At 37.6% G+C, this 56,570-nt stretch carries 64 protein-coding genes (2 of these 64 cut by a window edge); 30 read left to right on the top strand and 34 right to left on the bottom strand.

Annotation, left to right across the window (positions count from 1 at the left end):
• The 5 genes from HBN50_RS07880 to HBN50_RS07860 form a co-directional block, all read left to right on the top strand.
• Positions 1-725: the 3' portion of a hypothetical protein gene (locus tag HBN50_RS07880; protein WP_273869100.1), read on the top strand. Its footprint begins 97 nt before the window's first position; the window shows 725 of its 822 coding nt (coding positions 98-822); the start codon falls outside the window, past its left edge; it ends in the stop codon at positions 723-725.
• Positions 722-1,018: an STAS-like domain-containing protein gene (locus HBN50_RS07875; RefSeq protein WP_273869099.1), complete on the top strand. Its 297-nt coding sequence runs from the start codon at positions 722-724 to the stop codon at positions 1,016-1,018. The genes HBN50_RS07880 and HBN50_RS07875 overlap by 4 nt, the downstream gene beginning before the upstream one ends.
• 68 nt (positions 1,019-1,086) lie before the next feature.
• Positions 1,087-1,911, top strand: coding sequence for a hypothetical protein (locus HBN50_RS07870; RefSeq protein ID WP_273869098.1), 825 nt, complete (start codon positions 1,087-1,089; stop codon positions 1,909-1,911).
• Positions 1,912-1,943: 32 nt separating this feature from the next.
• Positions 1,944-2,339: a hypothetical protein gene (locus HBN50_RS07865; RefSeq protein ID WP_273869097.1), complete on the top strand. Its 396-nt coding sequence runs from the start codon at positions 1,944-1,946 to the stop codon at positions 2,337-2,339.
• A complete protein-coding gene (locus HBN50_RS07860) occupies positions 2,327-2,812 on the top strand; it encodes a helix-turn-helix domain-containing protein (RefSeq protein ID WP_273869096.1) in 486 nt (161 codons plus the stop codon). Before HBN50_RS07865 ends, HBN50_RS07860 begins: the two co-directional genes overlap by 13 nt.
• Before the next feature lie 116 nt (positions 2,813-2,928).
• On the opposite strand, the gene HBN50_RS07855 is transcribed toward HBN50_RS07860, so the two are convergent.
• The 23 genes from HBN50_RS07855 to HBN50_RS07745 form a co-directional block, all read right to left on the bottom strand.
• Positions 2,929-3,177 (bottom strand): hypothetical protein, encoded by a 249-nt coding sequence (locus HBN50_RS07855; RefSeq protein ID WP_273869094.1) that lies wholly within the window; start codon positions 3,175-3,177, stop codon positions 2,929-2,931.
• 68 nt (positions 3,178-3,245) lie between these two features.
• On the bottom strand, positions 3,246-3,965 hold the full coding sequence (locus HBN50_RS07850) for a hypothetical protein (RefSeq protein WP_273869093.1): 720 nt from the start codon (positions 3,963-3,965) through the stop codon (positions 3,246-3,248).
• An 11-nt stretch (positions 3,966-3,976) separates the two neighbouring features.
• Entirely contained in the window at positions 3,977-5,731 is a 1,755-nt protein-coding gene (locus HBN50_RS07845) for a hypothetical protein (protein ID WP_273869091.1), read from the bottom strand.
• Between the two features lie 10 nt (positions 5,732-5,741).
• The gene (locus HBN50_RS07840; protein ID WP_273869089.1) at positions 5,742-6,347 is read right to left on the bottom strand and encodes a hypothetical protein; all 606 of its coding nucleotides are present in this window, start codon (positions 6,345-6,347) and stop codon (positions 5,742-5,744) included.
• Position 6,348: 1 nt separating this feature from the next.
• Complete coding sequence (locus tag HBN50_RS07835) at positions 6,349-6,954, bottom strand: YmfQ family protein (protein WP_273869087.1); 606 nt, start codon at positions 6,952-6,954, stop codon at positions 6,349-6,351.
• Positions 6,942-7,991: a baseplate J/gp47 family protein gene (locus tag HBN50_RS07830; protein ID WP_273869086.1), complete on the bottom strand. Its 1,050-nt coding sequence runs from the start codon at positions 7,989-7,991 to the stop codon at positions 6,942-6,944. Before HBN50_RS07830 ends, HBN50_RS07835 begins: the two co-directional genes overlap by 13 nt.
• Entirely contained in the window at positions 7,973-8,416 is a 444-nt protein-coding gene (locus HBN50_RS07825) for a phage GP46 family protein (protein WP_273869085.1), read from the bottom strand. Before HBN50_RS07825 ends, HBN50_RS07830 begins: the two co-directional genes overlap by 19 nt.
• 24 nt (positions 8,417-8,440) lie before the next feature.
• Positions 8,441-9,142: a phage baseplate assembly protein V gene (locus HBN50_RS07820; protein WP_273869084.1), complete on the bottom strand. Its 702-nt coding sequence runs from the start codon at positions 9,140-9,142 to the stop codon at positions 8,441-8,443.
• A gap of 7 nt (positions 9,143-9,149) precedes the next feature.
• A complete protein-coding gene (locus HBN50_RS07815) occupies positions 9,150-10,130 on the bottom strand; it encodes a phage baseplate assembly protein (RefSeq protein WP_273869082.1) in 981 nt (326 codons plus the stop codon).
• Entirely contained in the window at positions 10,127-11,332 is a 1,206-nt protein-coding gene (locus tag HBN50_RS07810; protein WP_273869080.1) for a DNA circularization N-terminal domain-containing protein, read from the bottom strand. The genes HBN50_RS07815 and HBN50_RS07810 overlap by 4 nt, the downstream gene beginning before the upstream one ends.
• The gene (locus HBN50_RS07805; RefSeq protein ID WP_273869079.1) at positions 11,332-13,137 is read right to left on the bottom strand and encodes a phage tail tape measure protein; all 1,806 of its coding nucleotides are present in this window, start codon (positions 13,135-13,137) and stop codon (positions 11,332-11,334) included. The genes HBN50_RS07810 and HBN50_RS07805 overlap by 1 nt, the downstream gene beginning before the upstream one ends.
• Positions 13,138-13,230: 93 nt before the next feature.
• A complete protein-coding gene (locus HBN50_RS07800) occupies positions 13,231-13,500 on the bottom strand; it encodes a phage tail assembly protein (protein ID WP_273869078.1) in 270 nt (89 codons plus the stop codon).
• A complete protein-coding gene (locus HBN50_RS07795; RefSeq protein ID WP_273869075.1) occupies positions 13,500-13,868 on the bottom strand; it encodes a phage tail tube protein in 369 nt (122 codons plus the stop codon). The genes HBN50_RS07800 and HBN50_RS07795 overlap by 1 nt, the downstream gene beginning before the upstream one ends.
• An 8-nt stretch (positions 13,869-13,876) precedes the next feature.
• Complete coding sequence (locus HBN50_RS07790; protein ID WP_273869074.1) at positions 13,877-15,340, bottom strand: phage tail sheath subtilisin-like domain-containing protein; 1,464 nt, start codon at positions 15,338-15,340, stop codon at positions 13,877-13,879.
• 11 nt (positions 15,341-15,351) lie between these two features.
• The gene (locus HBN50_RS07785) at positions 15,352-15,594 is read right to left on the bottom strand and encodes a DUF2635 domain-containing protein (RefSeq protein WP_273869073.1); all 243 of its coding nucleotides are present in this window, start codon (positions 15,592-15,594) and stop codon (positions 15,352-15,354) included.
• A gap of 56 nt (positions 15,595-15,650) precedes the next feature.
• A complete protein-coding gene (locus tag HBN50_RS07780) occupies positions 15,651-16,196 on the bottom strand; it encodes a hypothetical protein (protein WP_273869072.1) in 546 nt (181 codons plus the stop codon).
• On the bottom strand, positions 16,189-16,497 hold the full coding sequence (locus tag HBN50_RS07775) for a hypothetical protein (RefSeq protein WP_273869070.1): 309 nt from the start codon (positions 16,495-16,497) through the stop codon (positions 16,189-16,191). Before HBN50_RS07775 ends, HBN50_RS07780 begins: the two co-directional genes overlap by 8 nt.
• A 40-nt stretch (positions 16,498-16,537) precedes the next feature.
• Positions 16,538-16,861 (bottom strand): DUF2190 family protein, encoded by a 324-nt coding sequence (locus HBN50_RS07770; protein WP_273869069.1) that lies wholly within the window; start codon positions 16,859-16,861, stop codon positions 16,538-16,540.
• Positions 16,862-16,898: 37 nt separating this feature from the next.
• Positions 16,899-18,812, bottom strand: coding sequence for a phage major capsid protein (locus HBN50_RS07765; RefSeq protein ID WP_273869068.1), 1,914 nt, complete (start codon positions 18,810-18,812; stop codon positions 16,899-16,901).
• A gap of 3 nt (positions 18,813-18,815) precedes the next feature.
• The gene (locus HBN50_RS07760; protein ID WP_273869067.1) at positions 18,816-20,276 is read right to left on the bottom strand and encodes a phage portal protein; all 1,461 of its coding nucleotides are present in this window, start codon (positions 20,274-20,276) and stop codon (positions 18,816-18,818) included.
• A complete protein-coding gene (locus HBN50_RS07755) occupies positions 20,276-20,479 on the bottom strand; it encodes a phage head-tail joining protein (RefSeq protein WP_273869066.1) in 204 nt (67 codons plus the stop codon). The genes HBN50_RS07760 and HBN50_RS07755 overlap by 1 nt, the downstream gene beginning before the upstream one ends.
• Complete coding sequence (locus tag HBN50_RS07750) at positions 20,479-22,371, bottom strand: phage terminase large subunit family protein (protein WP_273869065.1); 1,893 nt, start codon at positions 22,369-22,371, stop codon at positions 20,479-20,481. Before HBN50_RS07750 ends, HBN50_RS07755 begins: the two co-directional genes overlap by 1 nt.
• Positions 22,364-22,960 (bottom strand): hypothetical protein, encoded by a 597-nt coding sequence (locus HBN50_RS07745; RefSeq protein ID WP_273869064.1) that lies wholly within the window; start codon positions 22,958-22,960, stop codon positions 22,364-22,366. The genes HBN50_RS07750 and HBN50_RS07745 overlap by 8 nt, the downstream gene beginning before the upstream one ends.
• 255 nt (positions 22,961-23,215) lie before the next feature.
• Between HBN50_RS07745 and HBN50_RS07740 the strand changes: the two genes are divergently transcribed.
• The 5 genes from HBN50_RS07740 (at position 23,216) to HBN50_RS07720 (ending at position 24,678) form a co-directional block, all read left to right on the top strand.
• Positions 23,216-23,368: a hypothetical protein gene (locus tag HBN50_RS07740; RefSeq protein WP_273869063.1), complete on the top strand. Its 153-nt coding sequence runs from the start codon at positions 23,216-23,218 to the stop codon at positions 23,366-23,368.
• Between the two features lie 43 nt (positions 23,369-23,411).
• Entirely contained in the window at positions 23,412-23,609 is a 198-nt protein-coding gene (locus tag HBN50_RS07735) for a hypothetical protein (protein ID WP_273869062.1), read from the top strand.
• The gene (locus HBN50_RS07730) at positions 23,609-23,785 is read left to right on the top strand and encodes a hypothetical protein (protein WP_273869061.1); all 177 of its coding nucleotides are present in this window, start codon (positions 23,609-23,611) and stop codon (positions 23,783-23,785) included. Before HBN50_RS07735 ends, HBN50_RS07730 begins: the two co-directional genes overlap by 1 nt.
• A gap of 80 nt (positions 23,786-23,865) precedes the next feature.
• Positions 23,866-24,216, top strand: coding sequence for a thermonuclease family protein (locus tag HBN50_RS07725; protein ID WP_273869060.1), 351 nt, complete (start codon positions 23,866-23,868; stop codon positions 24,214-24,216).
• Between the two features lie 15 nt (positions 24,217-24,231).
• Positions 24,232-24,678 (top strand): hypothetical protein, encoded by a 447-nt coding sequence (locus HBN50_RS07720; RefSeq protein WP_273869059.1) that lies wholly within the window; start codon positions 24,232-24,234, stop codon positions 24,676-24,678.
• Here HBN50_RS07720 and HBN50_RS07715 read toward each other — a convergent pair.
• Both HBN50_RS07715 and HBN50_RS07710 read right to left on the bottom strand, forming a co-directional pair.
• Positions 24,671-25,339: a lysozyme gene (locus HBN50_RS07715; RefSeq protein ID WP_273869058.1), complete on the bottom strand. Its 669-nt coding sequence runs from the start codon at positions 25,337-25,339 to the stop codon at positions 24,671-24,673. The two genes, HBN50_RS07720 and HBN50_RS07715, sit on opposite strands and share 8 nt — an antisense overlap.
• Positions 25,340-25,398: 59 nt before the next feature.
• Positions 25,399-25,932 (bottom strand): phage tail protein, encoded by a 534-nt coding sequence (locus HBN50_RS07710; protein ID WP_273869057.1) that lies wholly within the window; start codon positions 25,930-25,932, stop codon positions 25,399-25,401.
• Between the two features lie 91 nt (positions 25,933-26,023).
• Between HBN50_RS07710 and HBN50_RS07705 the strand changes: the two genes are divergently transcribed.
• Positions 26,024-26,287 carry a hypothetical protein gene (locus tag HBN50_RS07705; RefSeq protein WP_273869056.1) on the top strand — a complete coding sequence of 88 codons (264 nt, stop codon included), beginning with the start codon at positions 26,024-26,026 and terminating at the stop codon, positions 26,285-26,287.
• A gap of 55 nt (positions 26,288-26,342) precedes the next feature.
• Positions 26,343-26,588 (top strand): hypothetical protein, encoded by a 246-nt coding sequence (locus HBN50_RS07700; RefSeq protein ID WP_273869055.1) that lies wholly within the window; start codon positions 26,343-26,345, stop codon positions 26,586-26,588.
• Positions 26,589-26,986: 398 nt separating this feature from the next.
• On the opposite strand, the gene HBN50_RS07695 is transcribed toward HBN50_RS07700, so the two are convergent.
• Complete coding sequence (locus tag HBN50_RS07695) at positions 26,987-27,685, bottom strand: hypothetical protein (protein ID WP_273869053.1); 699 nt, start codon at positions 27,683-27,685, stop codon at positions 26,987-26,989.
• 266 nt (positions 27,686-27,951) lie between these two features.
• Here HBN50_RS07695 and HBN50_RS07690 point away from each other — a divergent pair, with 266 nt between their 5' ends.
• Both HBN50_RS07690 and HBN50_RS07685 read left to right on the top strand, forming a co-directional pair.
• Positions 27,952-28,407 (top strand): hypothetical protein, encoded by a 456-nt coding sequence (locus HBN50_RS07690; protein WP_273869052.1) that lies wholly within the window; start codon positions 27,952-27,954, stop codon positions 28,405-28,407.
• 82 nt (positions 28,408-28,489) lie between these two features.
• Positions 28,490-29,494, top strand: coding sequence for an isocitrate dehydrogenase (locus HBN50_RS07685; RefSeq protein ID WP_273869051.1), 1,005 nt, complete (start codon positions 28,490-28,492; stop codon positions 29,492-29,494).
• Positions 29,495-29,526: 32 nt separating this feature from the next.
• On the opposite strand, the gene HBN50_RS07680 is transcribed toward HBN50_RS07685, so the two are convergent.
• Positions 29,527-30,072 (bottom strand): NAD(P)H-dependent oxidoreductase, encoded by a 546-nt coding sequence (locus HBN50_RS07680; RefSeq protein WP_273869050.1) that lies wholly within the window; start codon positions 30,070-30,072, stop codon positions 29,527-29,529.
• A 78-nt stretch (positions 30,073-30,150) separates the two neighbouring features.
• Between HBN50_RS07680 and HBN50_RS07675 the strand changes: the two genes are divergently transcribed.
• From HBN50_RS07675 to HBN50_RS07635, 9 genes are all read left to right on the top strand, one after another.
• The gene (locus HBN50_RS07675; protein ID WP_273869049.1) at positions 30,151-31,062 is read left to right on the top strand and encodes a LysR family transcriptional regulator; all 912 of its coding nucleotides are present in this window, start codon (positions 30,151-30,153) and stop codon (positions 31,060-31,062) included.
• Between the two features lie 44 nt (positions 31,063-31,106).
• A complete protein-coding gene (locus tag HBN50_RS07670; RefSeq protein ID WP_273869047.1) occupies positions 31,107-33,098 on the top strand; it encodes a hypothetical protein in 1,992 nt (663 codons plus the stop codon).
• Complete coding sequence (gene tilS, locus HBN50_RS07665) at positions 33,098-34,327, top strand: tRNA lysidine(34) synthetase TilS (protein ID WP_273869046.1); 1,230 nt, start codon at positions 33,098-33,100, stop codon at positions 34,325-34,327. Before HBN50_RS07670 ends, tilS begins: the two co-directional genes overlap by 1 nt.
• Before the next feature lie 125 nt (positions 34,328-34,452).
• Positions 34,453-36,381, top strand: coding sequence for an ATP-dependent zinc metalloprotease FtsH (gene ftsH / locus HBN50_RS07660; RefSeq protein ID WP_273869044.1), 1,929 nt, complete (start codon positions 34,453-34,455; stop codon positions 36,379-36,381).
• A gap of 7 nt (positions 36,382-36,388) precedes the next feature.
• On the top strand, positions 36,389-37,282 hold the full coding sequence (locus tag HBN50_RS07655; protein WP_273869043.1) for a dihydropteroate synthase: 894 nt from the start codon (positions 36,389-36,391) through the stop codon (positions 37,280-37,282).
• A gap of 93 nt (positions 37,283-37,375) precedes the next feature.
• Positions 37,376-38,290, top strand: a complete 915-nt coding sequence (locus HBN50_RS07650) for a trypsin-like serine peptidase (RefSeq protein WP_273869042.1) — start codon at positions 37,376-37,378, stop codon at positions 38,288-38,290.
• Positions 38,291-38,335: 45 nt separating this feature from the next.
• Positions 38,336-38,725 carry a hypothetical protein gene (locus HBN50_RS07645; RefSeq protein WP_273869040.1) on the top strand — a complete coding sequence of 130 codons (390 nt, stop codon included), beginning with the start codon at positions 38,336-38,338 and terminating at the stop codon, positions 38,723-38,725.
• A 146-nt stretch (positions 38,726-38,871) separates the two neighbouring features.
• Positions 38,872-39,744 carry a trypsin-like serine peptidase gene (locus tag HBN50_RS07640; protein ID WP_273869039.1) on the top strand — a complete coding sequence of 291 codons (873 nt, stop codon included), beginning with the start codon at positions 38,872-38,874 and terminating at the stop codon, positions 39,742-39,744.
• Positions 39,745-39,965: 221 nt separating this feature from the next.
• Entirely contained in the window at positions 39,966-41,462 is a 1,497-nt protein-coding gene (locus HBN50_RS07635) for a S8 family peptidase (protein ID WP_273869038.1), read from the top strand.
• On the opposite strand, the gene HBN50_RS07630 is transcribed toward HBN50_RS07635, so the two are convergent.
• From HBN50_RS07630 to HBN50_RS07615, 4 genes are all read right to left on the bottom strand, one after another.
• The gene (locus tag HBN50_RS07630; protein WP_273869037.1) at positions 41,459-42,547 is read right to left on the bottom strand and encodes a sensor histidine kinase; all 1,089 of its coding nucleotides are present in this window, start codon (positions 42,545-42,547) and stop codon (positions 41,459-41,461) included. The two genes, HBN50_RS07635 and HBN50_RS07630, sit on opposite strands and share 4 nt — an antisense overlap.
• Before the next feature lie 13 nt (positions 42,548-42,560).
• Positions 42,561-43,196, bottom strand: coding sequence for a response regulator (locus HBN50_RS07625; protein WP_273869036.1), 636 nt, complete (start codon positions 43,194-43,196; stop codon positions 42,561-42,563).
• A gap of 104 nt (positions 43,197-43,300) precedes the next feature.
• On the bottom strand, positions 43,301-43,981 hold the full coding sequence (locus HBN50_RS07620) for a response regulator transcription factor (RefSeq protein WP_273869035.1): 681 nt from the start codon (positions 43,979-43,981) through the stop codon (positions 43,301-43,303).
• A 146-nt stretch (positions 43,982-44,127) separates the two neighbouring features.
• Positions 44,128-45,096, bottom strand: coding sequence for a 2-hydroxyacid dehydrogenase (locus HBN50_RS07615; RefSeq protein WP_273869034.1), 969 nt, complete (start codon positions 45,094-45,096; stop codon positions 44,128-44,130).
• 142 nt (positions 45,097-45,238) lie between these two features.
• Between HBN50_RS07615 and HBN50_RS07610 the strand changes: the two genes are divergently transcribed.
• Positions 45,239-46,627, top strand: coding sequence for a S8 family serine peptidase (locus tag HBN50_RS07610; protein ID WP_273869033.1), 1,389 nt, complete (start codon positions 45,239-45,241; stop codon positions 46,625-46,627).
• A 33-nt stretch (positions 46,628-46,660) separates the two neighbouring features.
• On the opposite strand, the gene HBN50_RS07605 is transcribed toward HBN50_RS07610, so the two are convergent.
• Positions 46,661-47,275 carry a TetR/AcrR family transcriptional regulator gene (locus HBN50_RS07605; protein WP_273869032.1) on the bottom strand — a complete coding sequence of 205 codons (615 nt, stop codon included), beginning with the start codon at positions 47,273-47,275 and terminating at the stop codon, positions 46,661-46,663.
• A gap of 134 nt (positions 47,276-47,409) precedes the next feature.
• Between HBN50_RS07605 and HBN50_RS07600 the strand changes: the two genes are divergently transcribed.
• The 6 genes from HBN50_RS07600 (at position 47,410) to HBN50_RS07575 (ending at position 53,280) form a co-directional block, all read left to right on the top strand.
• Positions 47,410-48,198, top strand: coding sequence for an alpha/beta fold hydrolase (locus HBN50_RS07600; protein ID WP_273869031.1), 789 nt, complete (start codon positions 47,410-47,412; stop codon positions 48,196-48,198).
• Positions 48,195-49,238, top strand: a complete 1,044-nt coding sequence (locus HBN50_RS07595) for a 3-oxoacyl-ACP synthase (RefSeq protein WP_273869030.1) — start codon at positions 48,195-48,197, stop codon at positions 49,236-49,238. The genes HBN50_RS07600 and HBN50_RS07595 overlap by 4 nt, the downstream gene beginning before the upstream one ends.
• A gap of 12 nt (positions 49,239-49,250) precedes the next feature.
• The gene (locus HBN50_RS07590; RefSeq protein WP_273869029.1) at positions 49,251-49,982 is read left to right on the top strand and encodes an SDR family oxidoreductase; all 732 of its coding nucleotides are present in this window, start codon (positions 49,251-49,253) and stop codon (positions 49,980-49,982) included.
• Positions 49,983-50,032: 50 nt separating this feature from the next.
• A complete protein-coding gene (locus HBN50_RS07585; protein WP_273869027.1) occupies positions 50,033-50,755 on the top strand; it encodes an alpha/beta fold hydrolase in 723 nt (240 codons plus the stop codon).
• 12 nt (positions 50,756-50,767) lie between these two features.
• Complete coding sequence (locus HBN50_RS07580) at positions 50,768-52,234, top strand: class I adenylate-forming enzyme family protein (RefSeq protein ID WP_273869025.1); 1,467 nt, start codon at positions 50,768-50,770, stop codon at positions 52,232-52,234.
• Positions 52,235-52,320: 86 nt separating this feature from the next.
• Positions 52,321-53,280: an extracellular catalytic domain type 2 short-chain-length polyhydroxyalkanoate depolymerase gene (locus tag HBN50_RS07575; RefSeq protein WP_273869023.1), complete on the top strand. Its 960-nt coding sequence runs from the start codon at positions 52,321-52,323 to the stop codon at positions 53,278-53,280.
• A 33-nt stretch (positions 53,281-53,313) separates the two neighbouring features.
• On the opposite strand, the gene HBN50_RS07570 is transcribed toward HBN50_RS07575, so the two are convergent.
• Together HBN50_RS07570 and HBN50_RS07565 are read right to left on the bottom strand one after the other, a co-directional pair.
• Positions 53,314-55,263, bottom strand: coding sequence for a methyl-accepting chemotaxis protein (locus HBN50_RS07570; RefSeq protein ID WP_273869021.1), 1,950 nt, complete (start codon positions 55,261-55,263; stop codon positions 53,314-53,316).
• Between the two features lie 142 nt (positions 55,264-55,405).
• On the bottom strand, positions 55,406-56,570 hold the 3' portion of the coding sequence (locus HBN50_RS07565) for a hypothetical protein (protein WP_273869020.1). It continues 59 nt past the right edge of the window; 1,165 of the gene's 1,224 nt are visible here — the last part of the coding sequence; the start codon falls outside the window, past its right edge — the gene reads right to left on this strand; its stop codon occupies positions 55,406-55,408.

Below are 56,570 nucleotides of genomic sequence, written 5' to 3'. Positions count from 1 at the left end.
ATGTTAGAAATGTGCATCCAAGTGATATGACTCATATTATGTGTCTAATCGATCTTTTAGCACGTTCAAATTGCATTCATAAAGATGTCATTTATCCAAGGTGCGAAAAAGTAAAATCCTACTGTGGAAGAATGGGACTATTTAACCTTATCCCTAGTTACACATACCCTAACATCGTTCGCCAAAATCGTTCATTAGTCGAACTACAAAAAATAGATAATGAAAACAATGATTATATTGCAGGCCTAGTTTTGGAGTCGCTTAAGTTGAACGGGCTACCAATTGACCATATTAAAGATGATTTGCATACAGCGATCACAGAAGTTGCGAACAATGTTTTTTACCATTCTGGAAATCGCGAAAATGAAGGGTGGGGTTACTTTTCTGCCCAGTTTTATCCCAGTATAAGGACGTTTGAATTCTCTTTTTGTGATTTAGGTATTGGATTTCGGGGAGCTTTTAATAGAACTTTCAAGCTTTTAGGCCTTGCATCAAATAAACTTATTGAAAAAGCGATGGAGAGACATGTATCATCTATTATAGACCCTATGCGAGGTATCGGGCTTAATGAAGTATGTAATATTGTTAGAGCTTATAAGGGGGAAATAACGATCCAGAGCCATGATGGCTATTTTCATATTCCAACTAGTGGTAAAATTGTATCGAGGCTCCATACTGAGAATCCATTTGTAGGTACGTCTCTTGATTTTAGGATTAAATTATGAAGATCAAACTATTTGTCGCAAATCAAAAAATGCTTTCAGGAAGAATCTTAGCAAAATCGTTAGTAGAAAAGGCACTAGATGGCCAAGCGTACGATGAGTATGAACTCGATTTTGATAATATTGAAATGGTAAACCAATCTTTTATGAATGAATTGGTTAGGTCTGTTTATTGCACCAATCCTCGTGCTGATATTTTTGTTAGTAACTGCATGTCTGATCGCATAAGAGAGCGATTTGAAAAAGAATATAAATTTGTCAAGTCAGTTTATTCTAAAGAAACGGTTTCTCATTAAGATAAATTGATTTATGAAAGGTCCTCCTTGATCCGATATTTTGTATTGTATATCGGGAGATTATTTTCATGTCTGAATTCAATCGTTTTCAAACTTTGGTCTATAAGAAATTAGAACACGTTAATATTTTATGGATTTCTTTTTTTGCTTTAATTTTTGTTTTTACACTTCCTTTAATCATTCTTCCGTTATACGGTCCAAAGCTATCACTTTTTGATAAGTTTATTATTAAGCCAGACTTGCTTGGTCAATATGGCTCATATGTCTCCGGTGTTCTCAGTCCCATTTTAAGCTTTTTTGTTTTGTATTTTATTATACTCGAGCAGAAAGAATCTAAAAAAAGAGAAAATGATCTCAAGGATAGACTTATTAAAGAATCTGAAGATCGAAAGCGTGATCAAGATCTTGAGATATTCCAGTTAATTCTAGGCTCTCTAGTGTATGCTCGCGACAGGATTACCATTAATAATAATCAAGGTGATAACGGACTCATTGATTTAGACAATGGAATAAAAGAAGGGGACGAGAGATATCATGTTGGTGAAGTAAATCTTCAGAATGGAGACGCTTTAAGTTTTGAATTTTATCTTGAGCAATTAGCATATGCAATGAAGTATGCAGTTGAAAATTTTGAAGATGAAGATATAATTATTTGCTTCAACCTGATAAATCCACACTATAGCATTATTCACGTTTCAATTACAAAGTACCTTGATCATTTTAATAAGTCTTATTCAAAATGGGATGTAAGTAACGATGCTGATGAGAATCAGGAGCGTATTTTTTCAGAAGAGATGAAAATTTCATCACTCATTAAGAATAGGCTTGAATATATTCAAGCTGCAATTTATAGAAAGGAATTGGCAGAGAAAAAAATAGACCTTTTCAAATAGTTCCGATCTTAAATAGGTGGTATTTTAAAAATATGTACCACTTGAAAATTGAAATCGATCTAGAGCAATTCAAAGGCAAGAGTCTTAATAGAGATATTAGGACTCACTATAAAAAGCGAAATAAAACGAACAATGAGATATATGACTTAGTTTATTTTAAAGTAAGAAATTCTCTTCCAATTCGACCTCTCACAAACTACACTTTAAAGATCTGCAGGTATTCTAGTAAAGCTCTCGACTACGATGGTTTTGTAGGAGCTCTAAAGCCATTTGTGGATGGACTCACTCGGGCTGGCGTTATCATGGATGATAAATGGCTTTACTCTGGACCATGGAAGGTCAATCAACAGTATCAACACAAGAAATTTGGACAAAAGCTTCTAATTGAAGTGATTGAATCGAAAGAGGTAAAGATATGGAAATCGTAGAGAGAGCACTTGAAAGATTATTTGATTTAGAGATCGAAGAACGATTCATTGAGTCTCGAAAAGAGATGCGAAAAGTCGCAGCGAAAACCTTTGCGACGAATTTAGAAATAATTCAAAAATATGGAAGCAGTGAAGAGAAGAGTGATCTTAGACTTTTTCTTAATGGTCTGCACCCTAAGCTTGTCGAAGAAATCATTCAAACTTGCCCGAATGTTGTCATTGACGGATGTCGCGAAGTAGAATTTTTGAAGGCTAGGGGATTAATCAATCTCTACCTCTCTAAAAATTCAGAGTATGGTTCCAAGGCTAAACTTGCAAAAGAACTAGGATTCTCTAGGGCATATATAAGTCTCCTGGAAAAGAACAAGAGAACAATCAAGCTAGATGTTTTAATCCGCGTCCTTAACCTTGCAGGATATAAGCTTTGTATTACTTCTGAGGTTTCTAAAAACAAGATTCAAGAGGCAGCTTAAAAATAAAATTGTATTTGGATTCTTTTCGGCCATCTCATTTACTTTTGGAATACAGAGAAGTCCTAATATGATCAAGTTAACAATATTCACTTTTGATGAATAAAATGGCTTTTTCATTATCTATCCAATGTAAAATCGCAGATTTTATCTAATTTAGATTCTTCAACTTCGAGTCTTCTTGCAATCAAACACTGAACCTTATTTTGAAACTTGATTTGAACGTCTTGTTGTTTAATCAGTAATCGAGCTTGATTGAGTGCCTCTTGAGTTGCAAATGTTCTATGCATATAAAGAACGACACCTATGGCCGTTGTTGCTATGAATATGTAGTCTTTCAGTGATTGAGTCTTTTCTTTCGTTAACATAAATGGCCCTAGACGTTAATATCTAGGACCTATTTTAACAAAAGATTAACTTAAGAGTTTTTCGACTATTAGTTTTGAAGAATTGAAAGAAGAGCTGTCTTAAGACTTTGCATTTCAGGAGCTGTAACATTGTTCAACTCAGAGATAGCAAGGTCTATTCTGTTAACAGTAATAGCATCAATGAATGTCGAGTATGTCGCTTGGAGATTTGTGATCTCTTCAATAGTTCGTCCTGCCTGATTATTGTAATCAGTAATATATGCCAAAGCATCCTGACATTTTGACGATATCAATTTACCTCGCGCTATTGAGTCTTTGATTGCTTGTTTTTGAGCGATTGCATTGTCGAAAGCTGTTTTTAACGCTGGGTTGATTGTTACAATTTCACGCCCAGATGCGAGCTGAGCATAACCCGTTAAGGTCGTACAATAAATTTGCTCAAGCTCGAGATTTAAAATAGCCTCTTTTTCCCCTGGTAAACAGTTCGTATATGGTGCTCCCTGATCCCAAAGAGATTGACAATTATCTCCACACTCATAAGTGACTCGCTTCGAATATTGAGGCTTAGTTTTATCTTCAATCATTTCGGGAACGACTTGAGAGTAATTACAGTTGTAAGGATTTTCCTTTACCTCTATACACTCCCCAAGTTTTGAACACTCAATAAATGCCATTGGCCCAGAGAATACAGATTGCGACTTGGTACAATCTGCAACACTACTTTTTTGAATGTAATGGTCGATTGCAAAACAGTTAAAAGACAATAGTAAAAATATTAAAAACCTCATTCTGATTCTCCTTAAGGTATAAATGTTGGTTTAGAGAGGAGTTTCACATTCGAGCAATTTACTCTTACGCCTGTGCTATTTACTCCTGATTGAAAGTTAACCACACCTGTGCCCGCACCTGTCCACGCATTGTTATATGTCCCAGACTGTCCAAGTGCTGAGCAAGGTTGATTTATGCCAGATTCAAACGAAACGCCCGCGATTGTATTTGAAAAAGATGAGCCCGAGGGCGAAAGGTCGCCACCGATAACAAGAGACGCAAACCATTCGCCATTTACAGTGTAAAAAACGCCCTTCGTATAGTTACTTGTCCAGTTAGTCCCGCTTACTGTTAAATCATAGGGCCCATAAAAAACTGCGTTTGGAATTAACAGAGGACGCAAGGTCGGCAACTGAAAATCAAGAGCACTCTTACCTAAATATATTTGAATAGAGTTTATAGAGCCACAACTCGCAAGAGCCCCGCCCTCTGTAAAGAAAGTGAATTGCACGTTTGTTGTTGAGGGGCTTGTTACTCTTACTTGTGAGTGAATCGCCTCATTAACCGAGAAAACTGGGGGAGCCTGTAGACCTAGACTAGCATAATTAAAAGTTACAACGCCACTTGAGCAAGATGCTGAGTCCCACCATTTTGAACCAGTGCTTGAGTTTTGATAGTCTCCAATTCTATTTGTTTTCGCCCAAAGGATAGGAAAATACTCAACCGCTTTAGGTAATGCTCTATAGGCGGTTACTTTATTGTTAGAGTCTGCCCCTTGCTTATGGCAAAATACCGATAACTTTGCATTAGAGGCTACGCCATCATTTGAAGTTCTAAAGACGACTTGCGTAGGGCTTGAATTTGACGAGTCATAAGTTCCCCAGTATTGATAAGTCCCCGTGTCTACCGTCATTTGACAAGCGAGCTTCTGAGAAACAAGACCAGTAACGACGGGACACGTATAGACACCAGTCCCAACGGTGCAAGAACCACTAAGCCACGTTGACGACTGACTTGTGATAGAGCCATCACTACCGAGTAAAGAACTAAATGAGCTTGGCGTTACCTCTTCTGTTAAGCCAGATAAAGTGCCAGCATAAACCTTATCAAACTTAACAGAGGGTGCTGAGGTCGCCCCTGTATTCTTTAGGCATACTTTAATATTACCCTTGTTGGCATCAGCTACAATGCTCGCCTGAGACGGGCAAAGAAAGCTTACGCTGTGATAACTTTTTACTGTTGAAGGTGAGAGCGATCTATTATTGGAATCTTCATTCGCTCCATCTACCTGCGGGTTAAGTATATCGCCGTTTCCATCGACTACTAATAGATCAAGATTCTTGTCTCCACCGACATAGGTTACACGCGCTTCACAAGATTGGCTTTTAAATCTATCTGTGTTGAAATTCTTAAAAGCAGTACACCTTTCATCCCCTTGTGCACTCGGAGTGAAAACGAATGAGCGACTTCCTTCAAGAGGATCTTGATCGTCATAATTAAAAACTCCACCTGAGCCAGTCCATTTTTCTGTTCCGTTTTCTGCATTTGGATTATCATCATCTGTTAATGCGTTATCGTAGTTCTCACCACCAGAACCTCCAGAGCCAGATCCCATTGTTTTCCAGTTGGTACCATCGTGTGTGAATTCAAGCTTTTGTTTTGTTTCGTTTGATCTAATGGCCCTTGTTTGCGATTTTCCAACTTTAACAGTGTCTTCATAGATCTGTTTTTCAGAAGAGTGTGCAATTAAGGAAAAGGCCAAAAGAAGAAATAGAAATAATTTCACCTTAATCTCCTTAGTCAAATTTGTATAAATTGTACTTAAATCTTCCAACGTATGAGCCGCCAGTGAACTCATTTGTTTTGTATTTAAGAATAAAGTTTGTCGTTTCTTCGATTTTTTCGAGTTCTTCAGGAAAGTCTAAGCCTATCTCTGAATGTTGGTTTTGATCTCTTTTCAGTCTTACATATTTATCTGCTGAAGGAAGGTAGGCGTAGGCAATTTTTCCTATTGCAATTGTCTCTGTATCAACTGATTTTCTGTATGCTTCGTAAGATATTTCAAAGCTAGTTGTTTTGCTCGAGTCAAAGATAAAGAGCTCGTCCGGACCATTCATAAAAGCGGTATCGACTGCGGCATTATTTTCAATTGAACAAGACAAGAATGTTGATCCTGCGATAGTTTTTACTGCCTTAAGCAGCTGATCAGTTTCAAAGTCTTCATCGCTTTCTTCTGTACCTGCTGGCACTAAGTCAATTCCCGCAGCAAGGATGACATTAGCAATTTCTTTATTTACACTGTTAAACCATTTCGCCAGCACATGTGTCGGTTTCAGGCCTAGTTTTGGATCGCCATCAGAAAAATTTCCATTAACGCTTCCGATTGAATCTGGGTTTTGCATTTTACTCTCCCTCTATATAACTAAAGTGTGCTTTCATGTGTGAAGGTTTAGATCTATTGATAATGCTCTCAATTAGATTGTCTACTGGCTCGTTGAGAGGATCTCCACAAACCGATTGACCAGCTGAAAAATAGAGTCGGGGAACATCTTTTATTACTACAAAAAATGTTCTGTACCAGTTACCGTTATACAGTCCGTCTCCACATGAAGACATTCCACATCGAAATGGCCTTGGTTCATCAATCTCTATTTCAAATCCGAAATTTTTTAATAGATCAATATAGTACTGAGGTGTCAGACCACCAGTCATAGTATAGTAAGTGTAAACAAGCTTTTTACGAGCTTGTAGAGACAGTAGTTCTAAAGGCCCTGATCTTTCATCTGGAAATCCTAGTAACTTCTCCCAATCGTCTAGCATTTCAGAAGTTTGAGAAGGGTCTGTCTCGTTTACTAATTTATAAGCATGAAGCTTGATCCTGCGAAACTCGTCTGTACAGGCAAGAAGGATTTTCTCTAGTCGAGTTCCGCTTTCACGAGACCAAGCCCTACCAGGAGGCAAAAGAGACTTCGCTAATTCTAGAAAGCTCTTTTCGTCTAGCTTGGCCATACGACACTACCTGGTACAGGAATTTCATTTTGTTGAAAAGTGACATCTTCAGTAGGAGAGATGAGTGTGTGATCATATTCTCCTGTGGCCACTGAGATTGCTTCTCTTATATGTGTAAGGGGAATTGTTTTACCTGGTTGTGCTTCTCTAATTACGAGGTCCCTGAGTTCACTTTCTACAGCTGCTCGAACCTCTGGTGAGTCCGGATCAACTACGAGTTCGACATCTACCGGTTTAGCCTCTGGTGCAAAACAAAATATCTCTGCGCCAACGCATCTTCTTTCATTAAGGTATTCTTGTACTTCTAGGACTTTTGCTGCGTTTGGCACAATGTCCTCTTGTCCATCTTGAACAAAAGTAACTCCTACTGTCCATCCACCAAGGTATTCTGGGAAAGTCCACGCTCTAGTAATTCCTGAAACTTCTTTTGCCCATCTCTCGTAGTCCCCATCATTCCCGCCCGCAATTGGGTTTCTAATTCTTTCTACTACTCTTTGTTGATAAAACTCTTCTGTTTCTCGGTTAAGGCCGTTAGTTATACCTGGAGAGGCAATCGAAACTTCATCTTTGACTCCAGGTATAGGGGAGTTAAGTTCTAAAAAATCTGAATCTTCGAGGTTTCCACGTTCGCCAGGATCTTCACAAATTATTGGAAGTTCTAGAACACCATTTTTTATAAAGCCACTTGATGTTGTTCGATATTGAAGACCTGTTCCTGCGTTTAGAACTTTATCAACACCGACCCCTGCATTCTCGGACCCTGTAAAAATAGCTGTTCCTGTAGCATAATCTTCAGACTTTTTCTTTATTCCCCATATTGAACCATGCCTTTCAAGCCATATCCCTTTTGCTTTATCTGGCATTAGCATGTCTGCAAGATAGCTTATGAAAGAGTATAACAAGTGGGCTACTCCAGCGATTACATAACTAAAGACGGTAGCAAGTGTATATCTAAGTGTAATCGACTCACCAGAGAGTCTGTAGTTGAAATCAGATTTTACTCGAGTTACGAGCTCTTTTAGAGTTGGTCTTTCCATTGATCTCGATTCCTTTCGTAATTAGTGACATCTGTAAATCTAAATTTGTAATCTTTGTTACCTGGTAGTTCTATACCAATCAGAAGTGCAATTTTTTTATCAATTATTTGAGCATCAACATTTACCGATTTAACAACTTTGTCTTCTGTTAACCATTCAAGAGCTTCTTTCGCATAGTCGATAGCATTAAGCCTCGTTTCGTTGTTGATTTTATTTCTGTGCAAGAGCCATAGCCTTGAGCCATATGGCCTTTCTTCAAAGTCGTCTCCCCAAAAACCTGCAAGAGAGCTTTCGTCTGAAGGCTTTTCATTTTCATTAATTCTTTTGTCTGTAAATAAAGAAATAATTATGGCTGTTCTTATGCCATTTTCAGGTTCTTCAGAAATATCGAAAATGTTATTTTGAAACGCTAGGGCAATATCCATAGCCTACAATATATCTGAAAAGTCCTACATCTGTGGTGTCGGTTGGGGATCTGTCTGGACGTGTTTATGTCCGTTGTAGCTTGTTCTGATTTGAGACATTGTTCCCTTATTGTCTTTTATTTCTCCAGATGCTTCGATATCTCCTGTTATCGTCACTTTCCCTTGGGTAGGAGCTGCTCCTCCAGCTGCTATTCCGGAACATTGGATCAAGCCAGATACCGCCATCAGCGGAGTAGTGCATTCTATTTTTGTGAGTGAGTTAATTTTTAGTTCAGGTGTCGTTAAATCAACTTTTGCTGTGGCATTAATTGTTGCTTGTTCAGTCTCGACAAGGGCTTCTTTTGTATTGATTATAGTTTTTACTTCCGAGTTAACAGTTAGCTCTTTAGTTTTTATTTCAATTTTATTCTCTCTTTGAAAATGAATGTAGTCTCCCTCATCTGTGTATATTGCGACTTCTCCATCTTTTAATGTTTTAAGTCTATATCTCTTATCATCAACGGCAATCACAATGGAGTTGTCTCTATTGCCTCCAATCGAAACACAAATCGCATCAGCTCCTTCGAGTGGTACACTAGTGAAGCCATAGTTTTGAATTCTTTCAATTTTGGACTTTGTTTCACCTTTTAGAAGTGATAGCTGAAGGTTTTGTATAGGTGTTGAATCATCAACAAGATTTACTTTTGATCGAGAAATCATTGATAAAAGTCTTCTTATTATTTGCATTATTCACCTATATTGAATATGAATCTTTTTCTTCTAGATCGATCTCAGTGTAAGGGAAACCACCATTTTTTCTAATGTATCTAGTAGAAGAAATAAGCATTACTTCATTAATTCCAAATGTTGGATATATTACTTTTGTCGTCTTGTTTGTTTCCCAGGGATCACCATTATCAGATGTGAGGATATTGTTTGTTTCAATTCTGATTGAAGTTGATCTTTGTTCTCTTATTTTCTTTTCCCAAAGAGCTCTTCTTTTTGCTGAATCATTGTTTTCAGTATTTTCCGAGATTATTAACAATGGCCTATGATAATTAACAGAGCTGTCATACTCAATTCCTTCTGCATCATGAAGTCCATCTATATCTTGTCCTACGACTCTATATTCAGAATACTTTAGAGAGCTGTTTCTGACTCTTCTACATCTTTTAACATTTTGTCCTTCAATAAGTTGTGTACGTTCCTGAGTTGACTTAACTTTGGTGATGACAAGGCCTCCATCGTCAGAGCCTGTAATAAGTAGTCCAAGCTTGCGAGATGCTCTTTCCAGATTCTCCCAAATAGTTTCCCCCGGAATAATTGACCACTTCTCTAGTTTAGCGTTGATTATTACTTCAGAATATACTGGAATGTTGTAAGGTCCACATAGAGTTTTACATAGATTTAATAAAGAGATGTTTTTAAACTCTCCTGGGCTTATAGGGCAAGGACAATCTATAATTAGCGAGCTTATTGAACGGCCTTTTATTTTAACTAGTGTGCCGGTTTCGTCGGATATATCTTCAATAATATCGATCTTTCCAATTGTGAATGGAGTTGACTTTATCTTGATTTTAACTTTACTATCTTCTTTTATTTGAAGATTTTTGAAGGATTCGTTGTCAACGAAAAATGAAAATTCAAATGATCTGGCTACAAAGTTGAGCGACTTATACAAGTTATAATCTGAAAAATTCTTATATAGCTTTCCATTACAGTATACTTCAATCATAGAATTTTAATTTCCAATTCTTTTGGTGTTATAAACATTGGATCTTCAATTTCATTTCTTTGAATGATATCTCGCTCAAGGTCTGTAGTCCCATATATTTCATAAGACAACATGATTGAGTTAGTCGTATGCTCAAGTTCGTATGTTGAAAGATTGGGGAGTCTGTTAGAGTTACCTGGTACGGCTTCAAGAAACTGTGTTCTCAATTTTTGCAGTGAAGAATATACTATTGGGCTAGTCGTTTGTTCCATTATTTCATCTAAGGAACTCATTACTTGCTCTTTCATCTTTCGAGCTTCTTGACTTGTTTCAATGGAGTTTTCTTCAGCCATCTTTACTGCCTGAACACATGCCCTCGATATACCACTGCATCTGACGGCTATTGTCATTTGCTTTGTATTCTCTTCTTCTTGCTCCCTTGTTCGTGTAACCGACAATACTTCTTTCTTTTTTCGTCCATATTTGTCCGTATTGCGATAAGCTTCGAAGAGCTCTTTACTTGAGAAAGAAAAGTTTTTGGCCAAGTCTAAATTTCTTTGTATATTTTCAATCAATGCTAGGGGAGATTCTATTAAGTCTTTTGCCTTTGCTTTGATTTGTCTAGCAGCAAGAACAGCTTCGCCAATCGTATCACTCCATTCTTTTATTGAAGATGTCATATCTTCATATAAATCAGCAGCTTCATTTATCATAGAAAGAGCAGAGTCTTTTAAGTTTTGCGGTAAGCCTTTAATCGAAAAGTTATTTGAAAAATCCTCTTTGATGGCATTATCTACTTCGATTTGAGTAAGTTCAATTTGTCCTACCTTGTCATTCTCTGAAAATGGATACTTTAACGGGGAAAAACGCCACGCCTGAAAATTAATTCTACAAATTCCGAGCTCTGAATCTGTTTCAGAAATATCAATATTTCCAACTTTTACTTTTACTCTACCGTAAAAAGGGTGAACAAGGTCTTTTACTCCAGGCTTTTCAATCTCTTTAATGAGATCTATTTTCTTTTTAAGGTAATCACTTCCTAAGATAAATGCTTGAATGTCAAATTTTTTAATTTCAATACCTTCATCTAGTATTCCTGGAATACCTTCCTCATCGCCATCACGCCCATCCTTTAGTTTTCTTCCGCCTTGAATTTTAGAAGCTTTCACTCCAAATTGAATACCGGATAAAGATGCTGGCCTTAAGTCTTTTTCCCAACTCATTAAATCCCACCCATTACACTACCAAGACCGAGTGACGATGTTGATGATTCACTAGTTTTGAACATTTGAAGGGGGTTACCCTTAGTGTCTTTAATCGTTACTTCATGATTTATTGTTTTCTCTTCTTTTTTTCCAACTATTGAAGTCGATGTGACTGACTTTAGTTTATTAGAAATTGGCTTCGTGTTATTGCTATTAATATTACTTTCTATATCAATCCCAATTTTCTTTAGATACTTTGCTCCAATTCCCATTATGAGATCTTTGAATTTCTTAACCTTGCTTATGAGTGAATCAAATTTTTCACCAAGATTAAACTTTTCATATAGAAACTTACCAACTCTATAAAGACCATAGAGAGCTGCTACAACAGCTCCAATAATAAGTAAGAACTTTCCTGCAACAAGTAAGAGAGGAAGAATAGATGCTTGAAACATCGCAAATCCTATAGTCAGAGAGGGAAGTAGTGCGATAAGAACTCCCGCAATTGAGATAAGTGGACCCATGACAGCTACAATACCTGCAAATATAGCAACAAATTTTGCTAATCTTGGATTATTATTTAGAAAGTCGAGCGCTTTTGCTATTTTCTCTCCAACTGATATAACAATTGGTTTTAGTCTCTGACCGAGATTTATCATAAGAAGTTTTATTTTATTAAGGACAAGAGTCAGCTTTTTATTTTGACCATTCATGTTGTCATTAAAACCTTTAGCAAAAAGCGTATTTGCTTTACGCCCTTCTTTTAGTGCATTCGTCGCTTCATTAGCATCCTGGTTTATTACTTTTAATGTAGCTGAAAATTGTTCACTTTGGTTACCAGCTAAAGACTGAGCAACACCAAGAGCTTCAACAGATCCGAATAGCTTTGCAAATGTTCTGTTGTTTGCTTTTCCTGAATTACTTATTTGATCTAAGAACTTTTTAAGTCCCATCGTTTGTAGGGCCGTAGCATCGAATTGAATACCAAGCCTCTTTGCTTCTTTCCTCGCATCAGCTGTAGGCTTTTGCACGTTAGAGATTAAAGCTTTAATACTCGAGTATGCACTAGCTGTTTTCATACCAGCTGTTGTTGCTGTTGATACTGCGGCCATAGTCTCTTCGAAACCTAATCCAGCTCCAGCTGCAACGGAGGCAAGGTTACCGATTCCATCTGACAATTGAGCAATGTCTGTTTTTCCTTGCTTTTGAGCAGCAAAGAAAACTGATGCTATTCTCGATGCATCTTTTGTTTTCATCGCCCACGCATTCATGGCCGATGTCATACCGTCTGTTGATTTGGATATTTCTGTGTCTCCTGCTACAGCTAGTTTTCCGGCCTCTTTTACGAATCCTTTGAAGTTAGCAGGGTCAACACCAGCTGAAATCGAGTCAAATATAGATTGACCTATCTGGCTAATGTCTTTTATTGGTAGTTCTCCAACAAGTTCTTTTGCTTTTTTTGAGATGTCTTTGAAGCCGGCGTTTATCGTCTTGCCCTTAAATGAGTTATTATCAAGAAGTCCTTTTACATTTAAGAGTTTCTCTTCAAAATCTCCAAATGCCTTCGAACTCATGACGCCAAATGCCGCAATCGGTAAGGTTGCCTTGAGACTCATGCTTTTCCCAAAACTGGTCATTTTGCCAGAAACCTTCTTAGTAACTTTCTCGATATCTTTCATTTGGTCGCGCATCTTCTTCAGTTTCATATTTGTTATACGAAGAACTTGAGTCTGCTTTAGGAACCTAGAGTTAATTCTTTTTAAAGTTCCTGCTGTACCATCAATGGCGTTAAAGGTGAGATTAACTGGAAACTTGTTCGACATCTTTTGCAATTTCCTCTAGTCGTTGGTGCCAAAAAGAAAACTCTTTGGCACCAAAATTTAATATTTCATTTGAGGAGAAGTTGAAGTGATAGGCTAGGAGTCCTGAGAGTCTTCTCCAATCTCCAAGAGCTCCAATTGCTTTGAAACATAATCAATGACTTTTCCAGTATCCTTTATGCTTAACTCAGCCAAAATTGTAGGGGGAATCGAACACATCTCTGAGGCTATTTCAATCATTGCTCTCATTTTAATGTTCTCTAGATCCATATCCATTATGTGTTTAGCTTTCATTGAAGGAAAACTTAGTACACTTATCTGTTCTGATCCATGAACGATTGGCTCATCTAGATTTATGGTTTTCATTATTTGATTTCCTCGCCCTCTGAAACAGATACCCATCTTACTGGAAGCTTATTTTCTTCCGTTTCTACTGTTCCTTCTGATTCGTTCCATGCATCTCTTAGTACGATAGTTTTGCCATTCTCTAAATCGAGTTGAACCGTACCTTCTTCATCTTTAATTTTTTTTACGTCAGTGTTTCCATCAACGGTAATTTCTCCTTCAATGAAAGCTTCTTGGACCTCGAAACCATATCCATGCACACCATCAACACCTTTTTGTGCTTTTTTATTTTTTCCACCAAGGTTATATGTAAAATGACCCTTGGCCTTTAACATTCCTGATGAAGATCTAACGTAAGCTGTTCCAGCTCTTAATTTTTTATTACTCATAAACTCTCCTAAAGAATAAATTGAATTTGACCACCAAAAATTCTCATTTGATTAATTAAGTCTGGGTTAATTCGAAAATCAATACGATCTCTATTCGAGCTATTTCTTTCGACAATTATGTCTTCTAGAAATTGATCGATATTTTCAACTAGACCGGCATCTTCCCACTCTCTAAATAAAGCAACAAGTTCTCCTTTAATAACCTTTGGAGTTACGATTGGTTGACCTGTTCCGAATTTTGTCCCATCGTCAGCGAGTTTATGACGTGGGTATTTATTCAATAAACGAGTTCTTAATGACCATCTAACAAATGACAAAGTCAGTATTGTATTTAAATTTTGATAGGAGAGGTCTTGTTGTCCGAATGCTCCAACATTATAAGTTGTCACCAATCTTTCAACTAAGACTTTTCCTCCGGGGCTAACCATGAAAGTTGAGATCCCATCACCAAGAAGAATACTTCTTTCTTCTCTAATGAATTGATGTTCTTGTTTTGGAGGGATCGTTCCGACGATCTCTAGAGTTTGAAAAGGTCTTGCTGGATCAATTTGTCCGTACTTTGAAACAACACCTGCTAATTGAGCAGCAAAGACATATGGAGGTGTAGGAACTTTATACCCATTCATAATAGTGTTTAATTGAGAATTCCTAGAGTCTCCAAGAGTTCCAAGATTTCCATGTGTCGCATTTTTAACACAAAAATTAGACCCTTCTGTTTGTTTTGTTGGGCCAAATCTTGAACTTAACTCAGCTTCAACTGCAATTAAATTTGCTGTGTCTGTATATGGAAAAATAGCTATGTTAAATTGGTCATCACCCATTTTGTTGATGGCATCTTGAACATCTGGATTCCCTGCTCCATTAACTGTATCAGCAATAGCTACAGAGACACCTTCAGGAAAAACTTCTCCATAGTAATGATTAAATGAGATTTCCAACTCATTAAAGATCTCTCCTTTATGTTTTGCTGTAAGAGCTACAGCTGCATCTGTGGCTACTGCTTCAAAAGGGCAAAGCTTTTCTGCATTCACAGCATTAGCAAAAGCCGTTGCAATTTCTGCACCTGTTGCATCTGTTGTTGCTGCTGAGACAATTTTTACTCCACCAACTAATGCCTGAATTACTCCGGCTTTTACTGATTGAGCAGAGAACGTAACAGTTTTGACTGCTTTTACTCCAGCGTCTAAGTCATCAAGAGCGATTACATATAGCTCTGTTTGCCTATCGTTTTTTCTAAAGCCATCAACCATTGCGTGAATCATTGATCCATATCCATACATTTTGGCAACTTGATCTGCACTGTTCACTCTTTCTTTAGTAAGTGAGTTATGCGTCCCTTCATTAGTGAGTCTTTGACCGACAATGAGGGCTTTATACTGTAGATCACCATCTGCACCTGCTCCTGAATTATCAAATTCAAGAAAGGCCCATGGAGCTAGTTGATTCGGTATTTCATTAAATCCAATAGACATAAACTATCCTTTTATTTTGTAAGTATTTTATTTGAAACTCTTTGATTTTTTTCTGTGTTTACAGGTTCATGCTTCTGTTCAGCTGGAGATACTTTTAAAACGTCTCCGGACTCTATTTTTCTTGTCCAGTAGGCATTTAAGGGAACTCTTGTTGAACTTTCTACAGAAAGCCTTTCTCCTGTTTCTGGATTTGTAATTTTAAGATTTTTACTTGGAATAACTTCTATGAATCTGAATGGTGACTTGCTTTTCACATTTCCCCCTAGGGTTTATACTTATTGAAGAATATATCAATGCAGGGGGGCTTGCTTTATGACTGGGACTCTTGTGGAAGATCTATCTCTTGCTCATGATCAACTGAATAAATATTCGTTGTTCCTGTTATCTTTTTTAATTCTGTAATGTTTGAAAGGTCTGAAAAATGTTGCCTTATGTAGGTGAGTTTATATTCTAAAGAGATAGTTCCTATTCCATATGCAGCATTTTGCTCGACATCTCTTTCACTTTTTAAAAATTCGGCTCTTTCTGTTAACAAACTATTGTCATCCTCTTCATCTAGAAATGGGTCAAAGTCGATAACTGTTTCAATTACTTCGGCTATGTCATCAAGCTCATCTTCAATTTCATCTTCTTTTCCGTGATTTTGATAGACAAAGCCAAATCTTACATTTTTATCCGTTTCATATGGAGCAACACTTGAATCCCTCTTTGTTTCATCAAGAACAAAAATAAATAGGGCCGGCATATCATTTGGACTTAGTCTTTTTGTAATTCTATTAGCGTGAATATTTACTTCTGGTAGGGCAAGCTCAAAGTTAGTCTGTAGCTTTTTTCTAATTTGCTTTACTTTAGACATAGACTTTTCCCAGGGTGAGCTCAACTGTTTTATAAGATGTGTCTCGAACTTCTTTTACTTCGTATTCTCCGTCAGAAAGAATGACTCTATCATTAACCTTGGGCCTTACTAATTCCATTGAGATTTCTAATCCGATACTTTCTGAATATGATGCATTTCCAAACTCATCAATATTGATTGTCTCTCTGTTTACATGACCTTTGATTTTATATTCTGATCCTTCTGAAAATAGTGTAATATCGTCTCCCGTTACAGGGAGGGCGATGTTATTTACGATATTAACTAAGTTTGAAAAGTCCATAGGTTTAGAGGCAGTGGGGGATAGTCCACTGCCTAGAGTTTTACTTTAGTAGGATTTGAATAGTTTCTTCACCATCTGCTTTAGCCTTGTAAGAGACACCTGCAAATGTATTATCAGTTGATGTTGCTGTGATCTTTTTTGCAGCATCATCCCAATAAAGAGAAACACCTGGAGTGGCAACTACATCAGTCGATACGCAAGGGAGTTCATAAACACCAACTCTTTCGTAAATACCAAGTTCATTTGCGTCATAATCTTTTAGTGCTACTACAATAAGCGCTCCAACAAGTAGTGCTTGCCCTGAAGTTACGGCAGCACTGTGTGCGTATTCAATTACTTTTCCGTCTGTGATTTTATTTTTCATTTTTAACTCCTGAAGAAAGTTATCTAGAACCTAGGGATTAATTCCCTGGGTTCCAGAATAGACCTTCTCTGTTAATAGATTTTGCAGAAACAATATGTTTGATTTTGATTTTGATGAGATCTCTATCACCGTCAAAGCTAGACTTAACCGAAGGTCCACGTCTGCCTTCAAGGAAGTTGAGCTCAATTGTTTTGGCCTGCTCTTTTGACGTTGCAGTAAACCATCCTTTTCCATTTAGTCTTGGTTCAACAATTGGCATTAGTTCATCAGAATAAATGTTAACATCTGAAGATTTAGAGGCAACAATCTGCTTGAGGACTTTCATTGCTTCTTCTCTTCTATCTGGCCCAACCATTAGGTATTCTGGTGTAAGATTTAGGAAGTCTTTATCATCCATTCCTTTTGCCATCATAAAGAGCTCAAACATTTTCTTAAGGCCAGCTTCAATTCCAGAGGCAGCAGCTTTGTTTGTGTTAAGAATAAAAAGATCTTTACCGTCTGACATTTTTGAATTCGAAGTCAATACGTCATACACTAGATTTGACTCTAGTCTACTTGATGCACTTCCAAACATTTCGAGATCTTCGAATACATTAAAATCACTATTTAAGATCGTCTCTTCTGTGATCTTAAGTACACGACCATGCTTACTTAATTTCACGCCCTCTGACTTATCTCCAAAAGATGCATCTTTATATTCTCCACCTTCTTTAACTTCTAGTAAGCTTGGAGCTTCTCCATATCTAACACGCTTTGCTTCTCTGAAATCTGGTAAAAAACCTTCTTTAACAAAAGGCCAAAATGTTTGTTTCTGTGCCTTGTATCCTTTTTCAAGTGTTTTTGTAGCTACGTTATCTGTAATAGCTTTAAAATCACTAGAGGCAAGGGCTCTCTCTGCAATTTCAACACGATCAAGTCCACGTCCAAAATTTGGAGTGAATTCTCGTGCGATATCTAGGAATGAAAAACCTCTAAACATTTTACCTTTGTCAGAAAGTTCGGTAACGATACCGTTTCTGTGAAGAATTGCCTCAGCTGCACCTTCAACTTTGGCATTTCTGTTCGTGTCTGAATCTACTTCAATACGTGGAGTGTGTGTAGAAGGAGCTTTTTCTTCAGATCTTTCTGCTACTTTGTCAATAATCAGCTCTCTCGCTTGCTCAACACTTTTTCCTTCTTTGATGAGGTCTTCTGCGATTTCACTATCAAGGCCGACTTTACTCACTAGAGCTCTAATCTCTGATGATCTTAGTCTTTCTTGTTCTGTTGCTTCTTTTCTTACTTGTTCAACATCTACTTTTTCCACTTCAGTCTCTGGGTTTTTATTTTCTAATTTTTTTGGCATGAGAGGATCTCCTTTCTGAATATCTCTATTATTTGTATCGTTATCTGGTTTTTTAAGCTCAACGACAGGCTCGTTAGATCTAATTTGTGCGTCAATATCAGCAGGAATTGGGACTAGAGAAATTTCAAACGGTTCCCAGTCAATTGCTCTTAGAGTGCGGATTTTATCGTCATCTTCACTAATATCTTCGTACTTATAAACGCGGTATCCGATTGAAGTAGTTTTCACAATCCCATCAGCAATATCTTGAAATGCTTTTAAAGCTTCTTCTTTTCTTGAGAACCTCATCAGGGTCTCAGGGTTTTCATTTCCTAGATCTAGACCTTCAGCAATACCAAATTGTTTTAACACTGAGCCAGAACGGTCATGCCCATCTAAAACAGGAATTCCTTTATCTATTCTTTCAAGTCGAATATGCTCTGGATCAGTTGACAAAATTTCGTAATATGGCTCATCAAACCACGGATCAATCAAGACCTTTCTCTCTGTCGTGAAAACAGTTTTTACAGTTCTGTTTTCTATATCAATCGATTCTGGAGAGAATTCAGATTCCGTAATTACTAATGGGCTTTCTTTTTCACTTCTTGTAATGATTTTACTTGGCATTATTTATTCCTCTGTATTTGATTGTATATTTCCTGAAAGGCTAACTTTTTCAGGGTCACAATCGAGAATTAGTCCATATTTCGTGAACATTTTTTTATCTTCTTTTAATTCTTCTAGAAGTTTTCGTGGGTCTAGACCTCGTGCCCTAACTGTAGCTGACCATGATGCAAGGCCAGCTCGTACTTCTTTGATTGTTGCAGGGATTTCTTTTACTGGATCAATCATTTCATCTCTTGGAGGAGTCCAGCTTCTTTTTAGTTCTTTCGGAATTTTTGCAGTAGAAAGCTCATAAGCCTCTAGAAACCACTCACTGACTTCGTCTAGTGCAGGAATAACTAAATCCGTTCTCCAAGTCTTAATGTCTCTTTTAAATTGATTTGTACCCGCTTTAAGAGATGAGTAATTTGTGTCTGAAAGATCTTGTGTCAGTTGGTGATATGTAATTCCAAGACCTGTCGCAATCGCATGTAGTACACGTTTATTAAACTCTGAAAGGCCTTCAACTTGAGGTGGGTTGGTGAAGTCTATGTCCTTTCCTGGTGGAAGTTCTTTAATTGTTCCAGGAACGAGCGTCTCATCCCACTCTGAATCTTCTTCGGAGTCTACTCCAGGGAGGGAGCTTACATTGTCTGATTTTAAAAAACCTGCAAAGCAAGATGAGATTTTCATTTTCAGAAGCTGTCCATCTTCCCAACCATCAAAGTCAAATATCTTAACAATGACTGGTGCGAACCAACTTACACCACGACCTTGACCAGAGTACTCAAGATCGTATTTATGAATTATATCTTTGGCCGGAACTCTAACAGTCTCTCTCGATATTGTTTCAGATGGATGCATTTTATAAAAATGATAGAACTCAGGTTTATTTTCACTATCGTATTCAATACCATGAACAATTCTACTACCATTATTTTTCGTTTCATTTTTATCACGAGCAAGTAAGTCGGGATCAATAACTTGAATTTGTAATGGAACACTTAATCCTAGCGAAGATTTTTTATAATATCGCCTAATGATTAATTCTCCATCTCTTACAAGATGTTTTGTTGCCAGATTCATTAGACCGTTAAACTGAAGCTTTCCATCTTGATCAGCCTTTTTCGCCCATGTCTGAAAAGAATCTTCTATTTCAATCTTATTTGAGAAATCGGGTGTAAAGCCTGGACCAACTAAACTATGAGTTAACACTCTTAAAGCAGCTTTTCCATAAGCATTGTTTCTTGTAAGGTCGCGAGCTCTTTCTTTTAAAGTAACTGCATCAGCATCAAGAATTTGATTCATTGTCATTTCTTGTAATCGCCAATTCTTGAGTCGTTTCTTTTTTGAAGCACCGTCATATCTTCTAATCTGATTAAAATTAGACCTTGCTCTAGCTCTTCTAAGACCTGCGGAAGGGGAGATGTAACCTATAACTTTATCTAACGCGTTCACATTTTTGAACTTCGTTTCTTTTTTTGTCATTAAAGGCCTTTTGAGTAACTTGGAGTGTATGTTTTCTTTTTCTTTTTAGAGAGGCCAAGTTCTGCTTTAAGCTCATTTATGAGTGTTTTAATTTGATTTGGTGAGTGAAACTCGATTTCACGGTCTTTAAATTTAACCTTCTGAGCTCCTGTATAAAGAGCTTCTTCAAGTTTCTTCAGATATTGTTGTTTTTCAGCACTCATTAAAATCCATCTAAAAAGGAATTACTTTTTTTCTTCTTCTTTTTTACCTTTTTCGTTTTTGGTGCGCATGGTGACTGGAATAGTTTGGCGTATTGCTCAAATTTACTTTCTTTCCATTGTGAATAAGTTAATGATTCAAGTGCTGCGATTGAATATACACGGCAATCTAAAGCTTCGTTTCTATCTCTAATCTTTTCCCAGAAGTATTTAGTAAAACCTGCTTTATTTCTTTTTGATTTTAAAACTTCTGCTGTAAGCATTTTGAAGTATTCTTCATCATATTGTGGGAAGTGCATAAATCCAGAAGGGTGACCATTTTCCAATATTTCTGCTTCAGTGGGAACTTGTGATCGTAAGTAACCGTATATTTGACGTTTTAGTAATGAGGATCCTACGCCATAATAGCGCATTCCATTTCTGATTTTTTCACCGTTGTAATTTACATCAACTTGTCTCGGTAGAGATATAGCACTCATTTGATTATCAAATCCCTTAACTGCTATTACCCTAGGGTCACCTAGTTCACGAATCGAGTTGTAGCAAATTTGTGTGTTGTATCCGGTATCGACTGCTAATTTTGCAATCTTATATGAATTAAAATTCTCTCCAACAAACTCTCTATTAATTATTTTTTCTAATGTTTCTTTTAATTTTCTATGATCATCAGTGTTAACATGTTCAACCTTATATTCTACTGACCATGATTCGTAATTTTTTCCCCATCCCACAACCTCATATTCAACTCTTCCTTTTTGAACATCAAGGCCTGCCGTTAAGAAGTAAGCACCCTTTGGTACTTTTCCAATAGTATAGATTTCGCGTCTTGCATATAGCTCTCTCCATTTTGGGACATCTCCTTCTTTTTCTTTCCATGTTTCACCTAAAGAAGTGTTTACCCAAGTTTTTAATGCTTCAGTTCCTTGCTTCTTTGCATCAAGAAATTCTTTTACAATTTCTTTAAATTTAACCCATGGGGAATAGAGCTCATTTATATGAAATCCCATTGTTTCGCTTAAGGATTCTTCTCCACGCCACTCTCCATTTTGAAGAGAAGAGATCTTCTTACTTTCGTCAAAGGCCTCTCCACAACATTCACAAAAGTAAGTAGCTGTTTCAGGTTTGTCTTTATCCCATTTTATGTTTTTAAATTTTAGCGTTTGGAATTCTCCACAGTGCATGCATGGAATATAATATTCATGCTTATTTGAAAGCTCGAACTCCTTTTCAATTTTGGACGAGCCTTTAATTGTTGGAGTTGAAACCATGAAGATTTTTTTATTCCAAAAAGTCTTAGTTCTTTTCTCTGCAAGTTTAGAAGGATCACCTTCTTCACCTGCTGATGCAGGAAACCTGTCAACTTCATCAAGTAAGACAACTCTAATTGGCCTCGATGCAAGTTTCGAAGGTGAGTTAGAACCAATCATCGTAATATGGCCACCTGGAAACTTTTTATGGAGAATATTGTCTTGTGTTTTTTTTCCTCGTTTTTTTCCTGTTTTAGTTGGATTTATTCTTTCTTTCAGTTTCGGTGTATCTCGAATCATTGGAGATAGTCGATCTTTTGAAAAAGCTTCCGCCATGTCATCTGTAGGCTGGACTAATAAGATCGGACAAGGGTCATAGTCCATGTGGTACCCAGCTGCATTGAGAAGACACTCTGTTTTTCCAACTTGTGCACTGGCCATGAAAACAATTTTTTTAACTTTTGGATTTGAGAAACAGTCTAATATTAGCTTTAAATATGGGGTTCTTGATGTTTTCCATCTTCCAGGTTCTGAACTCGCTTCAGCTGATAAAAAACGGTGTTCATCTGCCCATTCAGATGCTGAAAGCCTTGGTGGTGGAGCAATCTTTTTTAAAAGTATTTTTGCTAGTCCATAAGCTTTACTCACTATGAACCTCAAACTCATAAGCAGAGAGTTCTCTTAAGCATTCATCGACAGCATCTTCTAAGTGTTTTTGATTTTCACCTTCGTCTTTTACTGAAGTAACCAATGGGGAAAGCTTAGCTGGGAGAGCTCTAAGTTTTGTGGCGAAATTTGTTAATAGTTCCCCCCATACTTCTGATATGTCTTCTGCTGGAATTAGTGACTTTTCTTTTTCCTGAAATTCCAGTCTTCTAATTTGAGCAGTGTAGTGTTCATTGATTCTTCTACTGATCGCAAGCTCAGGAATGTCTTCATCAATTCCAAGTCTTCTTAGTTGCTCTATTTTTTCTTGCTGACTAGGGCTTATTGGAGGAGCTACATAATCGTTAGCATTCTTATTGCCAGTAACATCATTCGGTCTTTTGTCGTGAATTGTATTAGTCGCCCATTCTTCATCTGCGATATCTGGATCGATTCTAAATGAGTTACGAAATGGAATAAGGGCTCTTTTAAGTCTTCCATCCTTAATCGCATTTTGAACTGATTTGTGTGTAATGTTTCGACTTCGAGCATAGTCTCTTTGAGATACACCCTCGATTTCCTTTGGAGCCATGTTCTCAAGTTATCAAGTTTAAGGTTGCTTTGAGTTTTGAGTGGCGACTGGCGACACATTTTTGGGCCAAAAAATTTTCAGGTGCCGCACTCTGCCGCCCCGCTGTCTAAAATATAGACAGGAAGGACCCAAAGGGGTGGGGGTGGTGTCTAAGTGTAAGCAAAGACAATGATTATCGAGATTGTATTTATTTTGTATTTATTTTATATTGACGTGGCGTGTCGTTTACTGTACTATTTATATAAGGAGTTAGCGATGAAGAAATCAAAAGTTGAGATCATTAACGAGGCGATAAAGGAATGTAATAAGCAAATCGTTAGGGCCAAGGAAGACACTGACTTCTATCACTTAGCTGAGATGGAAAAACTAAAGAGGCAACTAATTAAGATAAGAGATGGCACCAATTAAAGGGCCATCTCTGATTATCCGATAACATAACTAGGAGAAATATATGAAAGCAAGTATCTCAGAAATTTATAGCTTACTAAAAAGAGAACTCAATAAGAACGATGCAAAAGATCTAATAAGTGACACCATTCACAATGCTATTTCTGATGCAGAAGAAATTGGAGCTGATATTGATAGCAATGTTGAGAAGTCTCTAAATGACCTGAAAGAAATGTTACTCAAGAAAGATAAGGCAGCATAATGGACTTTAATACATTCATTAAAGAAAGCTCCAATAAGTCAAAAATGATTACGACTAAAGTTGATCCGGAGAAGTATGAAGAAGTTAATCTAATATTAAAGGATAAGGGTCGTAAATTTACTGAGTTTTTAGACTTTGCAATGGAAGAGTTTTTAAGACAGGTTAAGGACAAATGAAACACATTATCTTCTTAATATTGGTACTTCCTTCCATTTGCATGGCAGATTGTGTTCACACAAATAAAGAATTCAAATGCGTGAAATATGTTGATAACTATGATGGTGATACAATAACAGTTAATATTCCAAATGTTCACCCATTGCTCGGAAAGAAGGCAAAGATACGAGTAAATGGAGTTGATACACCAGAGTTAAGAACTAAAGATAAATGTGAAAAACGCAAGGGAAGAATGGCTAAGAAATTAGTTAGATCTGTCCTTAAGAATGGAAAAGTAATAAATCTTACCAACGTCAAAAAGGGAAAATACTTTAGAATTGTTGCAGATGTTCAAGTGGATGGAAAAAACCTTTCAGATATTCTATTAAAGAATAAACTAGCTTATCCCTATAGAGGGAAAACTAAAAAAAAGGTTGATTGGTGTAATTAAAAAAAGGAGATTATCATGAATTTAAAAGTAAATGATACTGTTCTAGTTATTCCAAAAGATTCAATTGACTTCACCCTTCATAAGTGCCCTTCTAAGGTTGTGAGCATTAACAAGGACAAAGTTAAAGTACAATTGTGCCAAGAAAATTTCGGACACACTAAAAAAGAATATTTAGAAGACGAGATTTTTGCAATTGATTGTCTGATCTTATGGCCCGGACTGAATCCACTCTCTACAAGTCGTTTTTATCAAGTCACTCAAAATAGTAAAATAATTTCTTCTAATAAAAAAGAAACATTAATTGAAAAAGGTGACGGAGTAAATATCATTGATCTTAGTGATCACGATGGATACCTAAAGCTAGTCGTCAACAGAGGGGGGGAGGATGTTGCCTTCCCCCATATCCATGCAAGTAAGCTTTTACACTTAATTAAAGACGGTATTCTAAAAATCATTAGTTAATTGGCTTTAAGAAAAGAGCTCTTTCTTTTTCTCTTCGAATTGTCAGGCCTCGCAGTGCTTTCAATCGTTTAAAAATACCAACTCTTGCCTTGTTGTATATAAGAAATGTGTCTGCAATTCTAAGTTTGTTTCGGCTCAGAATTGCTTTTGACATAGATTTGCTTTTGTTAACAACTGGGCCAGCTCCTAAGTTATAAACAAATGAGACAAGAGCAGAGAATTCGTTACAGTTAAATTGAATATTATTCTTATAGAAAAATGTTTCAATTTCTTTTTCTTTTTCCATTATTTCATGTTTTAAAAAGTACAACGCTTGCATTTCTGAAATTGAAGGATCATTCATCTTCACCTTACTTCCATCTGGATAATATGTTGTTCCATATCCAATCGTCGGTACTCCTGCGGAACATTTATATGGGTCCAAATAAAGACCCTCTCTTTCTTTTATGAGCTCTATCGCCTCGTTGCTTGTGTTAAGCTTGTTTAGATCTTCCTTAAATTTCTTAAGTAACAAATCCTGTAAGTTCGGAGCTTCTACATTGATTGAGCTTCCTTGATTTAGTTCAGGGATAGTTATTTGATCAATCTCTGACTGTGGGATTTGTTGTTTTACTTTAGGGTTAAAAAAGTTTCGAATTGCCTTGATTAATTTTGTTAACATAAAGCCTCCATTTATATAGAGACTTTACGAAAACGCTCGTTAGAATTCTTTGTGAGTGGTTAGATCTTGGATAAGTAGTACTTGAGAGCACTCGTAAGTTGCTTACGCATGAACTTAGAGCCAGAATTATAGATTTCAGCCTCTTTATCTCCTATTGCCTCTCTAATAGTTGATGTAAATAACTTCTTAATTCCAAGCCTCTTTTTTCCTTCTCGCTTAAATATACTTTCATGACCATTCTTCATTGTTGCGATAAAGGCACCTTTTAAAAGAGCTTTGTTTTTAATCCTTACAGATACTCCTTTTTTAGTTTGTCTGTGCTTGAAATTACTAATTGGAGAGTCCTTATGTTCGACTACAACTCCAGCTTCAAATGTTTCTAAAGGGCCTCTGAGCTTCTTAACAAGATCAATTGCTGACTTTGTTTCCTTTGCTTTTGCCCCAGGCATCGATTCTTTTACTTTTTTGCTAGATTCTTTTCTTAGGTGGGTAGCTGTTCTAGACATTGCTCTACGTGAGGCCTTTTTTACAATTGCTTCACTTGCATTATCTATAAGTCGAGTTAGTCTTCTAGACTCTGTTTCGTAGTGCATAAATTTATAATACTCCAGTCAGAAGGAATTAACTCTCCAAGAAGGATATTTTTAAACTCTGTAAATCAAAAAATCTAAATAAGGAGTTTTTATGACCGAGGTAAAGACAAAGAAAGTTGAGCTCGAAGTAGGAAAAGAGTCTGAAGAAGTTGCTGTCGCTGTTGCTGAATTAATTAAAGATATTCGAGAAGGAAAAGACGTTGCAACGATTACTGCTGAAAACCTACCTAATGTTATGAGGGCCGTAGAAGGCTATGATCAAATTGATGATGAAATGAAGCACAGAACTAGAAATGCTACAGCTGCCTATTCTGGCTACCTAATGACTGAAGCCTTAATTCCGGTAGAGTCTTAATTAATTACGAGTTTCAAAAGGCCCTTAGCTCGAGGGCCTTTTTTAGGAGTTGAAAATGTCAGCTACACTTTTGCCTATCATTGGTGAATTACTTGTCGAAGGGACCAAGGCATGGAACGAAGAAAGAAGAACGAGATATCTAGATAAGTATCACGACATTTTAAAAAGATTAAACCATGCGGAAAATAGACCCATTGGAGAATACACCGATTATGATGTTGCGATAATTAAGGAAGAGCTTGAAACCTTTCTAAAGGCATATGTAGGGGAACTCAAAAAAGGTGGTGTATCAAATGTATAAAAAAGCAATTTTATTATTATTGTTGTTTTTCAGCTCTTGTTCTCATAGCTCATCTTGGAAAATGCAAGGAATAGCAAAAGAAAAATTAGTTTGGAAGTGGTGTACAGAAGAGCATGATTTGCCAAATATGCCCAAATATTCATTCAGTGGTAACCTATGTCTTTGGCACAAGGAATGTAAAAAGAGGCTCTTCTCGGAAAAATGCCGCCCCGTCCTAATCGTTTGTAATCCTTCAAATCAAAACTGTATGAACAAATGGGAACTTTGGAATAGACATATCGTCTCTCCATATTAAATTACTTTACTAACTCCTCAGAAGGGAATGATTAATAATTGTTAGATAGTGTTAAGAGAAAAATCAAGCTGTACTTGAAGAGCTATAAATGTCCATTAGCAAACTATTTTTTCTTTTTAAAGAATAGATTATTCTTAATTTTCTTAATAATAGGTATTCTAGTTACCTTTTGATGATCAATAAAATTAATCACCTCGCTCTGACGATCCAGTTTCACTATCAGCTGCTCATCATTGTTTAATTCAAGTAACTGTTTAATATATTCAGCATGTGTGTAAGATTCTTTAATTTCAGATATTACATTGTCGATTCTGCTGGGCATTGAATTAACGACGTCTAAATTTACTGTTGATGCGAGTTTTGCCCTTATTCTTTGAAGCTCGTTAATCGCATTCGTTGATTTTTGACCAGAGCTTTTACTTCGATTTAGATAGTACACGTAAGTATTGCTGACTTTATCATACATTACTGATTTGGCGGCCTGTGACTTCAAGTCTTGATAGCTACTGCCTCTAAGCTTAGCGTTAACGAAATGTTTAGACCTTAAGCCTGAGACATACCCTGATATTGAGTCTCCTGCGAGGGATAGCCCGATCCAAGCGAGAGTAAAAAGAATTGATATCCCAACTTTCCATGGGTCAAGAAAAGAATAGTTTTGGACCAGAAGAATTTTGTCATTAACCGTAATTGTTGTCGACATAAGCTGAAGTATAATCTCATAACACTGTGCAGTGTATGAGAGCACAAGCGTTCCAATTATAGGGTGTTTTAATCTGTCTTCTATTGCTGCTTTTACCGGCATTACGTTCTCCTAAATTAATAAGAGTTCATATCAATAATGCCGTTCTTTATAAATAAGAAACATCAAGTTGCGTGCAAAAAGTTGTGTGCACTCTGTGTGCAAGTATATTTGCGTTCATAGATTACAGTTAGTTATAGATATATTCGGCAGTTCAACTCTGCCCCGAGCTACCATTAACACCACCCCCTTTATTTATTCTTAATTTTAATTCAACAAATTTTTATGAGATCATTTATCCAATATCTATTTTAGTTTTGGAGCTCCCTATGACTTTGCTTTTAATGTGTCTTCATGTGATCTTGATGAATATTGACGAGCATTACTTTAACAAAGGAAGAGCTCACTCCGTTAAAGAGATTTGGAGTATCATTATAGATGCGGCCCTCTTTTTTGTGGTCATTCTCTTTGCTACATTTGTACCTTTCTCACAAGAGATGATCGTTGTTTACAAAGCACTCGCAGCACTTTCGATGATCTCTATTATTAAGAATGAGTTCTTTTACCAGGGCCTAAAAAAAGAAGAACGTCTCGTCCATGCTTCTTTGTATGTCCTTCATCCTATTATCCTTTTTAACTTTTATGAATCATGGCAAAATAATTACTTTCATACCAATACCAACTTTTGGATGTTTCAGGTTCTCTATGTTGGGCTAGGCTTTAAGACCCTCTGCTATCAAATCATCTATTGGAACTACATTAACGAGAATATTCGAGAATCCTAGCGAGGGCCTAAAGATATGTTGTTGAAATTGCCAAATACTGCGCTCTAAATTAAGATCATCTTTATTTTTTAAGGAGAGATATATGGCAACTAAGATTACAGTCATCCCTGGGGATGGGATTGGACCAAGCTTAACAGAAGCAACAATCAAAGTACTCGATAAATTGGGATGCGACTTTGAATATGAATATGCCGAGGCGGGAATTACTTCCCTTGATAAAGGCGGGGATCTTCTTCCACAAGATACTCTTGATCTTATTTCAAAAAATAAAATTGCTCTTAAAGGGCCTCTTACAACACCAAGTGGAGGCGGGTTTACTTCAATCAACGTAACGCTTAGAAAGAAATTTGATCTCTACGCTAACGTTCGTCCTGTTGTAACTTTTGAAGGGACAAAAGCACGTTACGAGAATATCGATATTTTAACTATTCGTGAAAATACTGAAGGTCTTTACTGTGGGGCCGGACAAGAAATTTTTAATGACGGAGAGTATGCTGAATCTAAGTCTGTTGTGACTAAGAAAGGTTGTGAGCGCGTTTTAAAATTTGCTTATGATCTAGCGAGAAAAAAGGGGAGAAAGCAAATTCACGCCTTTCACAAAGCTAATATTTTAAAATCAACTTCAGGTCTATTTCTAGAGCTTGCTAGAAAAGCTGCTAGTGAAAATACTGATATTGAATCAAAAGAAATGATTGTTGATAACGCTTGTATGCAACTAGTAATGAATCCAAACCAGTTCGATATGATCGTAACGACAAACCTTTTTGGCGATATCGTTTCTGATCTTTGCGCCGGACTTGTTGGCGGTCTTGGAATGGCCCCTGGTGCTAATATTGGTGATGATGTTGCTATCTTTGAAGCTGTTCATGGTTCAGCGCCTGATATTGCTGGAAAGAACCTTGCAAACCCTTCATCTTTAATGCTCGCTGCGGCCCTTATGCTTGATCACTTAGATATGAGCGATAAGGCCGATAAGATTAGAAATGCGATCAAAGATGTTATCAAATCAGCAGATCGTACAACGGCTGATCTCGGTGGAAATGCTGGAACAACAGATTTCACTGAAGCTGTGTTAGAAAGATTATAATTATACGAAGGCCCTCTGAATGAGGGCCTTTTTTATAATGATTCCAGAATTCTTTGTGCTTGTTCTCGATTTAAATTTCTAACATTTCCAATTCTCTTAACCTTCTTAACTTTAATTCCACAAAATTCAAGGGTATCTCTTTTGAGCATTTTTGCAGCAGGGTCTCCAAGTATAAATTTTCGATACCAAGCAGGAGCATCACTTAAAAGATAGAGATCGGCCGTTTTATTTTTTAATAATTTATTTTGAAAGGGACTATTCTCTTTGTAGGAGAAAGCAAAGTGCGGAGTGAGGCAGCGATCGAGAAAGCCTTTAAAGAGAGCGGGGATAGAAGACCACCAAATTGGTGTTGCAAATATTAAATGGTCGGCCTCTTTTATGGCCAACTGTGCTTTTACAAGATCTGGCCCTAACTCTTTTTTATCACTATAACCTTGGAAACTAAGATCGAAATCGAGATCACTTAAGTGAATGAGTCGACATTGGTGCTCTCGTTGGTATTTGTCGTAAAGTCTTGTGGCGATAGCAGTTGTTAGACTCTTTTTATTAGGGTTTGCATCGATTATTAAAACATTCATTGTCACTCCTTTTTAAAGAGGATAGGGTGAAAATATATATTAATGAAATGAATAATTTAAATTAAAGAAATAGATAAAATGAATATTGCAAATATCGATCTCAATCTTCTCGTTGTCTTTAAGTCAATATATGAGACGAGAAATCTCTCTAATACGGCCTACGAATTAGGATTGACTCAACCAACGATCAGTCATGCCCTAAAGCGGTTAAGAGAAACTTTTGATGATGAGCTTTTTGTCAGAAGCTCTAAAGTGATGATACCAACGCAAAAGGCACTTGATCTTGGTCCTTTTATTTCTTTGAAGTTAAACGAATTGAACCGTGGTCTCTTTGATGACGAAGAGTTTGAACCAATGACATCTAAAAAAGAATTTACGCTATCAGGTACGGCCTTCGATTCAACGATTCTTTTTCCCGAACTATTAAAAGATCTTAAAGAGAAGTCACCACTTATGACTTTTACTTTTAGATCAATCGTTTTAGAGCAGTTTTTCGCGCGTATGCAAGGGGCACAAGTTGATTTAAGTTTTGCTGCCAATTTAAAAGAAGCCAGTGGTTTTCATATCGAAAGTCTAAGCGAGCAAGATCTTTGTCTTATTGTTAGAAAACAAAAGAAATCCCTTAAGAGCATGAGTTTGAAGCGCTATTTAGAATATGAACACGTTATCTTTACACCTACTGAAAAAGTGGGAAGTCTTGTGGATACTGAGTTGGCAAAAATTGGTAAAAAAAGAACGGTCAATACAAGGACTCCTTATCTTACCTCTATCCCATGGATTGTTATTGAGAGGGATCTTGCGGCGATTGTTCCTTTAAGTTTTGCAAAAAAAATGGCGGTCCATTTGCCTTTAAGTATTTTAACTCCACCTATCGAGCTTCCAAGTTTTAATCATCAAATGGTATGGCATAAGAGCTTAGACAATGCGCAAGAACACCAATGGCTCCGCGCACAAATTCGAGAAAATTATCCCCGTTTTATGGGAAGTTAACTCATTTAATCGACTTTGACTTAGGCCTGTGGCAATCTATTGTTATGAAAAAAAATGCAATCATAACTTTAAGTGTCTCTGTCGTTCTTTTAATTGGGCTTGGGCTGTTTACGAGAAATCTAGAGACAAAAAATAACAATAAAATTTTTCTCACAGATCAAGAGATTTCTCATTATAATGAACGCGTAAAAGATCTTGGCGAGTTTAACTCTCTCATTGTTCTTGTTGATAAAGAAAAGAGAAATGAAGTTGCAACTCTGGTCACTCGTCATTGTGAGGACTGTTCTCTATTTAATCCAAGTGAACTAGATATTAAAAATGAGCTAACTAAGAAACTAGACCAAGAACAAAAAGAAGCGGTTTTTATTAGTAGTGAAAGCGAACAAGATCTTTTCAATTTAGTCGAACTTACAACGACTAAAGATTATTCCTTTTTAGGGGTTCCTTATACTAATTATCTATTAAATGAGTATTCAAAAGATATTTCTAAAAAGCTTTTTCCTTTGATGTTTATCTTTTCGCTTATTCTTTTAATCTTTTTAACACGTAAATTAAAAGATGGAATAACACTCTTTATTCCATGCTTATCAAGTGCTCTTATCTCTTTGTCTCTTTTGAAAATATTTTATTCCAGTATGAGTATGGTAAATTCAATTTCTCCTCTGCTTGTCTTTGTAGTCAATCTCTCTGTGGTTTTTCATCTCTACTATAGTTATATTGAATATAGAGATTGGGATGCTGTTTTTAGTGATAAAATTAAACCCCTCGTTTTAATGTTAATTACAACATGCTTAGGGCTTTTATCATTAGAGTTTAGTGAGATCTCTGCAATTAGAGACTTTGGGCGAATGGGGGCCCTGTCTCTTGTTTTAAGTTGTGCTTTTACTTGGGCCTACTTTTATTTTTCAAGATTTCATTTCATTGGGAAAAGGCAAGTCGAAACAAAGGTGAGCTCTATCGTTACTAATGCACTGGATCTTTGTGCCAGCTTTCCAAATCGTTTAGTTTTTGTTTTTCTCTTTCCTCCCTTAATTGCTATTAGCTTTTTTATGTCACAAACTGTGCCAACGATTACCGATGCAAACTTGTATTTTCCAGACTCTGATCAAAGAGCGTTATCCATGCATAAAGTTAGTGAGACTGTAGGTGGCCAACCACTTTTTGATATTACAATTGATCTGAAAGATCGTTCAATGGAGAGTTTGAACGAATTTCTAGGCCTGGAGAGACGTTTACAAGAAAAGTCTTTTATGAAGTCATATAAGCTTGTAAGTGAGACTTCATTAGTAAGCGAGATTAATCGAGAGTACTCTGAGAGTGAGTCGCTTCCTGTGAATGAAATGGCCTATCTCGCCTTGAGATCGAAAATACCGGTATTTTTTAAAGATCAATTTCCTCTTGAGAATAAGTATCGCTTTTTTTTAATTGGCCATGCAACTAATGTTGATGTTTATGAAAAGGATTTAGAAAAAATCACCAAATTTTATGAGAAAAATAATACGCAGATAAAGGCCGGCGGACTTTATCACCACTTAATGATTTCACAAAAATCAATGATTAAGACAATGATTAAGAGCTTTCTCTTTTCAGTATTAGTCATTTCCTTTTTGGCCCTCGTTTACTATCGTTCAATTAAAGTATTTATGGCCTTTGCCATTGTTAATGTTGGCCCCGTGCTCTTTTCTTTTCTCATTAGCTCTCCTTTGGGACTAAGTTATAATATTGCCACTGTGATGACATACAGTATTGCCCTAGGAATCGTTGTTGATAGTAGCTTTCATTTGGTTCACTTTTTTAGTAAGGCTGATCGTTCAATAGAACTGTATAAAAAGGCCATTATTCGCCCCATTCTAGGAAGTACATTTGTTTTGGTACTTTGTTTCTTGTTGATTGGTTCTAATTCTTTTGTTCCTATTGGCGAGTTTGGACTCAATCTGGCCATTATCATCTTTTTGGGCGCTATCTTTGATCTTTTCATTTTTCCAAGTTTCCTTGTTAAGGATGTTAATGAGGTTTTTAGTGAGAAGGTGAGTTAATGAAACGCTATCGCTATGAGGTGATTGAATTTGTTTTTGAATTTATTCAAAAATATAAGCTCTTTTGTGAGAATGATCATCTTCTTTTGGCCCTTAGTGGTGGTGTTGATTCAATTGTTCTTTTGGATATTCTCGATGCTCTTAAAAAGAGAAAAGTGTTCTCGAAGTTATCTGCTGTCTATATTCATCACGGTCTTAGGGAACAAGCAGACCTCGAACAAGTTCAATTAGAAAAACTTGTCCTAGAGCGCGGATTTGAATTCTATAGTTTTAGGCTTAATTTTAAAAAGCAGACCGATATCGAATTTAGCGCACGAAAAGAGCGCTATAAAATATTTTTAAAGCTAGCTAAGGAAAAATCTGCAACAAAAATTTTAACAGGTCATCATCTGGATGATTCATTTGAGTGGTCTTTGATGCAGCAATTTTCAAGCTCTTCTAATTTGGCCTTGGGTATTCCAATCATTAATGGTCCTTATCGAAGGCCACTTATGTGCTTGTCTAAGGATCATATTTTAAAATACGCGCGCCAATCTCAGCTTGAGTGGTTTGAAGATGAAACAAACCGATCGATTAGTTACGATAGAAATTTCATTCGTAACACAATTGTTAAGCGTATAAAGGCGAAATATCCAAAATATTTAAAGCACTATGTTGAGAGGTCTTTGCAAAAGATTGATTCTTTAAATGAAGAGTCGAAGATAGGGGCGAACAGAGGACTTCAGAATAATACAACGAATCTTTCGAATCTCCATCGTGGCGATCACTTCACTTTCTTTGTTGCCTCGAATTTTAATGAAAACTTTAAATATTCGCTTTTAAATGAGATTAAAAGACTCTCTTCTAAAGGCCGTGGCACTACGCGGGCCCAAATTAATAAAGTTGAAGTGATGATAAAAAATGGCAAAAAGGGACCTCTGCTCTTTAGTGGTGGGGTTGAGCTCTATGTCATGCACCGTACAATAGTACTTTTGAAGAAGGAATTCTCATACTCTCTGGCTTCTTCGCAGATTCCTGAGGGACAACCGCTTTTTTTCATGAGCAGTGCAAAAAACAAGAAAAGTGCCATAAAAGAGCATCCATTCTTCGATCGATTGTCGAATAAAAATAAAATAAGTGTAAATTTGTCGGGAAAACTGGTTCCTCTATCACGTGATCTACAAGGGGGCTTGGGCCCTGTGGAAAAAAGAACCTTCTTTTATTTAAAAACCGACACTTCTCATGGTTGACATTTTTTCAACCGATACCAAATTAAATGAGAAGACCTTGATTGTTCGTGAAACCATTCTTACAATAGTGGTTTAAATCAGGTTAAAATTTAAGGAAGAGATTTTTTAATCAATTAAGGATAATAATGAAACAGCAACAAAAAACAGTTCTCTTGTGGATTTTTCTCGTACTCATGATGGCACTAGTGGCAAAAGTCGCTACTGAGAAACCACAAAATGTTAAGGCCATCAAATACCCAGACTTTATTCAGGCCGTTCAAAAAGGTCATGTTGAAGGTGTAACTTTCCGTGGCGACAATAAAATTGAAGGGAAGTTCAAAGAAGGTTACGAAGGTGGAAAAAGTTTTCGTTTAACTGGTAGCACAGGGGATGAAACCTTCAAGATTCTTGAAAAAAATAGCATCTACCCAGAATACGAAGAAGATGAAAAACCAGGTCTTTTCCAATCACTTCTTGTGAACTGGGGACCGATGATCATTCTTCTTATTATTTTCTTCTTCTTTATGCGACAGATTCAAGCTGGTGGTGGAAAGGCCATGAGTTTTGGAAAATCAAAAGCTCGCATGCTCTCTGCTAACGACAAAAAAGTGACTTTCACTGATGTCTCTGGTGTAGAAGAAGCAAAAGAAGAACTTGCTGAAGTCGTCGACTTTTTAAGAGATCCAAAAAAATACACTAATCTTGGTGGAAAAATACCTAAGGGTGTTATCCTTGTAGGTCCTCCAGGAACAGGAAAGACACTTCTTGCTCGTGCCGTGGCCGGAGAAGCAAATGTACCTTTCTTTTCAATTTCAGGTTCTGATTTTGTTGAAATGTTTGTTGGTGTTGGTGCTTCACGCGTAAGAGATCTTTTTGAGCAAGGTAAGAAGAACGCTCCTTGTATCATTTTTATCGATGAAATCGATGCCGTAGGTCGTCACCGTGGACATGGTATGGGTGGTGGTCACGATGAGCGTGAGCAAACTCTTAACCAGCTTCTTGTTGAAATGGACGGGTTTGAATCTAATGAAGGTGTCATCCTTATTGCCGCCACAAACAGAATTGATGTACTCGATCCAGCTCTTTTAAGACCTGGTCGTTTTGATAGACGTGTCACTGTTGGACCTCCAGATGTTCGTGGACGTCTAGGAATTCTAAAAGTACACACAAGAAAAACTCCTCTTGATCAAGATGTTGATCTTGAAGTAATTGCTAAAGGAACTCCAGGGTTTACTGGTGCCGATCTAGCAAACCTTGTAAACGAAGCAGCTCTTATGGCCGCTCGTTATAATAAGAAGTCACTTTCAACAAATGATTTCGAACTTGCTAAAGATAAAGTTCTCATGGGACCTGAGAGAAAATCGATGGTTATTTCTGATCATGAGAAAAAAGTAACAGCATACCATGAAGCAGGTCACACGCTTGTTGGTATGGAACTTCCAAAAACAGATCCTATTCACAAAGTATCGATCATGCCTCGTGGTGGAGCATTAGGTGTAACTCAAACTCTTCCAAGTGAAGATGCCCTCAATTTAACAAAAGAGAAAGGTGAAAACCTAATTGCGTTTATGATGGGTGGCCGTGTAGCGGAAGAAATCGTTTTTGGAGAAATCTCTAACGGTGCTTCTAATGATATTGAAAAAGCAACTCAGCTTGCTCACCACATGGTTTGTTCATGGGGGATGAGTGATAAGCTTGGGCCTAGAAATTATGCTAATGCTGGAGCTAGTCCATTTGGTGGACCTGGTATGAAAGAAGTTGGTTACTCTGATGATACGGCTAAAGAAATTGATTCTGAAATTCACCGTATTATTGATGAGAATTATAAAGAGGCCACAAGAATTCTAACAGAAAAGCGTGATGCTCTTAATCGTATCGCTGAGGCGCTCATTGTTTGGGAAACTCTGGACTTTAAGCAAGTGCAAGATCTTGTAGAGGGTAAAGATATTGGTGTTCCTTTGATTGATAAAGTTGAAGCAAAAGAATCTTCTGAAAAAAAAGAGGAGTTAGTTAAGAACTCTGAAAATAAAGAGGAGAATGCAGAGACGAAAAAAGACGAGCCGTCTTTAGCATAAGCTTTCTATGATTAAACAATTTCAAATAATGGGAGTGATTAATATCACTCCCAATTCTTTTTCAAGCCAAACGCCCCTTAGTTCAAGTGATGAATTATTAAAAACAATTGAGACCTATGATGCCTTAGGTTGTGATGTTTACGATTTTGGGGCCGAAAGCACTGCTCCTTTTAATAAATCAATCACTGAGTCTGAAGAGCTCGATCGATTTAAAAAAATTCTAAAACCACTTATCGATTCTAAACCTGACGTTTTCAAAGCTAAGAGAATTTCGATAGACACTTATAAAGCACCGGTTTTTGAAACTCTTTACTCATGGTTTGAAAATATTGATTACAAGGAAATCATCTGGAACGATGTCTCAGGTGTGCTTGATGAGCAGGCCAAACAAACGCTTTTAAATTGCCCTCGGGCCCAGTATGTTTTTTCTCATACTCATGTGCCAAAGCGAGAGTTGACAAGTCATCATATGGATTATGTTCTAGAGGATCTGGCCATAAGTGACCTTGTCGATGTTTTTCAAAGAGCTCATGAAACTCTCAAAGGATGGGGCGTCCTTTCTCGCGTTTATTTAGATCCTTGTTTTGGCTTTAGTAAAAGTGAGAAACAGAATTTAGAGCTTTTAAAAGAGTTACCATATTTGATTCGCTTTACAGAAGAGAGTCTATCCACAAATTTTCGTTGGCTCATTGGGATCTCTAAAAAGTCATTTCTCCAAAACCTAACGTCACTTGAAGGGGAAGAGATTGAAAAGAGTGAAAAGCAAAGGCGAAGTGAGTTTCTTCACCACTCCCTGCTTGTGAAGTGGATGCATGAATTACCTAAGGGAGGGGAGTATCTCTTTCGTGTTCACGACCCTCTGATTGTTCAACTTTCTATCAATAGCTTTAAGTACCTTTAATTAGTTGGTTCTCTTTCTATGTCATGGCCGTAATTTTTTTAATTTCAGCAACTGGGGCTTTCTTATTTAGATAAATTGACCTAGTTTAAACCCATGATTACGCGCATCCTCATCATATTCTCTCTCATTTTTTCAACAGCAAGTTTTGCAGTTAAAAAGGCCATTTATGGTGAAGATAATAGACGCTCTTACGATGATCATCGCGTTTCAAAAAATGCCAGACTCATGTCTATGGCCGTGGCCCTACAGGTAAAGGCCCGACAGATTACTCCTATCGAAGGGGTCGAATCATTTTCATCGATTCGCGGTATCCCCCTCAGTATTAAGAAAAACATTTGTAAAGATGAAGTGCAACCATTCTCGCACGAACTTGCTGTGGGTGAGTGCACGGGTTTTCTCGTAGGGGAAGATCTTCTTGTGACTGCTGGTCATTGTGTTTCATATAAGTTCAAGTGTCGCGGTTACCATTGGGTATTTGGCATTACGGACTCCTCTTCTAAAACAAAAGAAATCACTGTTAAAAATGACAATATCTATAAGTGTAAAGAAGTGATTACAATGCAAAATGATGGGCGAAACTTCATTGATTATGCGCTCATTAGACTTGATCGCAAGGTCGCTCACAAAGAACCTTTAAAAGTTCGAAAAAGAGGTCTCACTGATCTCAATGATGATGTCTTTATCATTGGCCATCCAAACGGTATTTCATTGAAAATATCTGATGCTGCTTACGTGAGAAAGTTAGCTGATTTCTACTTTGAAACCAATCTCGATTCATTCTTTGGCAACTCAGGCTCTCCCGTGATTAACCAGCGAACAGGTCTTGTTGAAGGGATTCTCGTCAATGGTGAAGACGACTTTGTTTTCGATAAACAAGATAATTGCAACCGCTATAAAAGATGCGAAATGGATGCATGCCGTGGTGAAAAGGCCAGTTACATCTCGCTCAATCCACTTCTTGCTCCTAGCATGAAGGAATATTGGTCTTCACTCCAAAAATCTAAGTAATTCTAGAATGTTGTCACAATCATTTTTTATCTATAACCTATTGTTATGGGACTTTATTTTGGACAACTCGCACTTTATTCAAAAAATGTTAATGAATTAGCCGCCTTTCTCTCCGAGCTTTTAGAGGCCGAACTCCGCCCTGCCGACAATGCCGTTCGACTTATTCACGGTCATTTTACGATGATCATTTTTGAAGAGCCTCGCTCTGTGGCCACTAATAATAATATGATGGTCGATTTCTTTCTAGAGTCTAGGGAAGAGTTAGAGGAGCTTCACCAGAAGGCCCAATTCTTTACTTATCGCTTAAGGCCAACAGAATCCCAACAAAGCATAGAAAATATTGTTAGTAATATAAAGAATCTCAATGTTATTTCTTACTTTTTCGTGACAGATACAGATGGGCGAAAGTGGAAATTCTCTTATCGCGAAGCGTGAAGTTGTTGTAATTGTTCACAAAAAGTGTGATTGTTTCTTACTTTCTTTGACTTTTCCTAATGTAAGATCTTGTAAGTTGCCATAATTACTAGTGTTCGGGTTTAATGCCTGCAACACACCACAATGCTTATTACTGGGGAGATAAGATGGCATTAAGGATGATCGTTTCACTTTTACTACTTGGTCTATGTATGGATGTTCAGGCCGGTAATAAAGTTATTTATGGTGATGATGCTCGCCAAGATCTCTACGAGGTCAGTGACAACCTCTACCTCGACCTTGCTAAGTCAACGGCGGGAATGGTTTCTAAAAGATCACTGCTATTTACTCCGAATTCAGACAAAGTAAAACTAAGAAGTCGCACACTTTCTCAAAGAGGAATTTGTAGTGATGATAAGTTTGCTAACCAACAAACAGCTCCTTCTTGTACAGGATTTCTTGTTGCACCAGACGTTCTTGTAACAGCTGGTCACTGTGTTCGCACCGAGTGGGACTGTAACTCACAAAGCTGGGTTTTTGGATATGCTCACACTGAGAATAACTCAGGGGAAAAAATTGAAGTAACAAAGAATGATGTTTATAACTGTAAGCAAATCATCGACAGAAAATTAGATCGCGAAACTCAAATGGACTACGCGGTTATTCGTCTGGACAGAGAAGTTGTAGGAAGAGAGCCACTTAAGCTTAGAACAGAAGGTAAAGTAGAAGTAGGTGATCCACTAACAGTTATCGGTCACCCAACGGGTCTACCAACAAAGGTTGCTGATGGAGCTTATGTTCGCGCAAATCACAGCCCAGTTTTCTTTCAAGCTAATACAGACTCTTTCCAAGGAAATTCTGGATCACCCGTTTTCAACTCAGAAACAGGAGTTGTTGAAGGGATCTTAGTTCGCGGTGAAGATGATTATGTTTATAATAAAGAGAAAGGTTGTCGCGAACCAAAAAAATGTGAAATGGGTGCTTGCCGCGGTGAAGACGTTACGAGAATCACAATCATCAACTCTTTGAAAAATCTTTAAAGTAACAAATAAACTTAAATATTTCTTGTAGAAGCGGTCCGAAGTGGCCGCTTTTTTTATGTTTGGGGCTAAAGCGCTCTAGTGTCAAAATAACGACAAAAGAGCGTAGACATTTTGACTCCGCAATGTGTTAAAGCCTTTAAATCCTAGGGTCCATTTTTGGCACGGTTTGTGCTTATAGAATAACAAAAGATCAGGAAGATCTTTTTGAAGGATTCAGGATGAACCGACTCAAAGTGTTTTCAGCACTTCTCCTTTTAGGAATTTGGCCTGTTCTCTCGCAGGCCAATTCTTTTTCCTCCAAGAAATTCATTGTTAAGTACAAAAGTAAAAAACATGCTCTTCGCATGAATCAAGACCCTAGAAAGTTCATGTATCAAAATAGCATCGCCAAAACGATGAGCTCAGATACTGAAAGTTCTCTGGTCCAAGATGATATTGAATACGTTGAAGAAGATATCATTGTTAGACATAGTGCAATCCCTGGGGATCTCGGGGGCACTCGCGATTATTACTATTACAACCAATGGGCCTTAGGCTCTTCAAGTTACGGTATAAACGCTGTGGATGCCTGGGACATAACAACAGGCCGCTCTGATATTGTGGTGGCCGTTATTGATACGGGAATCGTCGCTCATCAAGATATTAACGATCAACTTGTTCAGGGTCATGACTTTATTTCTGATCCCGCTTTTGCCGTTGATGGAGATGGACGAGATAATGACCCAACAGATGTTGGTGATTGGGTGCAAAGTGGGGATTCATGCTATCAGGGAAGCTTTGAAAGAAGCAGCTGGCATGGGAGTCATGTGGCGGGAATTATCGCCGCTAAAACGGCCAATAGAATCGGTATTGCTGGAACGGCATGGCATTCAAAAATTCTTCCTATTCGCGTACTTGGAAAGTGTGGGGGTTATACTTCTGATATTGCCGATGCCATTCGCTGGGCCGCTGGGGGAGAAGTCTCTGGTGTTCCCTCAAACCAAAACCCTGCAAAGGTCATCAATCTTAGTCTTGGCGGGCAAGGTAGTTGTGGGCAATATCTTCAATCGGCCATCGATTACGCTAGATCTAGAGGGAGTGTGATTGTCGTTGCTGCAGGTAATGAATCTCTTGATCTCGACTCAAGTGATGTTGCTCCGGCCAATTGTAATGGCGTCATTCGTGTCGCAAGCTCAAATCGCTCTGGCTCTTTAAGTTCTTTTTCAAATTACGGACAAAGAATTGATATCTCTGCCCCTGGAGAGGGGATCTATTCTCTTTCAAACACGGGATCGACAACCTCTGAAAGTGAGTCTTATGTTTCTTATTCGGGAACGAGTATGGCCGCTCCTTATGTCTCTGGTGTTGTCGCACTGATGATGAGTGAAAACGATACTCTTTATCCAAACCAATATAAGTCGATCATAAAAGAGAGTGCCAATACGGATATAACGTGTGGTTCAAAAGGATGTGGTAGTGGAATCATTGATGCCTACCAGGCCATTTTGATGGCACAAAATGAAGTGGCCGACTCTTCTGTAGAAGATGAAACAAATGTTCAAAGAGAGCCTTTAAGTGGAGAGTCCAAAATTATGCAAACCTCTTCTAGTAGTGGTTTTTGTGGAAGTGTCGCATTTTCAAAAGACGATGATCCAAAGGGTGCTCTAGGGCTTCTACTCCTTGTTGGGCTTATTGCTACGGTGATTGGACGCTTGAGAGTAAAACGATCTCTCTAGGCCGCTTGCAGCTTAGGAAGATTAATGGATATCGTCGTTTTATCTTCATCTGTTTGGATATCAATTTGGCCATGATGCAGATTTGTTATGGTTTCTCCAATGCCCATGTGGCCTGATAGAAGAGTTCCCTTGTCTTGAATATTTTTATCATTATTTAAAAATTTGTTTATGCCATAATCTTCTATAATAAATTTATTAAAGAGTTCATTCTTTTGAAAACCTATATAAATTGTTCCCTCCTCAGTCTGACCTATGGTATTTCCTAGAATTTGAAGAAAGCACATTTTAAAATGATCTTGGTCAATATTGATTGTGTGGTTTAGTGTATTTTCACGAAAAATTAAATTAATATGTTTGTTACTTGTGGCCACTAATCGATAAGCGTCTGGCTTCAAGTTTTGGATAAAATCTGAAACCGTAATCTCTCTCATTTTTAAATTGATGGCGCCCGTTTCAAGCTGAATGGCCTTAATGAGATCGTCAACAAGCTCATTGACTTGTCTAGCATTCTTTATGATGACATCACTATTGTGAATGACCTCACTTGAGGAGGCCCCTCGCTCTTTTGAGAGCCCTGCAAATCCTAAAATGGCCGTGAGCGGAGTTTTAAATTCATTTGAAATGCGGTTTAAAATTTTTGTTTTTAACTTCTCGACATTATATTTTTCTCCAAGATTTAACAGCTGCTGTTTGAGTGTTAGGTAATCGAGAGGTGAGGGAAGATAAGTCATTTGACCACCAATTGCTAAAGCATTGATAAATTCCTCCAAAATTTCAGGTCTCTCGTTTGTTACGAGCACGATTTCTAACAAGGTATTCATGGCCTTCAATTCTTTTAAGGCATCTTGATCATCTTTTGTTAGTCCTTGCGTATTTAGAATTAAAATTTCGATTTCTATTCCTTCCCTTTCTAGTTCGAAGAGAAGATCGGTTGCATTTTCCAGAGAGTTCACGCAATAGGGCATATAACTTTCATGAAAGGAAATACCATTGGTATTAATATCTTGATTGATAATTTTAAACTTCTCAAGATAGTCATCAAGGTAGTCATTTCTAGAATCAATGATCATTACATTATGTTGCATGTCTCTTTCCTGGTTAGGCCGCTTTGAGTTTGTGGCGACAGATGATGCGTACTTGTTCATCTTCTAGCTGACACTGATCAACGATGCAGTCCAACTGGTCACTATTTCCGGTGTAGGGTCTAAGAGAGCGGCTTTTTATTTTTATTTGGGCATTAATGGGGAGTTCACTGCTTGTGATAAGTTCAATTCTCTTTTCATCAAAATTAGCAATTTTAAAATCACTAATGACATCTGTTACTTCAAGTAGTGCGATATAGCATTCACTGGATTTTTTGGGAGTGATGATGTTTTGATTGATCCTCTCTAACAGGCAAACTTTATTTTGAGTTTTTAAGATATAGTCATTGGCCCCTAGTTGAAAGGCGTCATAGAGAACTTTTTCATTTGAATAGGCGCTAAGAATACAAATACTGATGTTTTTTGTGCGTTCATTTGATTTAAGGACCTTTAAGAATTCTAATCCATCGTGGGCCGGCATCATAATGTCTGAGAGAATGAGATCGGGCATTTTAGAATTAGACTCTAGATAGGCCAGAGCATCACTAGAACTTCCATAGCAAAGGACATCGTATCCCTCAGCACTTAATAGGTGTGAGAAAAGTTTTACATAATCTAGATCATCATCGACCAGCATTATCAACTTCTTCATAATAGTTTACCTCTCATTGGTAACACTTATTATTTAACGATAAGAAGCTGAGGCCTGTGTGAAGAAATGTAAAGACTTGTTCAGTGTTTTAAGAAAACAAGATCTTAGAGGGTTACAATTTTATAACCCTCTCCATAGACAGACTTGATGGCAAAGCTTGATTGCTTAATTTTTCGGCGAATACTACTTATGTAGGTATCGATCATCCTATCGTTGACTCTCTCGTTTCCAGGAGCAATGTGATTGAGAATCTTCTCTCTCGAAAGAACTCGTTGAGCATTCTTAAGAAGAAGGTGAATGATTTTAAATTCACTTGAAGTAAAGTGAATTTTGTCGCCGCGAATGGAAACCTCTTGCGAGGGAATGTTTAGTGTTATGTCATTGTAGTCGACGACTTCGAGTTGACTATCAATTTTAAGATTCTTTAAAACCGTATTCACAATTTCTCTAAGTTCTTCTGGTTCAAAAGGTTTTTCTAAGTAGTGAACGGCCCCAAGCTTGTAACCGGTTATACGTGAATTGGACCCAGTCTTAGCTGAGAGAAAAATGACCGGTGTGTGCTTGAGATCATCATTGGACTTTAATTGACTACAAAGTTCATAACCGCTGGCATCCTCAAGCATAATATCGAGAATGATAAGGTTTGGTTTGTATTCCCAGGCCTTCTCTAAACACTCTTCAGCCGTGCTCACTGTTTCTACTAAGTAGCTCGGATCGAGAATTTTTTTTACGAGAATTCTAATATCCTCATTATCGTCTACGACTAAAATTTTGGATTTCAACATATAAGCAGCTCTTGGTAAATGTTAATAGTACAATTAAATTATAAATGAATATCAGTTGGCCCAATAAAAAAAGAACCTTAATATTTTGTTATTTTTCATTATAACTACTCTAAATTACATGATTGTAAATAAAGAATAAATAAAAATTACGAATAAATGTTGTTTACATCACCTACAAGGGGCTTGTTTTGTAGTCCTAAATCAACATTCTTTGCACAAACGAGGGCCATTTCCTCTCGTGCCTTCACTGTGGCCGAGCCAATATGAGGAAAAATAATGGCACTATCTAGCTCTAAGAGCTTAGAATTAGGACTCATTGGTTCTGGGTTCGTCACATCTAGGCCCGCTCCAAAGAGGTGAGCGCTCTTTAGTGCATCATAAAGCGCTCCTTCATCGTGAACTTCTCCGCGAGCAGTGTTAATAAAGATGGAACCTTTTTTCATTTTCTTAAAGGCCCAATCATTAAAGAGAAGCTCCGTCTGCTCTGTAAGAGGACAGTGAACGGAGACGATGTCACTTTGACTTAGAAGATTTTCGAAATCCACGTGCTGTGCTTTTGTTTGTTTTTCAAATTCAGTTTTTTTAGATCTTGCCGTATAGAGGATGTTCATATTGAGACCGTGATGGCACATTTTGGCCATGGCCTGTCCAATTCTTCCTGCGCCCACAATTCCAATTGTCTTAGCATTAAGTTCCACGCCATGAAATCCCATCGGTTCCCAACCTTGCCATTTGCCTTCGCTGACATTTCTCATGGCGGACTTGGCGTTTCTTGCCACAGCAAAAAGAAGAGTCATTGCTAGTTCAGCGGTAGCATTAGTTAGAACATCGGGTGTATTGCCTATAGCGATACCTAGTTTGGTTGCAAAATTGGAGTCGATATTGTTATGGCCAACGGCGTAATTGGATATGACTTTAAGGTTCTTCGCATGAGAGAGAAAGTCTTGATCGATTTTATCGCTCAGCATTGTTATAAGGGCATCAACTTTTTTGGCCTCTTCTAAAAGCGCTTTGTTGTCTTCGAATCCACAAGCAATTTTGACTTTGTGACCTTTTTCTTCAAGATAATTTTTGGCCGTACTTGGTATCTCTTTCGTAATTAAAACATTACTCATGGTGCTTCCTTCTTTAGTTACCCTTGAGGCGATGTTAGAAGATAGTTGTTTACAGAGTCTTTTTGACTTTGACATAATTGGAGTCTTGGTTAAACAACAACTATCATACGCGAAATTAAGCAAGGAGGCACGCTTGGATTTCATGAATAACTTAAAAAGTGCTCTTTTGATTGCTGGTGCAATCTATGGCCTTAACGCACAGGCCGCAACAATTGCTATTATTGATTCTGGTACAGATATGAAGCATACAGACTTTTCTGAGTATGTTTGGATGAACCCAGTTGATAATACGAATAACAACCGTGACGAAGATCGAAACGGTTACCAAGATGATATTTACGGTTGGAACTTTGCTGAGAGCAACAACGAAGTCATCGACTATAGTTACCTTGGAACATTAAATGATGAGATTAAAAAGTTCTTTGCTGTTCAAGCTAAAATGATGCTTGGAACAGTTAACTCTGAAGAACTTGCATGGTTGCGCTCAAAGGTTGAAGATCGTGAGTTCATAAAGACTCTTGGTATCTATGGTAATTTCATGCACGGAACTCACGTTGCAGGAATTGCTGTAAAGAATCTACAAGACTCAAAAATGTTCGCCGTAAAGCTCATACCTACTGAAGTTAAGCTTCCAGGGCAAAAGGCGCTCATGGCCCAGTTAGACGAGCTTAGAAAAGAAAATGCAAGAGATGAAAAGGGTCTTGGATCAAAGCTTGTTAAATTTGGTCTTAAGCAACTTGCTACAGCTCAAATGACTCAAATGAATGAGATCGCTTACTATGTTGATGGACATAAGGCCGATGTTGCAAACGGTTCATTTGGAACAGGTTATAAGCAAGCTAAGACGCTCGTTGAAATGCTTCTTTTACAAATTAAAGTTAAGCCAACACAAGAGCAACTTGATGAGTATGTTCAATACTTTTTAAAGACACTCATTGATAAGGGAAGTGACATGGTTGCAAAAGCACCAAATACACTCTTTGTTTTTGCTGCTGGTAACGACGGTATGGATAATGACCGTTTTCCAACGAGCCCAACAAATATTCAAGCAGACAACGAGATTTCAGTTGCTGCGACAATTGGGTTTAATAAGCTTGCCCCATTTTCTAATTATGGTGAAGTTGAAGTTGATGTGGCCGCTCCTGGTGTAAACATTCTTTCTGCTGCACCTGGAGATGAGCATATCAGAATCTCTGGTACTTCTCAGGCAGCTCCCTATGTGGCCAATGTTGCTGCTAAAATTAAAGAAGAAAATAACTCACTAACTCCAAAACAGATTAAAGAGATCATTATGGGAACAGTTGACCTTAAATCTTGGCTTGGTGGAAAGGTTAAAACTTCTGGTGTTGTTAATGAAGGGCGTGCTGTCTACGCTGCCGAATTATCGAGAACTCAATCTGTTGATTCGGCCATTAGTGACTCTCTTTCAAGTGTCTCTGATGTTCAAACATTTGAAGATAAAGGTCTCATGATGGATCTTCCATTTGTTCAAGAGGCCATCTTACCTCTGCCATCACCGTTTAAATTCTAATATCAGAAGGCCTCGCGTAAAGCGGGGCCTTTTTTATTTTAATAAGAGATCAATGATCTCCAATGTTTCTTTTTTCGCCTGATCTAATCCCTTACTCTTTGTTGTGAAGCTATCTAAAATGGCCGCTGATGTTAGGTTTTGAATTTGTTTAGAAAAAAGAGAGCACTTTTCTTTTGGAAAATTTTCTACTTTTTCACTAAGAATGTAGTAGATTCTCTGCTCGCCAAGAGATCTTAATTCATCGTGAAGAGTGAGAAGCTTCTCGTTTAATGTACATTGGTAATAAAGAAGAAGCATGACGCTTACTTGTTCTGGGTATCTCTTGGCCCACTCGAAAACGGCCTCAACATAGAGGTGAAGCATTTCTCTACCACTTTTTGCCTTCTTAACATGTCCTAGTGAAATTTTTTGATAAGTCCATAGGATATAGCGAACGGAGCTTTCAAAAATGAGCTCTTTCTCTTTAAAGTGGTAGGCCACATGAGCTCTTCTCGTTTCTATTTTCTCGGCAATTGATTGATAAGTGGTATTTTCTAATCCAATGCTAGAAAAGCATTCAATGGCCGCTTGAATGATTTCCATCTTCTTCTTTTCACCCTTACTAGGCTCTTTTCCAAAGATCGTTTCATTTCCTAAGTACTCAATCACAATAACTCCTCTCTGTGCACAGCACTATGCTTAAAACTTAACGCTAGGTCAAGAAAAATGGTACGCACGTATAAAAAAGTTGACACTTCTTCTCAAATAAGAGAATTTCTCCTCGGGAATTTGGGGAAATGAACATGACAATAATAAATGGATTAGAATTTGAACGTATTGGTAAAGGTGATCCAGTCCTTTGTCTTTCTGGTTTTGGTTGTTCAAATTGGAATTTTGATCTTTTAAAAAATCTCCTCGCAGAAAATGTAGAGCTAGTCCTTCTTAATAATCGTGGCATGGGGAACTCTGAACAAATTCCAAAAGGTCATCGTATTGATGATATGGCCAATGAATCAGTGGCCCTTATGAAAGAGCTTGGGTTTGAAAAGTTTCATGTTTTTGGCATTAGTATGGGCGGCTTTATTGCTCAAAAAATAGCGCTCAATCATAGTGAGTGTGTTCTAAGCTTAACTCTTGCATGTACCCTAAGTGGGGGAGAGGACTTTCCAAGTATTCAAAAGCTGACGGAAGAATCTGTGCGAAAGGGAAGAGAGTTTGCTGATGATGTGCGCGAGAGAATGATTTGTTCAATGACAATTCATCCAGAACTTTTGGGTAGTGAAATCTTTGATCACATTGTAAATCTTAGAGTTTCAAATGTTCAAGATGTCGAAGAAGTTGTGAAGCAACAAAAGGCCGTGGATATTTTTCTTGATGAAGTTCTTCCTCTTGAAACAATCAAAAGTCCAACCCTCATTATGACTGGACGAGAGGATCGATTCGTCTGCCCAAAGGCCAGTGAGGTCTTTCATAAAAAAATTAAAACATCACAATTAAAATATATTGAAAAGGCCGATCATCATTTCTTTTTAGAAAGATCAGCACAAAGCGCTAAGGCCTTTCTCTCTTTTATACAGGAGAATAACAGATGAATGACTTTTCTATGTCACTAAAAAGGGCCGCTGTATGGTTACCCGAAGAGTTTGAAGACTCTCACTATATTTCTGAACAATCGGGAATTCCTGAATTCGTTGTCCGTGAGAAAATGGGAATTACAAGAAAGTGTCGAGCTCCTCGTGAGATTGATCCATCATTCATGGCAATACAAGCAGCGAAAAAAGTTCTAAGAGGTATTGATCCGCTAAGCGTTGATTTGGTGATTTGGACTGGTTCAGAATATAAAGACTATCCTGTGTGGTCTGCTGGTATTTTTGTCCAACGTGAACTTGGACTTAAGAATGCGTGGGCCTTTGACTGTGCCGCACGTTGTTCTTCAAATGTTCTTGGATTGAAGCTTGCTAAATCCCTCATGCAAACGGATTCAAAAATTAATCGCGTTCTTCTTTGTGGAGGTCATAAAACGGGTGATCTTGTGAATTACAAAGATGAAACAAGTCGTTTTCTCTATAATCTCTCTGATGGTGGTTCAGCTGTTCTTTTAGAAAGAGGAGAGTCAAATCCTGTTTTAGAAACTTCGATGAGAACTGATGGTGACTTTAGTCTAGATGTGATCATCCCTGCGGGTGGAACAAAAAAACCTCTAAGAGAAAAACCATCGGCCGATGAATTCTATCTCACTTGTCCTGATATCGTTGGTATGAGAGAGCGACTTGCTGATCGTTCAATTGAAAACTTTCTTCATGTTATTAAAGATGCTGCGAGCTCTTCGATGGCCGATCGACCAATTGATTATCTCGCACTTTTACATATGAAAAAATCAGCACACGATGCCATTGTCGATGCTCTAGAGTTGAAAGGCCCACAAAGTATTTATATGGATCACTACGGTCACTTTGGAGCTCCAGATCAGGTCCTATCAATTGGACTTGCTGAGAAAAATGGACTCCTAAAAAAAGGTGATCACATTGTTTTAGCAAGTGCTGGTATTGGTTATACGTGGTCAGCTGTTTCTCTTCGATATGATGAAGCTATTTTTCAAGAAGAAGATTTAAAAGATTTAAAGTTTAATTAAGAAGGAGATTATATGAATGGTTTAAATACAAAAAGAGTTTTTATTACAGGTGCGGCATCTGGAATTGGTAGAGCGACTGCTCGACGATTTTATAGTGAAGGAAGTGAGCTTGTTCTCATTGATATGCCTTCTCTTAAAGAAAGTGAGCTTGAAAGTGAATTTCCTGAAAGAATGACTTACATTCAGGCCAATGTAACAAATTCTGAAGATATTAAAAAAATTGAAGCGCAAATGAATCAAGGTGTTGATGTTCTAATCAATAACGCTGGAATCACAAGGGATGCGACTCTTCACAAAATGACAGATGAACAATTTGATTCTGTTATCGATGTTAACTTAAAGGCCGTATGGAAGCTCTCACAAATTGCCACAAAAATTATGAAAGATAATGCTAAACCAGGTGTTGTTTTAAATGCTGCTTCAGTTGTTGCCCATTATGGAAACTTTGGTCAGTCTAATTATGTTGCGACAAAAGCTGCAGTCATTGGGATGACGAAAACCATGGCCAAAGAACTTGGGAAATACGCTATTCGTGTTAACGCTGTTGCTCCTGGTTTCATTGGAACTGATATGGTTAGAAAAATGCCTGAGAAGGTTATTGAAATGATGGAGGGAAAAGCTCCTTTAAAAAGAATTGGTGAACCTGAAGAAATTGGTGCGGCCTATGCATTTCTTGCAAGTGATGATGCAAGATTTATTACAGGGACTTGCCTAAATGTTGATGGAGGTCTGGTATTAGGTTAGAGCTTAATTACCAAATTGATCGCTGTCACGACGATGCTCCTTGGCTCGTTTTGATAAATGGACTTTTTGCTGATTTAAATTCATTTCAGGAAATGGTCCCTATTCTTAGTGAGAAATTCAATCTTCTTCGCTATGACTGTCGCGGGCAGGGAGAGAGTCCTTGCCCAAAGCTTGAAATTTATACCCTTGAAGATCACGTCAGCGATCTTTCTCTTCTTCTTGATTTCCTCAAAATCAAGGAGTGTTGTTTTTTTGGTTTAAGTAATGGTGCGCGCGTGGCGATGGAATTTGCTTGTCAATCTCCCTCTCGCGCACGTGCTGTTATTTGTGCTGATGGTTTTGATGTGGCGAGCCCTCTTTTGAAATTGAAATTGGGTAGTTGGCTAAAGGCCCATGAAGTTGGTGGGGATCTTCTTCGCTTTGACATTGCGACTCCTTGGGTTTGGGGTGAGAGTCTCGTTGCCAAGAAGCCAGAGCTTGTCGATTATTATCGCAAGAGGGCCGAAAAGCGTGAGAGTTATGTTGTAAGTGCACTTATTAAAGGAGCACTAGAAGGGGATATCAATACTTGTCTCATTGGCTGCCGAGTTCTTTTTCTCGTAGGAAAAGAAGATCTTTTAACGCCTCCTTTTCTATGTGAAAAAATGCACTTAAAGCGCCTTGAAAAAGGTCTTGAAAGTCAATTTGAGATTATTGATGGTGGTCATGCGGCTCCAATTGAATATCCCCATCGCAGCGCTCGTCGCATTTTAAATTTTTTAAACGAACAATAAAACGAGGATTCTATGAATTGGATACATTTCTTGGAAGAGAATGCAAAGACCTACGCCAAAAAAGAGGCCATAATCGAGCAAGAGTCAAATCGTTCTTATACATATGAGCAATTAAATGCGATCGTCGATAAGTGGGCCCTCTATTTACAATCACAAAATGTAAGCGACGGTGATCGAGTTGCTTTTTTGGCAACAAATTGTCTTGAACACGTTCTTATACTCTTGGCCTGTGCTAAAATTCGCGCTCTCTTTGTTCCTTTGAATTTTCGTCTCTCGCAAGGGGAGTTGCAAGACACTTTAGATAGAATTGATTGCAAGATTTTTATCAGTAGAGAAAAAACGAATCTCATTGTTCATACGAAAAAAGTTTTACTAAGTGATATCGATCTCGAATTAAAGGGATTATTGATAAAAAAATATGCCTTAGATGAAGATCCTATTCTCATGCTCTTTACTTCTGGCTCAACAGGTCGCCCCAAGGGTGTTCTCTTTCATGGGCGCATGCTAAAAACCAATCAAATTGAAACATGTAGAAATTGGCAATTAGATCACAATGACTCGACACTAGTTGAAACACCATTTTTTCATACAGGTGGATATAATGTTTTACTTTTGCCCTTACTTTTTGTTGGGGGAACTTGTTATATTGCGCCAAAATTTGATATTTCAAATGTCATCGAAACAATCACACAAAAGAGATTGTCAGTGTATTTTGGTGTGCCGACAATGTTTCAAATGCTACAAGAGTCTGCTGCTTTTAAGACGGCCGATTTTAGTTCAATACGATTCTTCCTCTCTGGAGGTGCCGCAGCACCTATTGAGATGATTAAAAAGTATCAGGAAAAAAATCTTGGTTTTAAACAAGGTTTTGGCCTTACTGAAGTTGGCCCTAATTGCTTTGAACTTTCTGAAGAGTTTTCAGTTTCAAAACTTGGTTCAATTGGCCAAGCGATGAAGCACTCTAAAGTGATTGTCATGAAAGATGAGAAGATCGTAACCGAACCACACGTGATAGGCGAATTATTGATTAAAGGAGATCATCTCTGTTTAGGCTATTACCGCGACTCTAGAAAGTGGCACGAAAGCCTCTATCTTGGTTACTTTAAGACGGGGGATCTCGTTAAATTTGATGAAGATGGCTTTTTCTATGTCGTTGGTCGAATCAAAGATATGTATATCTCTGGAGGAGAAAATGTCTATCCTGCAGAAGTTGAAAAACAACTTCTCTCACACCCAAGTATTCTTGATGCCGTTGTCGTTTCAAAGGCCAGTGACAAGTGGGGAGAGGTCGGACATGCCTATTTAAAATCTAAGAGAGATCTTTCAATCGATGAACTTCGTAAGTTTTTAGGCGATAAACTCTCTCGTTACAAACATCCTCATACAATTGAAAAACTCTCGGAATTTCCATTACTTGCCAACGGCAAGATCGACCGTGTTAGTTTAAAAGAGCGGGCCAAAGGTAGAGAGTTTTGCTAAAAGGGTTTATGACTGATTCTATAGCAATTAAATTACGCAGATTCCTAGTTTTTCTTGTTTTATCACCCCTTGTTTTGAATACGAGTGTGGCCTTAGAAAAAGAAATCGACCTTGAATCTTTTAAGGGAAAGATCTCTCGTGTTACTGTCTCTGGTCTTTCGGCCGGCGCTTATATGGCCCATCAATTACAGGTTGCTTATTCAAAAGAAATTTCTGGAGCCGCTATCGTTGCAGGAGGTTTTTATCGCTGCGCCAATGGAAGTATGGTTCATGGAATCTACGGTTGCATGGCCGGTGATCTGATTGAAAAAGATTTTAATGAGGCCCTCGAAAAAATTAATGAATACGAAAGAGACGGTCTTATAGATCCTCTTGAATACTTAAAAGATGACCACGTCTTTTTATTTTCTGGAACTAACGATGTTATTGTTCATGAAAAGGGGATGCTTCTTTTAAAAGATTTTTTTGATCTCTATCCTGTAACTAACGTTATTAGCGATTTTTCATTTCCTGCTGGTCATGGAATGGTCACAGAGAGTCAGGGATCTGCTTGTGATGCAACAGGACTTGATAATAGACCTTGGCTTTTAAATTGTAATCGGGATCTTTCTAGAGAAATTCTTGAGACGATGGTTGATCGAAAGTTAAAAGCAAAGACACTGGCCAAAAGGTCAAATCTTTTTACTTTCTCTCAACTTCCCTTTATTAGCTTTGCTAGTGGGCTCGGAAGTTATGGTCACATCTATATACCTTCTAATTGTCTAAAAGGCGCAACATGTGATCTTCATATGGCCCTTCATGGCTGTGATCAAACACCTCAGACTGTAGGTGATGCTTTTATTTGGGATTCTGGTTACAATCAATGGGCAGAGAGCAACGATATTATCATTCTCTATCCATCGGCGAGCCGATCTTATATGGTTCCTCTTAATCCTATGGGTTGTTTTGATTGGTGGGGTTATACTGGCCCAAATTATGCTAATAAAAGAGGTGTCCAACCGGATGCTTTAATGAAAATGATTAGAACATTAAAACAAATCTTCTAATAAAAAAAGGCCCTTCTATGAGGGCCTTTTCTCTTATCTTCCGTAGAGTTCTCTTTTTAAATCATTGAGTGCTTTTTCAAGGTTCTTTGCCTGAGCTGTTAATTCGGTAGAAAGCTTGGCCGTATTTTCTGCTACTGTAGAATTTTCGTGGATAGAAGTATCAATGAGGTTCATGGCATCAGTGATGGCATTAACACCTGTTGCTTGCTCATCAGAGGCCTCCGAAATTTCTCTCATAACACCTGTCATCTCCCCAACGTTGCCAAGAATTACATCTAAAGTCGAACCACAGCGATTGGCCACATTGACCCCTCGATCAATTTTCTTTTGGCCTTCTTGAATGAGCGAGTTAACCTGATCAGTTGTCTCTCTAATAATTCGTTGAACTGTTTCAACACTTTCAGCAAGCATGGAACCAATTTCTGTGGCCGCATCGCCTGAAGACTGAGCGAGGTTACCAACTTCTTCGGCAACAACAGCAAAACCTTTTCCTTGCTCACCGGCCCTGGCGGCTTCGACTGAGGCATTAAAGCTTAGAAGCTTTGTCTGTGATACGATATCATTGATGACTTGTGCTTTTTGAGAGATCTCATTAATAATGGTAATAATTCTTTGAAACTCATTATTACTATTTTCAATTTGTTTAACGACTTGATCGTTACTAAGGCGGATGTCTTCAATTACGTGAATCATTTCTTCGATAGATTCCTTTCCTTCATTTGTAATCTTTAAATTCTCATCGGCCTTATCTGAAGAGGATTTTGCTCCTAGCGCACTTTTTTGTGCCATGGCATTGATTTCATCGAGAGTTGAAACCGTTTCTTGAATTGAGCTTGCTTGTTCTGTCGCTGAGCTGGCTACACTCTCTGAACTTTGTTGAAGCTTAACTGAGTTTCTATTCGTTACTTGAACAGTATCGCCAAGTTGCTTTTCAACAACGATGAGTTTCACGTAACTCTTATTGATAATAAGCCAAATAACAATTGTAATTGCGATAGCAAGAATTAAACCGATGGCCACCAGTTTAATTGTTGAAGCGACAATTTCTTTATTGATAATACTTTTTGGGATTTCAATCTCTGTATACCAAGGATTATTATTCGCTCCAAGACTGATTGGTTGAAATACGCGTAGAAACTTTTCTGTCTCATGAATATATGTTTTATTTCTATTCTTAGTCAGTGTTTCAAAGATTTTTTTATAGATCGGATTTGTTTTTATAATGTCTTTCCCAACTAAATCTTTTTGTTTTGTCTTTCCGGCAATGATTCCTTTTGCACTTATAATGAGCATCTTCCCTTGACCTTCATAGAGATCAATTTTATCTGTAATTTTTTGAAGATCGTTAAGAGCAATATCACCACCAGCAAGACCGACGAACTTTCCTTCATTTATGATGGGAACCGTTAATGAAGTCATAAGAACATCTACGCCTTGAATAGGATAGACGGCCGGTTCAGAGAAGACTTCTTTTAGCGTTGCTTTTGGTTTTTGATACCATTCTCCTGAAAAATCACTTAGAGAACTAAAGGCGAGTTTTCCATCAGAGGCCTTATTCCAATAGGGAGTGAAGCGTCCTGTTTCTTGATTCCCTTCTTTTCCAATCCACAAGCTATCTTCGTCGATATATTGATTTGCTTCAAATCCAACATAAGATCCGACAAGGTATTCGTGCTCTGTAATGATCTTCTTCAAAAGATCAATGGCCGAGTGACGGGACATGGTCATATTATTTTCCTTGCTAACAACGGCCTCCATTGTATGGGCAAGGTTTTTCATGGTTTTCATATTCTCATTAAGAATCTTTTCAATTTCTCTATTACTTTCTCTGGCATTACTCTCAGCAACGGCCACGGCCTTTTCAAAAGCGAGGTCATGATTTATTTTTCCTGAAATTGAAATAACCAATCCCGCAAGAATAAATATTCCAACGATGACGCTAAATAGGATTTTAAATTTTAAAGACTTTCCCTGAAGTGACATGATTCCCTCTATTTTTAATTTTATTTCTCTACTTTCGGTATTTTACAATAGAATTAAATTTTTTTATTGAGAAAATGAGATAGGGAAAAAAGAGCGGGAAGAAAAGAGGCCACTCTTAAGAGTGGCCTAAGGAAATGTATAATTAGAACCAGTAAGATATTCCAGAATTAATTTGCCAAGCGTGTTCCCAACCTTTCTCTACAACTTCACGTGTATAGCTAGATTGTGATCTTGCTCCTGGAAAGCGAGGCTCTTCCACACTTTTTCTCTCATGTGTTAGACCTAACTTAAAGTTTACTCTCTTAGCGAGTCTCCACTTAAGTGCCGCTTCTAGCATGTAGTTATTCTTTTTAAAGATCTGTCCATTGTTGTAATCGCCTTGACCAGAACCACCATCTCTCGCATCTGCTGTTGAGTAATCACCTTTATCGTGAGCAAGGGCCTTAACAAGAATAGCTGAAGCACTTGTTGCTACAGAGAATGTTTCGTTGAAGCGATATTCGTAACCTAATTGAATGTATTGTTCCCATTGCTTTTTAGCTGTGAAGCGATCGTTTTCGTGCTTTGAAACAAATCCAAACATATATTCAAACCAGATTTCTCTTTCATCATTTGCATCAGTCATAGCGATATCTAGGGCCCAGTCTGCGTGCGGATCGATATCACGCCAAAGGTAGATACCAGCGATAGAGTACTTTACACCATAAGCAGGTGTGTAAGTGAATTTGTTGGCAAAACCTCTTTGTTTTTTATTGTCCAGTGTATCAGTTGTTTCGTAGCTAATTGTACCGAAGTTATCACGTCCAAAGTCTGGCCCATCTTCTCTTGTGTAAAGTGGAGAAAGAGAGTTCCCGTAGTATGTGAATTGGTTAATAAAACCTGATCTGTAACTTCCGTTTTGAACAGTAAAAAGGATTTTCTTATCTTGATCTCTCCAAGAGTTTGAAGAATTAAGGATCGATCCACCATCGATATAAGTTGGTCTTGCGGCCCCAAAGTGCATTTGGTGAAAAGGAACTTTTCCTTTACCTGCTGAGAGCTTGAAGTTCTTTTGTGGACGCCAGCTAATTAGTGCTTCTTCGTAGATGTTATTTCTTTCAGAGAGATCGCCATCGAGATCAAGCTTAATTTTTGCTGACCAGTCTTCGTGACGGAAATAGAATTTTAAGTCGAGTGTGATGATTTCAGTTGAGACTTCTTCAATGTCTTTTTTTGTTTCAGTTAGGTTTCTGTTGTCTGTGTCGAACTTTTTTTGTTTTGATACGCTTAGTGCATCAATAACGATAAAGCCCTTAACGTCAAAGTCA

The sequence above is a fragment of the Halobacteriovorax sp. GB3 genome (assembly GCF_028649655.1).
GTDB lineage: Bacteria > Bdellovibrionota > Bacteriovoracia > Bacteriovoracales > Bacteriovoracaceae > BSW11-IV.
Note: the sequence above shows the minus strand (reverse complement) of the source record. Positions and strands in the feature narration are given on the sequence as shown.

Bases quoted from the DNA above. Each gene is read 5' to 3' on its own strand.
- HBN50_RS07825 (WP_273869085.1), bottom strand. From the start codon at position 8,416: ATGGATATTGCCCTAGCGTTTCAAAATAACATTTTCGATATTTCTGAA.
- HBN50_RS07715 (WP_273869058.1), bottom strand. From the start codon at position 25,339: ATGTTAACAAAATTAATCAAGGCAATTCGAAACTTTTTTAACCCTAAA.
- HBN50_RS07590 (WP_273869029.1), top strand. From the start codon at position 49,251: ATGAATGGTTTAAATACAAAAAGAGTTTTTATTACAGGTGCGGCATCT.
- HBN50_RS07600 (WP_273869031.1), top strand. From the start codon at position 47,410: ATGACAATAATAAATGGATTAGAATTTGAACGTATTGGTAAAGGTGAT.
- HBN50_RS07830 (WP_273869086.1), bottom strand. From the start codon at position 7,991: ATGGAAAGACCAACTCTAAAAGAGCTCGTAACTCGAGTAAAATCTGAT.
- HBN50_RS07795 (WP_273869075.1), bottom strand. From the start codon at position 13,868: ATGAGTAATAAAAAATTAAGAGCTGGAACAGCTTACGTTAGATCTTCA.
- HBN50_RS07810 (WP_273869080.1), bottom strand. From the start codon at position 11,332: ATGAGTTGGGAAAAAGACTTAAGGCCAGCATCTTTATCCGGTATTCAA.
- HBN50_RS07650 (WP_273869042.1), top strand. From the start codon at position 37,376: ATGATTACGCGCATCCTCATCATATTCTCTCTCATTTTTTCAACAGCA.
- HBN50_RS07620 (WP_273869035.1), bottom strand. From the start codon at position 43,981: ATGTTGAAATCCAAAATTTTAGTCGTAGACGATAATGAGGATATTAGA.
- HBN50_RS07705 (WP_273869056.1), top strand. From the start codon at position 26,024: ATGACCGAGGTAAAGACAAAGAAAGTTGAGCTCGAAGTAGGAAAAGAG.
- HBN50_RS07745 (WP_273869064.1), bottom strand. From the start codon at position 22,960: ATGGCTCCAAAGGAAATCGAGGGTGTATCTCAAAGAGACTATGCTCGA.
- HBN50_RS07765 (WP_273869068.1), bottom strand. From the start codon at position 18,812: ATGCCAAGTAAAATCATTACAAGAAGTGAAAAAGAAAGCCCATTAGTA.
- HBN50_RS07740 (WP_273869063.1), top strand. From the start codon at position 23,216: ATGAAGAAATCAAAAGTTGAGATCATTAACGAGGCGATAAAGGAATGT.
- HBN50_RS07780 (WP_273869072.1), bottom strand. From the start codon at position 16,196: ATGTCTAAAGTAAAGCAAATTAGAAAAAAGCTACAGACTAACTTTGAG.
- HBN50_RS07865 (WP_273869097.1), top strand. From the start codon at position 1,944: ATGTACCACTTGAAAATTGAAATCGATCTAGAGCAATTCAAAGGCAAG.
- HBN50_RS07720 (WP_273869059.1), top strand. From the start codon at position 24,232: ATGAATTTAAAAGTAAATGATACTGTTCTAGTTATTCCAAAAGATTCA.
- HBN50_RS07775 (WP_273869070.1), bottom strand. From the start codon at position 16,497: ATGGACTTTTCAAACTTAGTTAATATCGTAAATAACATCGCCCTCCCT.
- HBN50_RS07855 (WP_273869094.1), bottom strand. From the start codon at position 3,177: ATGTTAACGAAAGAAAAGACTCAATCACTGAAAGACTACATATTCATA.
- HBN50_RS07710 (WP_273869057.1), bottom strand. From the start codon at position 25,932: ATGCACTACGAAACAGAGTCTAGAAGACTAACTCGACTTATAGATAAT.
- HBN50_RS07655 (WP_273869043.1), top strand. From the start codon at position 36,389: ATGATTAAACAATTTCAAATAATGGGAGTGATTAATATCACTCCCAAT.
- HBN50_RS07735 (WP_273869062.1), top strand. From the start codon at position 23,412: ATGAAAGCAAGTATCTCAGAAATTTATAGCTTACTAAAAAGAGAACTC.
- HBN50_RS07805 (WP_273869079.1), bottom strand. From the start codon at position 13,137: ATGTCGAACAAGTTTCCAGTTAATCTCACCTTTAACGCCATTGATGGT.
- HBN50_RS07860 (WP_273869096.1), top strand. From the start codon at position 2,327: ATGGAAATCGTAGAGAGAGCACTTGAAAGATTATTTGATTTAGAGATC.
- HBN50_RS07840 (WP_273869089.1), bottom strand. From the start codon at position 6,347: ATGCAAAACCCAGATTCAATCGGAAGCGTTAATGGAAATTTTTCTGAT.
- HBN50_RS07790 (WP_273869074.1), bottom strand. From the start codon at position 15,340: ATGTCTATTGGATTTAATGAAATACCGAATCAACTAGCTCCATGGGCC.
- HBN50_RS07875 (WP_273869099.1), top strand. From the start codon at position 722: ATGAAGATCAAACTATTTGTCGCAAATCAAAAAATGCTTTCAGGAAGA.
- HBN50_RS07610 (WP_273869033.1), top strand. From the start codon at position 45,239: ATGAATAACTTAAAAAGTGCTCTTTTGATTGCTGGTGCAATCTATGGC.
- HBN50_RS07820 (WP_273869084.1), bottom strand. From the start codon at position 9,142: ATGCAAATAATAAGAAGACTTTTATCAATGATTTCTCGATCAAAAGTA.
- HBN50_RS07835 (WP_273869087.1), bottom strand. From the start codon at position 6,954: ATGGCCAAGCTAGACGAAAAGAGCTTTCTAGAATTAGCGAAGTCTCTT.
- HBN50_RS07635 (WP_273869038.1), top strand. From the start codon at position 39,966: ATGAACCGACTCAAAGTGTTTTCAGCACTTCTCCTTTTAGGAATTTGG.
- HBN50_RS07630 (WP_273869037.1), bottom strand. From the start codon at position 42,547: ATGCAACATAATGTAATGATCATTGATTCTAGAAATGACTACCTTGAT.
- HBN50_RS07870 (WP_273869098.1), top strand. From the start codon at position 1,087: ATGTCTGAATTCAATCGTTTTCAAACTTTGGTCTATAAGAAATTAGAA.
- HBN50_RS07760 (WP_273869067.1), bottom strand. From the start codon at position 20,276: ATGACAAAAAAAGAAACGAAGTTCAAAAATGTGAACGCGTTAGATAAA.
- HBN50_RS07675 (WP_273869049.1), top strand. From the start codon at position 30,151: ATGAATATTGCAAATATCGATCTCAATCTTCTCGTTGTCTTTAAGTCA.
- HBN50_RS07640 (WP_273869039.1), top strand. From the start codon at position 38,872: ATGGCATTAAGGATGATCGTTTCACTTTTACTACTTGGTCTATGTATG.
- HBN50_RS07670 (WP_273869047.1), top strand. From the start codon at position 31,107: ATGAAAAAAAATGCAATCATAACTTTAAGTGTCTCTGTCGTTCTTTTA.
- HBN50_RS07770 (WP_273869069.1), bottom strand. From the start codon at position 16,861: ATGAAAAATAAAATCACAGACGGAAAAGTAATTGAATACGCACACAGT.
- HBN50_RS07850 (WP_273869093.1), bottom strand. From the start codon at position 3,965: ATGAGGTTTTTAATATTTTTACTATTGTCTTTTAACTGTTTTGCAATC.
- HBN50_RS07800 (WP_273869078.1), bottom strand. From the start codon at position 13,500: ATGAAAACCATAAATCTAGATGAGCCAATCGTTCATGGATCAGAACAG.
- HBN50_RS07690 (WP_273869052.1), top strand. From the start codon at position 27,952: ATGACTTTGCTTTTAATGTGTCTTCATGTGATCTTGATGAATATTGAC.
- HBN50_RS07625 (WP_273869036.1), bottom strand. From the start codon at position 43,196: ATGAAGAAGTTGATAATGCTGGTCGATGATGATCTAGATTATGTAAAA.
- tilS (WP_273869046.1), top strand. From the start codon at position 33,098: ATGAAACGCTATCGCTATGAGGTGATTGAATTTGTTTTTGAATTTATT.
- HBN50_RS07695 (WP_273869053.1), bottom strand. From the start codon at position 27,685: ATGCCGGTAAAAGCAGCAATAGAAGACAGATTAAAACACCCTATAATT.
- HBN50_RS07685 (WP_273869051.1), top strand. From the start codon at position 28,490: ATGGCAACTAAGATTACAGTCATCCCTGGGGATGGGATTGGACCAAGC.
- HBN50_RS07815 (WP_273869082.1), bottom strand. From the start codon at position 10,130: ATGATTGAAGTATACTGTAATGGAAAGCTATATAAGAATTTTTCAGAT.
- HBN50_RS07755 (WP_273869066.1), bottom strand. From the start codon at position 20,479: ATGAGTGCTGAAAAACAACAATATCTGAAGAAACTTGAAGAAGCTCTT.
- HBN50_RS07615 (WP_273869034.1), bottom strand. From the start codon at position 45,096: ATGAGTAATGTTTTAATTACGAAAGAGATACCAAGTACGGCCAAAAAT.
- HBN50_RS07680 (WP_273869050.1), bottom strand. From the start codon at position 30,072: ATGAATGTTTTAATAATCGATGCAAACCCTAATAAAAAGAGTCTAACA.
- HBN50_RS07580 (WP_273869025.1), top strand. From the start codon at position 50,768: ATGAATTGGATACATTTCTTGGAAGAGAATGCAAAGACCTACGCCAAA.
- HBN50_RS07730 (WP_273869061.1), top strand. From the start codon at position 23,609: ATGGACTTTAATACATTCATTAAAGAAAGCTCCAATAAGTCAAAAATG.
- ftsH (WP_273869044.1), top strand. From the start codon at position 34,453: ATGAAACAGCAACAAAAAACAGTTCTCTTGTGGATTTTTCTCGTACTC.
- HBN50_RS07700 (WP_273869055.1), top strand. From the start codon at position 26,343: ATGTCAGCTACACTTTTGCCTATCATTGGTGAATTACTTGTCGAAGGG.
- HBN50_RS07595 (WP_273869030.1), top strand. From the start codon at position 48,195: ATGAATGACTTTTCTATGTCACTAAAAAGGGCCGCTGTATGGTTACCC.
- HBN50_RS07645 (WP_273869040.1), top strand. From the start codon at position 38,336: ATGGGACTTTATTTTGGACAACTCGCACTTTATTCAAAAAATGTTAAT.
- HBN50_RS07570 (WP_273869021.1), bottom strand. From the start codon at position 55,263: ATGTCACTTCAGGGAAAGTCTTTAAAATTTAAAATCCTATTTAGCGTC.